We start from the raw sequence: 54,482 nt of genomic DNA on the forward strand, positions 1-54,482 counted from the left end.
GCGGGTTCGCATGGATAGCAAAGATTGCCTGTATCCATTTAAGGCAGTCGATGACGACTATGAAGTCCAAGTGCCGGTGAACTATGAGCGGGCAAGGAAAGTGGAGGCCGTCTACCAGCAGCTTTGCCACGCAGAGCGGCGTGTAGTCCAGGCTGAGTCTACTCGGATAAAGGAGTACGGAAACTCGACCGATCACACCAGGGCTGAGCGGGCGAGTAGCAAAATTGGCGTGTCGCCGCTGTATTACAGGCTGGCGTTGAGGGATTTCAAGATAAAGGTGTGGAGGGCTTTAGGATGAGTATTTATGCGGATGCCGGTGATTTGATGGAGTGCTACCCAGGTAGGCATTTCCGTATGTATGAGCTCGTACGACACGTAGCGAAGGGCAAAGACCTAAACACCAAAGATCGAAAGAAGTATGAGCGAGGCATTCAGCGGCACATGAAGGCGCTTGAGGAACACGGAGTGGTAGAAATCATTAAGCCAGATCCTGGGCGGTACGGGGATAAGTATGTCTGGCGTCGGGTCAGGCTGATGTTACCGAACGATAACATCAGGCCGCATATTCGGTAACGCAGACGGTAACATACGGGTAGAGAAGTTGCGCCCAATGAAAACGCAGCTTAAAACAGGCCCGCCCATCGTGAGATCGGCGGGTTTTTCGTTTGTAACTAGGATTGGTGGCTATCGAGTGCGCCTACTGTGGGGATGGGCAGAAAAATGGGGGCAGGATTAGCCACTACCTCGCAAACGGTCTACTGGATATCTTCAACTGCTGTCGAGACGATTTTTTTAGTGGCACTTCGCCAAGCTAGAGCCTTTTTTGCTTGAAGAACTGCAAGATATGGACCAAGGTCCATGAGAATTAACCCATGATCTTCCATTAAGGCTTTCGCGACTTTATCTACAACGACTTTTTCCAACTTGTCTCTATTGGCTAGGTCTTTAAACAACTCTCTATCAATTCGATAGCGCCCCATCGTCTTTCCACCGAACTCTTCGGAGTGTAGTTGGCTTAGACGGGCAGCAATGGTCTCGGGTGTCGGGTAACTCATAGGGCTTCCTGTTAAGTGATCTATGGGCAATCTATAGATAATCCATTGTTGCTGATTTGCGGCAAAAAAACAATGTGTTTTATGAAAAATAATCCACGCGCTTTGCTCGGAACCCGGCCCTATCCATCGAAAGAGCTTCTTGATTCGTTGTGGGGTGGGGTAGAGCCATCCCCTGAGTTAAAAGAATGGGTTAATGCGACGATCTTGGCTGACGACGGCCCCATCCATAACCCCGACCACTCCCATCTAATCGATGCCGATCTGTGCTTCTTGTGGGCATCGACGGCCTTCACTAAGCAAGGCCGTACAGTACTAGGCCAATGCGAGCAAGTAATGTTCCGCGCTGGAGGCTGGCAGAAAGCCCGCCAAGAGCAACAGATGCGCGAGTGGTTCGGCCATGTGCCGCAGTTCATCATCACCCTGGCAGCCGATTACTGCTCCCAGTGCAGCGACATCGAGTTCTGCGCACTGGTTGAGCATGAGTTGATGCACATTGGCCAGCAAATAGATGAGTTTGGCTCACCCAAGTTTGATAAAGAAGGATTCCCCAAGCTCTGTATGGTCGGTCACGACGTGGAAGAGTTCATTGGGGTGGTCCAGCGCTACGGCGCATCTCAAGATGTGCAGCGGCTGATTGACGCCGCCAAGGCAGGCCCATCGGTGGCAAGGGCCAACATTGCACATGCATGCGGCACCTGTCTGAGAGTAGCTGCATAGCGTGGAATTTATTTGCCTAAGCGTCCGCTGTATAAGCTTCTTCTGTATATGGACATTCTGGATGGTGTCTAATCGCATCGAGAGCTGGCGTATCGGGGTTTGGTAGGTTGCAAAACAAAGAATACTTGTTGATGTATTTCGCAAATTTCCGCCCTGACGTTGTCATACCATCGATAAATAACATTCTGAGCTCTGCATTCGAGAGCCTAGCGCGCACGATGCTTGCGTAATGTTGTTTCTCATTCTCCGACAATTGCTTGTGTTCATCTATCCAACTAAAAAGGCTGTATAGGGTCCTAAGCATGCTACCGAGCCAGTCCGCATGCAAATACATGTTGCTGACCCATTGTTCTAGCACTCTGTTTAGGGCAGTTTCTATGTCATTCGCAGATAGATCTGGGCTCCTTTGGAGTATTTTCTTCGCTGGTGAATCGTAGAGTCGATTGGCTGTATTGAATGGGTGGAAGCAAGAACTCATAATGCAGCCTAGCGCATGTCGTCCACGTAGTGTTGTGACTGGCTCGTTGCGTTGTGGGTCGGAGTCAGTTTCGACGTGCAATTCCTCGATCTGTTCTTTGTAGTCTTTGAGCCAAGAAAAGAAAGATTGTTCGAAGGATTGGAGCATTAGGATTCTGTTCTGTTCCTTTACCTCTTCTGCTGATTGTTGTAGTTGCTCGCGTTGTTCTTTTAGCCCTCGCTGCTGTAGCTTGAGGGTTTCTACAAGAAGGACGATTGAAGCAAATCCAATGAAGGGGCCAACTGTGCCGCCGAAGAAGTCACCAAAGCTCGCCCAATCACTGGGATCGATCGAGAGCGGTTGCTGATTAATCACATTAAACCAGAGCGGATAGGTGCCCATCGCAATCATAAGGGCGGCGTATACCAGCACACGCATGCTACGCATGATTTTGTCAGAGCTTCGGTCGGCTTTAGGCAGTGATGCTTTACGTTTCATCGATACAACTCCAGGGGGAGAAGCGCTAAGGCGCGCAGATTAACCAGGCATTAACGGAATTTATGATTATGGCCAAACTGACAGACGCGGTGAAACAGTTCATCGTGCAGGCGTTGGCCTGTTATGACACCCCCCAACAGGTATCAGATGCTGTTAAGGAAGAATATGGTATTGAAGTGCCGCGATCTCAGGTAGCACTTTACGACCCCACAAAGCACGCTGGCAGAAATCTGAGTGAGAAATATCGTGTGATGTTTCTCGAAACTCGAAATCAGTTTAGACGCGAAGTAGCCGAGATCCCGATTGCTGATCAGGCCTTCCGACTGCGCCAGCTTCACCGGATGGCGAACGAGGCGATGCGCCGTAAGAACATCGTCCTGGCTGCTTCGTTGATGGAACAGGCTGCTAAGGAGATGGGCGGCATGTTCACCAACAAGCGGGAGCTGAGCGGGCCAGGCGGAAAGCCCATGGAACATAGAACGGTGGTGGTCGATGAAAAATCAGTCGCTGCCGCCGTCTCAGCACTTGAAGATGAGTACTGATGTTGAGCCTGATGTTCTGCGCCAAGTAGCAAAGGTCCGTTGTCAGGACGAGGGGCTTTTCTTTGCCCGGTACTTCTTCAAGCAGCGCACCGGTGGAAAGATGATCGTGGCCCCGCACCATAAGGTGATCCAGCAAACGCTTGATCGTGTGGTGGCTGGTGAGATTACACGCCTGATCATCAATGTCCCCCCTGGGTACACCAAGACTGAGCTGGCCACGATCAATATGATCGGGCGCGGCCTGGCGCTGAACAATCGCGCCCGGTTCATGCACCTGTCTTACTCGCACAATCTGGCGTTGTTGAACTCCAGTACGGCGCGGGGAATTGTGAAGTCACAGGCTTATCAAGCCATGTGGCCCATGGTGCTGCGCGACGATGCTGACAGTAAGGCCATGTGGTGGACTGAGCACGGCGGTGGCGTGTATGCGTCGTCAGCCGCCGGCCAGGTGACGGGCTTTCGAGCCGGGCACATGGAGCCGGGTTGGCAGGGCGCGCTGATCATTGACGATCCGGTCAAGCCTGATGATGCATACAGCGATACGGTGCGCGGCGGCATTAACGACCGATTCAATGAAACGATCAAATCACGGCTGGCGATTGAAACCACGCCGATGATCGTGATCATGCAGCGGATTCATTACCAGGACCTGAGCGGCTATTTGCTGCGTGGCGGGTCTGGGGAGAAGTGGCACCACCTGAATCTGCCAGTGATCATCGACAACAGCTTGCCGTACCCGGAAGAGAATACACACGGCATACCGATTGATCATGGCCTGCCTGATGGGTGGCTTTGGCCTTTCAAGCACAACGAATCACACCGGACCGCGCTGTTTTCTCACCGACGGACGGCAGAGGCGCAGTACATGCAGCGTCCGCGCCGATTCAATGCCGAGGGGGCGCTGTGGACTGAGGCGCTGATTACAGCAGCCCATGCTCTGCAGATCCGGCATGAGCTGGTACGCACGGTGGTGGCGGTTGACCCGGCCACGACTGCGAGCGACGAAAGCGACGAGACCGGCATTGTGGCGGCCAGTTCCTACGGGTCTGGTGATAACCGCCAGTATTCGGTAGATGGTGACTACAGCGGTAAGTACAGCCCGAACGGCTGGGCTCAGAAGGCCATCGGCGCATACGAGAAGCACAATGCCGATGCCATCGTTATCGAGACGAACCAGGGCGGTGACATGGCCGAGTCCACGTTGCGTAATGCAGGGTTTAAGGGCCGCATCGTCCGCGTCCATGCCAGCAAAGGCAAGTTCGCCCGAGCTGAGCCTATCTCAGCACTCTACGAGCAGGGCCGGGTTGCACATAAAGGCGCTCTGTACCTACTTGAAAACCAACTTATGGAATATGTGCCAACAACGGCCAAGAAGTCGCCTGACCGGCTTGATGCCACAGTCTGGGCATTGACCGAGTTGGCACCAAACATCGGCTTGAAGTCGGCTGGTGTTGTCACAACCGCTTTTGGATAATCACATGCAAGACCCAAGTATCAAGCACCCGGAGTACATCAGCTTTGCTCCTTCATGGGAGTTGATGCGTGATGCGGTAGCAGGTGAGGACGATGTTAAGGAAAAAGGCGAGAAATACTTGCCGATGAAGACCGGCACAACAGCCATTGAGGATCTGGTCGCCAAGGCCCGCGTGTATGACTTATATAAGACGCGAGCTGAGTTCCCCGAGGTTACGGCGCCAACAATTCGGGGGGCGGTCGGCATTATGCTGGCCAAGCCTGCGAAGGTTGAGCTTCCGGAGTCTATGGAGCATCTGCGCGAGCGAGCCACGCTTGACGGCTTGACACTGGACGCCCTACACCGGCGCATGGGCATGGAAATCATGACCACCGGCCGGTATGGGCTGTTGCCCGGTCTTACCGAGGACGGGATTCCGTATCTGTCCGGCTACGTGGCTGAGTCCATCATCAACTGGGACTCTACTGATGGCGTACCGGACTACGTGGTTCTGGATGAGTCTGGGCCCGTCCGTGATCGTGAAACAGGTGAGTGGAAACAGGTGACACGACTGCGTGAGTGCATTGCTTTTGACGGCGTGTACCGAGCCCGAGTTTGGGAAAAGGCTAATGGCGGTTGGTCCGCCGGCGAGGAGGTTGCCGCCTCTACGCCGCGTGGGGCTGCTCTGGACTTTTTGCCGTTCGTGTTTGCCGGCTCGCTGGACTTAACGCCTGAGCCAGACGATGTGCCTCTTTATGGCTTGGCAAAGCTGGCCGTGCGTATCTACCGCCTGGATGCTGATTTCTCCTTCTCGCTGCATATGACCAGCGAGCCGACGCCAGTGGCCATAGGGTTTGACGATCCTGTAAGTGCAATTCAGCAAGGACTTGCGCCCAAAACGCTGGGTTCTTCAGTGCTGTGGATTTTGCCGCAAGGTGGCGACGCCAAGTATTTGGAATTTAGTGGTCCAGGCCTGGAGAAGCAGGCTAATGCCATTCAAGAAGCCCTTGCGCGAGCGGCTCAGTTTGGCGCCCAAGTACTCCAGTCAGGGCAGTCTGCGGAAAGCGGCGAGGCATTGAAGCTACGGGCCGCAAGCCAGACAGCCACGCTTACAAGCATTGCTCAGACCTCTGCCGCTGGCCTGGAGCGGGCACTGCGCAATATCGCCAAGTGGATTGGCGAAGACCCAGAAAAAGTAATCGTTACGCCGAACTTAGAGTTTTTTGATCGTTCGATCACAGCGCAGGACATTCAGGCGTTGGTTGCTGCCTGGCAGAGTGGGGCTATGTCACATCGGGCGCTTTTCGACAAGCTGCAGCAGGGCGGCGTGATCCACGAAGACAAAGCTTATGAAGAAGAGGAAAAGGACATTGGCGACGACGACGCTGATGGCGATCCTCTGGCGGGCGTAGGCTCGCTATTTCCCAGCGCCGAGGGCGCTACCAACTAAGGAGGCCATGACGTGGCTTTGAAATCTTTCTATACCGAAGCAAGCGAGGTTCCAGAAAACCTCAAAGACCTATACACAGAAGCGGCCGATGGCCGCTTTGTTTTGGACGTCGCGGATATCGACGCGCACCCGAAGGTTTCCGGCGTGATTCGCGCCAACAAGGAAAACGCTGCCAAGGCCAAAGAGCGCTTGACCAAGATCGAGGAGTTGGAAGGCCGCATTGGTGCGTTGCCCGAGGACTTCGACGCCGACGAATGGGAACGCCTTAAATCTGGTGCTAAGCCTGACGAGCAGATTACGGCTTTGAAAGAGCAGCATGCCCGGGCGGTTGAGGGTCTGAAAGCCAAGCACAAGACGGACCTGGACGCCATGACGGCGCAGGTGGCCGAGCGTGACGGCTATATCGACGGGCAGACTCGGCGTGATGCGCTGAATGCGGCCCTTGATGAAGCAGGTTTTGATCCTGTCCATAAGCCGATGTTGTCCAAGTTCCTTGCCGATCAGATCAAAGTACGTCGCGAAGACGATGGTCAGCGTGTCGCTTTTGCAGATACCGATCTGGGTGAAGTCTCCCCGGTGGAGTTCGTGAAAGATTTTGCTGCCAAGCAAGGCAAGGCGTATCTGGCCAAGGCGTCCGGTCCCGGCGCACCTGGAAGCCACGGCGCAGGGCAGCGCAGTCAGGCTGCCGGGAATTTTGGTGGTTCCAAAGAAGAGCGCCAGCAAGCAATCGCTGCCAAGTATCCAGAGCTTGGCCGATAGACAGCTGCCCCGATGGGTGCAGCAACGCGCGAGGCGCGACAACACAAACTTAGCCGCCTCGCGCGGCATCCATCTTTACAGCTATAGGAGCTACAGATGTCTCTCTCTCAAATGGAAGTATTCAATAAGTACTTCATGCCAGCGACGATTGAAACGCTGGCCCAAATGGTCGATAAATTCAATGCCGCCTCCAACGGTTCCATTGTCCTGACCACAGAAGGCTTTGAAGGCGATTTCGTGATGACTTCGTTCTTCAAAAACCTGTCCAATGCGCGTCGCCGCGTTGATCGCTATGGCACCAACAATGCCGTGACACCGATTGATCTGTCTCAGGATAAATTTGTCGCGGTAAAGATTGCTGGTGGCTTTGGCCCTGTACGCTATGAACCATCTCAGATGACGTGGCTTAACAAGCCTACGGCTGAGGGTGTCGAGGTTGCCTCCCGCGCCTTTGCTGAGTTGCTGCTGCAAGACCAGCTCAATACCGTCATTGCTGCGCTGGTGGCCGCCATTGGCAATCAGGGTGCGGCCGCTACCGTGGATGTGTCTGCATCCAAGAAAGTTGATTATTTGACGGTGAACGAGTCGCACGCTTTGTTTGGGGATCACTCCAGCCAGATCGTTGCTCAGGTGATGGATGGCATTCAGTACCACAACTTCATCGCCTTGAATCTGGCCAATGCTCAAACGTTGTTCCAGGCAGGTAACGTTCGTGTGGTCGATATCTTGGGGCGTCCTTCGATTGTGACTGATGCGCCAGCTCTGTTTACTGCAGCCGCAGCGGAAGACCCAGCGAAGCGTCGTGTTTTGTCCTTGACTACCGGCGCAGCCTTGGTGCGCGATCCTCGCAACCTGGTCTCCAACGTGGAAACGAGCAACGGCAAGGAACGAATTGAAACCACGCTGCAGATTGACTACGACTTCACCGTGGGCCTGAAAGGCTATGCCTGGGATATGGCCAATGGCGGCAAATCTCCTACTGATTCCGAGATCGCTACCGGGTCGAATTGGGATCTGGTTGTGTCCAGCATCAAGCACAGCGCAGGTGTGATGGCCGAAGGGCAGGGTTAATCGGTAGGAGCGGCTTCGGCCGCTCTACTTCATTGGAGATTTGGATGAAAGTCATCTATCAAAAACACCCGGTCACTCCAGAGCAGAAGGCGGATTTGCGGTCTCAAGGCTACAAGATCATTGATGCGGCTTTTGCTCCGGCTGGTTACGAGCACCCTTCTACACAGCGTGAGCAGACTGAGGAGCAAGCTAAAGCTGAGCTCGAAGCGAACTCAACAGAGCGCGTTGAGGCTGAAAAGCTGGCGTCTGATGCAGCTAATGCCAATACAACGCTTGGGGATGGGCTGGACGCGCTAAACGCAGAACAACTGCATGCTTTGGCTAAGGAACGCGGGGTTTCCGTCCATCACAAGGCAGGTGCTGACAAAGTACGCGAGGCGTTGCGTCAAACGGCGTAAGGAGCCGGCATGAAAAATTACGGCACTCTGGATGGGGCACTGGAGTATCACTCGATGTCGGCCGGTGGTGCCGCGTGGGATGCAGCTGAAGTGACGGATGAGCAGCGTACGGCGGCACTTGTGCGTGCCAGCCGCTCTCTGGATGGCCAGTATGGTGATCGCTATCCGGGCCGCCCAGCCTTGGGGCGCTCTCAGCCGCTGGCGTGGCCGCGCAGCGGGGCTGTTGACCATTGCGCAAATGAGCCGCTGCCGGATGATGCTGTGCCGATCGAGATTGAGCGCGCCGCCTATGCGCTGGCGCTGGTAGAACTGCTTACGCCGGGCGCGTCCAGCCCGAGTTTTACACCAGGTGCCGTGAACAAACGCGAGCGCGTAGATGTGATCGAACGGGAGCGGTTTGGGCCATCTGATGGCGTGGCGCTGACGCTGGACATGCAGCGGTCGCAACTTGCCGAGGTAGAGGATTTGCTGCGCTGCCTGCTGGTCAATCGTGGCGCGACGCAGTGCATTTTGAGGGTTTGATATGGCCGATTTCTATTCAGATATGGCAAAGATGGCCGCTCAGCTGCTGGCTCCAACCAGCCAAGGGGGGTTGGGTCAGGGCGAGATAAAGTTCATTCGAAAAACACCAGGTGCGCCAGGGCCCAATCCTTGGGACCCAGTTAAGCCGGTCACTCAAACGGAAACGCTACATGGCGCTGTGCGCGGTGTGAGCAAGCAGCTTATCGGCACTGAAATGGACGGGACGGTGATTCTTGCATCTGACCGGCAGGCTATATGCACAGTTCCGGTGATGCAGTACACGGCGGGCGACGTGCTGTCTGTGGACGGTGTACCGGTTCACATTATTGCGGTTGAAAAGATTCCGGCTGCTGGGGTTACGAGCGCGGTGAAGTTTATTATTCGGGGCTGATATGGCGACACGCAGACCCAACCGGTCGCAGGCCCGCTTATTTGCCCAGCTCATTGCAGAGCTTGAGCCGGAGATCCACCGGGCTTTCATGGCCAGCGTCACTGACCTACAAGCCAACGTCGATTGGCGGGCTTTGCTTGAAGCGCTGGCCAGAACGGACGTCGAGGGTGCGATTGCTGCGCTCAATATCAATGAAGCGGCCTGGGCTGAGTATTCGTCCAAGATGACGCAGGCCTATGCACTGGCTGGCGCTTCTACGGCAGCACAGATCCAGGCGCAAGGTTTGGGCAGCATCGGCACGAGGTTTCGCATGACGAATCCCGGCGCGCAAGAGTGGATTCGGCAGAACGTCGCCAATCGCGTTGTGGGCTTCGCCGAGGAACAGACTCAAGTGGCTCGTATGGTCATTGAGGCTGGGTTCGGCAGAGGCCAAGGGCCACGCAATATAGCAGTCGATCTGGCGGGTAGAGTGCAGGGCGGGCTACGCGCTGGCGGTGTGATGGGGCTGGACGCTCCCCGTGCAGCACGTTTGCAGGCAGTCACACAGGGTATGCGCACCGCAGATGGTGTGCGAGATCTGGTGATTGTCCGGCAGGATGGCAAGCTGGCGCTCCGGTACAAGGTGAACGCCGCGACCGAGCAGCGGATTATCCGGGCTTACAAAGCAGGAACGGCGGCGCCAGAGGCTGATCGTTTGATCAGTGAGCGGCAGTTCAGTAATGCGCTGCTGAAGGCAAGGGCGGATACGGTGGCAGCCACTGAGACAGCTAATGCCGTTATGTCGGCTCGGGACGAGCAATGGCAGCAGTTAGCGGAGTCAAAGGGATTGGACAAGAGCGCGATTATCAAGACTTGGCATCATCGGCGCGGCGCAACCAAAGAGAGTCGTCCAGATCACGTGGCTATGTCTGGTCAGTCGGTCCGAGGATTGGATACGCCATTTGTATTTCCTGATGGCACGAGTATGCAGCACGCACACGATCCGGCCGGCGGAGCAAAACACGTTATTTCATGCGGCTGTGACACCACATACCGCCTGGATCATTCTGTGGGGCTGGAATGAGCAATTCATTTGCTGCAACAGTGTCAGCCTGGGCTGCACAAAGCGAGAAGAGGCTTGCAGCAACTCACAGACGCTCGATTGAGCTGCTTGCTGATGAAATGCGGGAAACCAAACCAAATGGTGGTCGCCTACCTTTTCAGACAGGGAACTTGGTGCGGTCGCTTATGGCTTCTACGCAAGGTATGCCACAAGGGGCAGAGGGCGCTGCGGTATTTCTTAAAGATCAAGACGTGGGGGCGGTTACCGCCACTCTTGAGCTGGGTCAGCCTGTTTGGATTGGCTACCAAGCTATCTACGCTCGGCGGCAGAACTACGGGTTTGTCGGCGCAGATTCATTAGGTCGCGTTTACAACCAGGCTGGTTCATATTTCGTTGAAGGTGCCATCGCAAATTGGCAGCAGATCGTAGCCAAAGCGGTGGCGGAGCTGCAATCAGGAGTCGAGGCGAAGAGCAAATGAGCGCAAAAACCGAAACGGCAATTTGGCTGGCTATAAAGGGCCAGATAGAGTCGCTGCCCCTGTCTTATACCAAGGCTTGGCCGGGCCAGACCTTTGAGGTACCGCATGCGGCTGGACTGCCTCAGCCTTACTTGCGGGTAGGACGTGTCACTGTGGCGCCAGTCCGTCAAATGATCGCTCCAAGAAAGCCTCATCGGCGCACAGGGGCTCTGATCATCACTCTGGTTTATCCGCTTGGCCAGGACGTTTCAGCCTACGACCAGATCGCGGGAGCTGTAGCGGATCATTTTCGTGACGGCACGCAAATGACCTACGGCGGCGTGTGCGTGTCAGTGACTGACTATCCCCACGTTCAAGAAGGCTATGAAGATAACGGGTATTGGACTGTTCCGGTCCGCATCCCATGGCAGTGTTTTGCATAGGAGATAGCGATGTGCACAGATTGTGAGGCCCGGCGAAAGCTGGCGCGTGATGCTTGGGTGAACGGGAAAATCGGTGAGGCTGCCGGCCATATGGCTAAGGGCGCAGCCGAGATGGTGGGCCTGAAACCGAAGACTGGCCGCCAGGAGTTCACCGGAAAACCGGAGCGGACGAAAACATCCGTTAATAAAGAATAGCCGCCATCCAGGCGGTAAAGAGGCTTAAGGAGGTGGATCGTCAAGAGTACGGGAACTTTAGTCTTGATAAACTGTCTTTATATACAGCTGGGCATTGCTTTATCATTAGCGATCAGCTAAATTGCGCCAGCTTGGCGTTTAGTGTTGCAACATTATGGGGAGGCTGCGATGAGTGTTACTGCTATGCAAGCAGCGAAGCGTGCTTGTGAAGCTTCTGGATGGAGGCTTACAAATCTTCAGTTGCAGAAAATTTTGTACATTGCGTACATGGTTTACGCTGGCCGTGAGGGTCGCCCCAAGTTGATTGATGACGAGTCGTTTGAGGCGTGGGACTATGGCCCAGTGCTTCCAGATGTTTATCGCAACGTTAGGTCTTTTGGTGCTCGTCCCATCAAGAATGTTTTCCATGGCGTTGATGACATGCCGGAAGGTGAGGAGGCTAGCATCATTGATGAAGCGGTTTCTAAGCTTTCTGGTGTGGCGCCATTTAAACTGGTAGAAATTGTTCATGATCGTCACAGTGCTTGGGCAAGGCATTACGACTCACGCTTTGGCGGGGGAGCGATTCCTCACGAGCATATCGTAGAGGAATATATGTCTCGTCAAAAGGGTGTCAAAAAGTGAGTGGCGTTGAGGAACAGAGGTCAAGCATACCTAATGGGGTGCTTGATGACTTGGCAACATCCGCTCAGGATGTCTCTTGCTCACAGCAGGCGGGCGAGGCGTCGGCCATGTCGGCAGCCAATTTAGAAAAGCGTCTTCAAGATGAAATTGATAAGCGTCTTGAGGAACGGTTTATTTTTGCGCTTATTCTCGTCATATTGTTTGATGTGCATTATCTTTTGGAGTCTGACAACTTCACCGGCCCTCTTATAGTTGGCCTTTTGCAGCTGGTTGGGCTGATTTTGTATGCAAGGCGATGCGGCATAGAGGAAATTGACCGTCTAGTCGATAAAGCCGTTCATACATTTAAAAGATCAGGCGACTAGCTCCATATAGTTGCTTTCTGATTTTTTGAAACCGTCCAAGGGCGGTTTTTTTACGCCTGTACAGGGCGCAATACCCGACCCGGCCAAGCGCCGGGTTTTCTTTTTTTGGCCTCGCTAAATCAGCGGGGCTTTTTTATTGGAGAAACCCATGAGCGGTGGACTTTACCCGGTATCCGGGTCAAAGCTGTATATCGGCGGACGTGTAACCGCCAAGGGAACTGTTACTGCGGCTGACTTTGCAGACGCAACCTGGACGGAGGTCGGCGGCTGGGCCAATGCGGGCGCAATCGGCGATACGCAAGAGGTTGGTGAACAGGCGTTGATCAATGAGAAGCGTGTGCGCAAGTTCAAGACCACTTTGAATGGCGGCACGATGGAAAACTCTTTTGTGCCGATGGCCCTGGATCCCGGCCAGATCAAGTTCAAAGCGGCTATTGCAGACTGCGTTCCGTACCAATTCAAAATTGAATGGGGCGCGGATTGCATGCCTTCCTCTGATGTAACGATCAGCGTTGCAGCTCCGGCTGTGGTTACTTGGCCAAGCCATGGTTTAGAGACCGGTCAGCCTGTTGTGTTCAGCAATGAAGGCGGTGCGCTGCCCACTGGCTTGGAGGCAGGGAAGGTCTATTACGTCATTGCCGATGGCCTGACGGCTAACGCTTTTTCTGTTGCCGCTACTCCTGACGGCACAACTGGCATTGAAACGACGGCTGCTGGAACTGGCACGCACTCAGCATCGGCACCGCCTGCCGGCATGACCGATATGTTCTACGGTCTTGCCTTGCCAGGCGCTCGTCAAGGCGGCGATGCAACCGCTGCGCATTTGCGTGCGTGGTCAATTGCCGTCGATAGCAACATTGTTGAAATCTAAGAACCCGCCCTAGCGGTTAGGGGCGGGCGGAACTGGTCTCGCTGCCTGCCCCGTTTTGAGACCTGGGACTAAAAGGATTGGAAATGGATATTAAAGATTTGGTTTTGTCTGACGAAGCCTTGAACGTAATCGACAAAGGCACTTGGGTGGGTGATCTGGATGGTGCCCCCGGCGTTGAATTGCTGGTGTGCGGCATTGGTTCCAAAGATGCTCAGAAGGCCCTGATCCAAAAGCAAGCAGCGTTGCGCCTGAAGAACCGTGGTAAGCCCTTGAATGAAGAGCAACTGGCCAAGGCCATGCGCGAAACTTTGGCTGAGGTGGTGCTTAAGGGCTGGCGTGGCCTGAAGGATGGCGGCAAAGACCTGGCATATAGCCCAGAGTTGGCCGTGAGCTTCATCACTTCCCGTAACGGCGAACGATTCGCGGGCCTGGTTCTGCAGGCAGCTCAGCGCGTAGACGCAGACGCAAGCCTGTTTGTGGAGGAAGCCACAAAAAACTGATTGCCCGCCTGCGCTGGAGCCTTGATAACCCGAACGCGAAGAAAACCATTGAGGACTATGAGCGATTCGGACAAGGCATCCCGGAAAGCCTGATACCGCCTGATCTCCATGACGTCGAATGGGGTTACTGGCAGGCTTTCTGGGAGCTTTCTACAGATAGGCAGGTGGGTATGGCATCAGGCCCGATACCTTGGACCGCGATTCAGGCGTATACGCAAGCCGAGCGTATCACTGCTGTATCGGCATTCGCGGGAATCATCCGCGCTATGGATGACGCTTACCTTTCGCATCAGGGCGGGGAAAGCAAAACTTTCACGCGGGACATGCTGAAGCGGTAAATGGCCCAGCGTTTAAGTTTTTTTAGGATGAAAAATAATGGAAGTCGCCGCATTAGGTCTTCGTGTTGATGGCGCTGAAGGAGTTGAAAGCACCGCAAGCGCTTTGAATAAATTGGTTCGTGCGGCCGAGTCCATGGAGAAGGCGGCTGACGGCCTGGCAAATGGCAGCAAAAAAGCCGCCAAAGACATTAGCGACGTTGATAAGAACGCAGCCAAGGCCAGCAAAAGTTTGGCAGGAATGTACGCAGACGCCATGCGTACCGCAAAGGGTTTGGTTGGTTTGTTTGCGCTTCGCCAGCTTCAGCAATTCGCCGATGGCTGGTCTGATTTGCAGAGCCAGGTGGGTGCGGCAACAGGCGATATGGAGGGCGCTGCGTCCTCTATGCAGCGGCTGACGGATATGGCGAACGCGTCATATTCACCGCTTCAGCAGACCGTTGGCGTCTACGCGAGAAACGTATCGACATTCCGTGATCTGGGCCGTAGCGCGTCCGAAGCCGCCGATTTCACTGAGGCAGTGAACCACGCTCTGGTGACAACGGCCACGCGCGGGCAGGATGCAGACGTGGTGATTGGTTCGCTTTCGAGATCCCTGGCAACAGGCAAGCTCGATGCCCAGGCATTCGACACGATCGTCTCGCGCAGCCCACGAATCCTGAAGGCAATGGCCGATCAGATGGGAGTTACCACCAGCGAACTGCGTAAGCTTGCAGTGGAAGGGAAGGTTACGAGCGATGTCATTGCGACTGGCATGGTTTCATCGCTTAGCCGTCTGAGCGAAGAGGCCGCGTTGATGCCCGCCACTCTGACTGATGCGTTCGTGCGGGTACAGAACAACCTAACTGAGTTTGTTGGCAAAATCGATAAAGCGTCAGGCGCCTCAGGTGCGCTAGCAGAGGCTATGCTTGGCTTTGCTGATGGAATACGCAAAGCTGGTGATTACGTGTTGGCATTTGGGGCTTGGGCGGGTCCTGCTTTTGAGGTCTTGGGAACGGCCTTGGTAGCAGTGGGGAAGTATGCCGACGTTGCGGTTGTGGCTCTGTCTGGGTTCTATGCGCCTGCGCTTATCGGTGGAATCGTAGCCCTCGCTCAATCGTTGAAGGTGGGGTTAGTTAGTGGCATTAACGCGGTCACAGCGGCTATTGCAACCAACCCTATCGGCGCGGTTGTGGCCGTGCTGGCCGCCGCTGGGTACGCCATGTATTCAGCGTTCTCTGAGGCGAAGAGCGGGGCTGATGCTCTAGCTCGTACTGTAGAAGATCTGAAATCACCGCTCAGCTCGGTTGTAGAAAGCTTTAATAAACTCAGCAAGGATCAACAGGCAAGCAAACTCGTTCAGTATACAAAAGCGTTTGAAGAGGGCACAAGAAAGGCGGACTCAGCATTTTCTGACCTTGTTGCGAGCGTTGGCGGCATCAATCTTCTTCGATTTGGCGTCCCCGTTGCAGAGTTGGATTTGGTCATTGATCGCTTGCATGCAGCGCGTGCAAGCGGTGAGTCGCTATCTCCAATTTTGAGTGACTTTGCTACTCGGTTTGGCATCCCGCGTAGCGCCCTTGACGAGTGGGTAACTTTTGCCGGAAATTTTGATGAGCTAGAACAAAATGCGCAGGGTGCGAAGAATGTCCTAGACGCCACCAATCGGTCACTGAATATTCTTTCATCCACCTCGAACAGTTTTGCTGCTGGTATCGAAAAATGGGATGAATATCTCAAAAAGTTGACTGATGCCCGCGATGCGATCGGCATGAGTGCCAGACAGTTGGGCGTGTTCGAAGCTGCACAGGCTGGCGCTAATTCCGTTCAGCAAGAAATGGCCGGGATAGTTGCTGCTCAGACAGATGCTTTCAAGAAGCTGCAAGCCGCGATTGAGGGTAAGGATAAGAAAGCCGCCGAGGCTGCGAAAAACAATATCCGGGCGTTGGATGTTGAGCGACAGAAAGTGGAGTTGCTGGCGATCAAAACCCAGGCCCTTATTGCCGCGACCAATGCGTTCGCGCGCGGGGAGGTGTCGGGCGATGTGGCAAGCGGAATTTTGCAGAACATGCTTGCTGGGTTTGCCCAGGCTGAAGCCGCTATTCAGGTGAGCAAAGAGGCTGAGGCGCAGATTTCCAATATTTACGCCAATGCCGTACCGCGCACGACAGGAGGTGGCGGAGCATCCAAAGAGGATGAGCTCAAGAATGTAATCAAACAGCTCACGCTTCAAAAGGGCGCTTTAGGCATGACCGCTGAGCAAGCTGCCCGGTACGAAATTGAGATGGCCAAGGGCTCGGAGACAGACCGTAAACGAGCCTTGACGCTGTACGATCAGATCCAAGCCTGGAACGAAACAGAGAAGGCTATGCAAGCGGCGATTGATTCGAGCCGCCAGTACTTAGCCTTCCAGCAGGAAATGGATGTGTTCCAGCAAAAGCTGAATCTGGATTCGGCAGGCGTTGGGATGGGCGATCGTCAGCGTGAATTGGCCCAGGCTGACCTCGCGATCCGTCAGGAGTATGCGCAGAAGCGTCTTGATCTGGAGATGGCCCAGCAGGTAAAGGAAACGGCGCTCACTCAAGAGCAATACCAGTACCGTCTTGATTTATTCCAGCAGTTCGAGGAGCAGAAGCTCGCCGGCCTGCAGCAGTCAGCCGAAGCGCGAGCCATAGCCGAGGCTGACTGGACGAATGGCATGTCTCGGGCTTGGGACAACTTCGCCACCAAAGCTCAGGATATCGCTAGCCAGACAGACGCGTTGTTCACTGGCATGCTGGATTCGATGACCCGTGGTTTTGGCAATGCGTTTGAGTCCATGATCTTCGATTCGGAGAACCTGGGTGACGCGATGCAGAAGCTGGGGCAGAACATGTTGCGTTCAGTGGTTAACGCTCTAGGTCAGATGGCTGCTCAATGGCTGGCTTACCAAGCTGTCCAGCTGTTTGTAGGCAAGACCACTCAGGCGTCCAGCGCCATGGCTATATCAGCTAATGCGTATGCAACTGCATTGCAGGCCGGTCTTGCTGCCTTTGCTAGTACAGCTGCAATCCCGGTTGTTGGCCCTGCCGCAGCACCTGCTGCGATGGGGGCAGCCTTGGCGGTTGCTACGCCATTGGCAACGGCTATTAGCATGACCGCAATGGCAGGTATGGCCCACGACGGTATTGATTCCGTCCCGCAGACAGGGACATGGCTGCTGGAGAAAGGTGAGCGGGTCACTACAGCCAAAACGAGTGCCCGACTGGACTCGGTGCTGGAGCGGATTGATGCGCGTCAGCGTGCTGGCCGTGCGTTTGACGGGCAGCCTGGCTCGTCCTCCAGGTCAGAGCCGCGTGTAGTGGTTCAACTGATGGGCGGGGAGTTTCAGGGGGCGCAGGTGACAGAAGAGCGTGGTTCGACCGATGAAGAGATGATTGTTCGCGTGATGTCACGGGAGTTTCTGCAAGGCGGTCAGTCCTTTGACGCGCTGCAGTCTGTTAGCAATGTACGAAGGGTAGGGGCATGATTCACACAGATATTAACTACCCCGAGGGCCTGCCTTGGCCCATCCGTGATGGCTACGGGATAAAACACACTCAGCCCTTTCAGCGAACGCAGATGGAGGATGGCCGAGCCCGCCAACGAAGGCGATTCAGCTCGGTCCCTACAACCGTCAATGTGAACTGGATCTTCAATGGCGATAACGAGGCTGCGCTGTTTGAGGCTTGGTTTCGGGACGCTATTAAAGACGGGGCTGAGTGGTTTAACTCGCCGCTTAAAACCCCGGTTGGTGAACAGCATTACGTTTGTCGTTTCGTCTCTATGTATACAGGCCCTGATCCAGTGGGTATGTGTGCTTGGCGAGTCGGCGCGACTCTGGAAATTTGGGAGCGACCCCTCATGCCGCCAGGCTGGGGCGAGTTCCCCGAGTTTGTTCTGGGGGCGAGCATTATCGATATTGCACTTAACCGGGAGTGGCCAGAAGCATGAGTGTTCTAGAGATTGTGTATGCAAGCGCTCCGACCGATTCGATGCTGCTATATACGCTTGAGGTTTCCGCGCCTGGTGTGACCCCGGTGCGGATCGTTCAGGGGTATGAAGATCGGATGCTGGGGGTTGATGGCCAACTGGTGCTGTTCGAGGCAGCAGCCGTTGAGTTATCGCTGCCGTCGCGTAACGCCTCTGGTCAGCAGACGTTGCGGTTTGGTATTGCCGGGGCCAACGAAAGAATACGGCCTATTGTCGATACCATGCTCGAATCCGGGCAAATGGTGACACTGACTAGCCGTACGTACTTGGCTAGCGACATTACGGCACCGGCTGAGCGGCCGTATGTCATGACCGTGCTGAGCGGACAGTTTGAGAACGGCACATTTGTGGCGGAGGCCAGTTACTACGACTTGCTCAATACCGCCTGGCCGCGAGAGCGCTACACGGCAGAGTCAGCACCCGGGATTCAATGGCTATGACGATCGATGACTTTCTACGTACGCGGTACAAGCCGTTTGGCCGCACCGTTCCGGAGCTGGACTGCTGGGGGCTGGTCAGGTTGGCCAGAGCTTCGCTGTTCGGCAGGGCCATGCTGCCCAGTTATTCGGAGACGGACCCGGAGGATAAAGCAGGCCTGACCGTGGCAGCCAGTGAAGTTCGGGAGCAGGGCGGTTTTAAAGAAGTGCAGCCCAGGCCTGGTGCTATTGTTACCGGCTGGCGCGCACGGCTCTGTGTGCATGTCGGGCTTATCGTAGAGGCGGACGGCAGACTCTGGGTGCTGGAGACGGATGTCGGCACGGGCCCAACGCTCACCAAGATTAACGCTTTTGAGGCCCGCTACACGCGGGTTGTTTTTTATGACGATCAGAGTCTTTCTTAGCGGGGCCTGCGAACAACCTTGCGAGACGTATGAATGGACCGGCACTTTAGCCGGTTTTTTGTCGTCTAAAGGACGGATATATACGCTGGCAGAGCTTCCTAGATCGCACGTGACGGTTAATGGGAAACCATTACCGATACTTGAGTGGGCTGATTTTCATCTTGCCGCTGACGACGATGTGGTGATGACTGCGATTCAGTACGGTGGCGTTTTCTCAGGCTTAGGAAAGCTTCTAGGGAGCGTCTTTAACTTTGCTTTCGGCTGGTTGATGCCTAAAAGCGGTAGCCAGAACTATGGCTCCCCGGAGCAGGGCCAGCGTCTTGAAACGACTTCAGCTAAGGCCAACCAGGCAAAGCTGGGTGATGTGGTACCAGGGCTGGCTGGCCGGTTCCGTCGATTCCCTGATTACCTCACGCCACCGCGCCGACGTTTCGTGAACTGGCGCGAGCAGTGGCTGGAGTTCCATGCGTGTATTGGTCCTGGTCAGTACCAGATACACGATGCGGACGTGAAAGTAGGGGACACGCCGTTCTCTGCCTTGGGTGCCGACGGCTCCTATGCTATCTACGGCCCCGGGGCAGATCTGTCGGGAACGTCTACGCATGAGCACTGGCACACAGTGCCGGCGGTCGGCGGTACATCTTCGGGCACGGCAGGCCTGGAAATGTCCACTGAGCTTGCAAACCGGGAGAATACGCAGCCTGCAAGCTATTCGTTTGATGGCAGCTATATCTGGCGTTCTTCCGAGAGCGAATTTCCTCCCGGCTGGGGCGCAGGAACGATCGTTAACATCCATTTCCCGCAGCAATTTGAGGTGACGCGACCTGACACGACCTTTCCGAATCCTCAGCGCAATCGATTCACGGGAGCATTCAAGCACTTGTTGCCTTTGATCGGAACCAACGGCTTCTTGATGGACTTTAACAATCAACGCTACGACGTCTTAGTTGGCGCGTATGACTTGGACGAAAACGGCGACGGTTGGATGGAGTTTGTCTTTCCGCGAGAGAACCCGGAAGACCCCGTCAGTTGGGTCAATTTTGTTCCGTTAGGTCAGCAAACGCTTGTATTCCAGCGGTCTCCAGTTCCACGCTATTCAGTCCAACAATACTCTTCAGACAACATCGTTGTTTGGCGTTTATTGCCCAACGGAAACAACGATCCTGATTGGCGCGGCTTCCCGCAACTGACCAGCTCAGAAGCGACAGTGACGTTCAATGGCGGCACGGTCTATGGCGAGTGGAGTAGCGAGTTTGTGGCCACGCCTGGCAAAGAGACAACAACCGCTATAGAGATTGACTTCTTCTTTCCGAATGGGCTGGGATACATACGAGACAATGGTGATGTGACCACTCAAGGGCTGGGCATCGAAATTCAGTGCCGCAATGCAGATGGGGGTCCACGCACGACGATCAGCAAATGGTACGAAAACTGGACGCTGGATCAGATCGGTATTACCGAGTCGATCAGTGTCCCGCAAATGCGGCCGGCTGTGCGGGTTCGCCGTGTAGGGGCGAGCGCCACGTCAACGCAGGTCAAAGACACTATCCAATGGTATGGCCTAAAAAGCCGTCTGCGGACGCGAACAAGCTACCCGCGCTGGACCACCATGGCCGCCTGGCTGCGGGTCGGTGGGCGCCTGGGTGCGCAGTCGGAAAACCAGATCAATGTGGTGGCTACGCGGATGCTGCCAGTTCTGCAAAGCGATGGCACTTGGTCAGCGCCACAGCCGACGCGGGACATCTCTGCGTTTGCGCGCTATATCACCGGCTCGATCGGGTACTCAGACTTGAATCTGGATGCCGACGAGCTGCAGCGATTGGATGCAATTTGGAAGGCCCGAGGTGAAACGCTCGATCATGTGTATGACCTGACGACGGCTCAAGATGCCCTGAAACTTGCTTTTCGGGCCGGGTTCTCTGAGTTGACTGTATCGCATGGCTTAATCAGACCGGTCCGCGATGATGTGCGTACGCAGTTCGAGCAAAGCTACTCACCGCTGAGCATGACCAAGCCATTGCGTGAAAGCGTGAGTCCACGCAAACCCATGGATCCAGATGGTGTGGAAGTGGAGTACATCGATGCAGAGACCTGGACATCAATGACGGTGAGGTGCCTGCTACCAGGTGATCAGGGGTTCAAGTTGGAAAAGTTAAAGCTCGATGGCGTGACGGACAGGATCCGGGCATGGCGAATCGGTATGCGCCGGCGTCGAGAGCAGGCCTATCGAAACCGTGAGTACAGCTTCGGCACAGAAATGGACGCTTTTAACAGTGAGTACCTGTCTTATGTGCCGCTGTTTGACGATGAGCCAGGCAAGGCGCAGATGGGCTTGCTGGTCGATATTAGCCCTGCCTCTGGTGGTGCGCTGCTGCGCATCAGTGAGCCTTTGCGATGGGTTGCTGGTGCACCGCATTCCGTGGGGTATCGAACACCAGAGGGCAAGTTTGTTGGTCCGTTTGTTGCGTCTCCAGGGCCTGACGACTTTTCGATCATCGCGAATATTCCGCAGCCTTGGCCAGAGGTCAGTCTGAAGCAGGAGCTGCCGCACATTTACTTTGGTCTGACGGCGGACTGGATAAAGCCCGCTCTGATCACGAACATCCAGGCGCGTGGTACTGACGCTACTGATGTGACCGCAGCTAATTACGACGTGCGTGTATACGCCGATGACAACAACAATCCGCCGGATTAACTCCGGCACCAGCATCAATCAACCCGCTTCGGCGGGTTTTTTTATGGGCGTTTGAAATGACGACATACAAAACCGGCAACCCGATCGGGAGCGCAAACCCCAAGGATCTATACGACAACTCCCAGAATTTAGATGAAGCGGTAAATAGTCAGGAGAGCACGTGGGAAGACAGGTTCGGAGTTGTCAGACCAACATTAAAATCCGCCGTGGATCCCACGGGGCTGGTGCAGGAGGCTGTGGGGGCCGCAGAGCGGGCTGAAGAGGCGGCAGATATTGCCGAGCATATCGCTTCCATGGGGACCTACCTCACAAAAATGGAAGCAGATGCGGCCCTCCCTAATCCTAAAGGCACGGTAATCCGAGTAACTAACGACCCCAATCCAGCCAATAATGGTTACTGGGTATCCGATGGTTCGCAATGGATTTGGTCAGGATTCCAGCCTTCTGACTATAGATTTTGGACTGTGGCTAATAACGCAGCTCTTTCGACATTGTTGAAAATGGGGATTTATGGGAGTGCGGCGGAGAATGATCACCCAGACTTACCCAGTAGCTTCCCGGTCGGTGTGGGCAAAGTAATTCGGGTAGAACGACAATTGGATGCTGGGGTGAGCTCGTATGTCACTCAGTACCTGTACCAGACAGATCGGCCTCAGTTTCAGTGGACCAGGCGGGTATTGTCTAGTGGAGCGACCACTAGCTGGGTGATGCCTTTTGATCAATCCATTACGGGTGTCGTTAACGCAAATGCCAAACAGCTTCTGCGCCCAGGAACTTATGTTTTAACAGGGACGCCTTCTGAGCTTCCCAGCGACTGGCCCTCTGGTGCCACACCACTGGCTAAAGTTGAGCAGCATGGTGGCTTTCGGGTCACTACGCTGTTCACGACTTCGAATGAGGCGTTGCGCTGGCAGTCGATTGGCGGAGGCAACTGGTCCATCATCAAGGGGTTTGGTTTAACCGCCCCTTCTAATTTCACCCGTAACTACGCATATCGTGGATTGACCGCGCAGGGCAACGCTGACGACCTGCATGACGAAGGGCATTACATGCTCACGCAACCGGCAACGGGGCTGCCCGCAGACGCACCGAGTGAAACGGCGCTTGTTGACGTTGAGGTGTACGGCTCATTTGCTGTGCAGACCGTGCGTTATCGGAATCATATGAAAAGTGTGTGGCAGCGGTCGGGCACCATTACAAGTGCAGGCGTTGCTACTTGGCAGACTTATCAGAAGGTTGGCGGTGGTGACAACCCGCTAGCTGGATCCGTCATTGTAGTGATTGGCGACAGCATCGTTGAAAGCGGGAACTGGCCAGAGCAGTTGGCCTCAGCGACTGGCGCCATTGTGCACAAGTTTGGCTTTGGTGGCTGCCGAATGTCGGCCTATCCGACCAGTGTTGGTCGCTATGACGGCATGTGCGGGTACGCAATTGCTACCTGCATTGGCAGCGGCGACTATACGTATTTGCTGGATTGTGCTGAGGCAGTGGCACAACCACCAACCAACGATGACAACCGGCCTCAAGCGGCGGCGTTGGCTGCTTTGGACTGGTCCACTGTTGATGTTTTAGTGATCGCATTTGGCACGAATGACTGGACTCGCCCAGATCTGGACTTAGGGACCGGTTATGGGGCAGACCCTACTGGCATGACATTACGTGGCTCAGTGGCGCACATCATTCAATCGATCCAGGTGGCCTACCCGAATATTCGCATTGTGTTTCAACTTCCGTCCTATAGGACCTTTGGGGGAGGGCCGAATGCTGATGAAGATGCCTGGATTGCCCGTGCAAACAATATTGCTTTGACGGATGTAAACGACGCCATTGCAGATGTGGCTCAACGGGCCGGCTGCCCGAGTATGGATATGCTCAGAGACGGCACAGTCAATGCATACACAGCAGAACATTATCTTCGGGATGGGATTCACCCACGGCCTGGACTTGGATTTTCGCTATGGGCAAAGAGAATTGCCGGCTGGCTGCGCTCCATAGCATGACGCAGGGCGTGGCTTATCCCCGCTAGTGCGGGGATGTCCGGCTTATCAGGAGTCGGCTTTGGCCAGACGGCTCAAGACAGACTGATACAGCGCGACAGCGTAGCTGGCGTCATTCTGCGCACGGTTGAGGATACCGTTGGTGTCTTTCAGGCGCTGCAGTGCGCCGCTTTGCACAGCCGCTTTTGTGAGCTCAAGTGCAATTTCTTCATTCTTGCTGAGTTGTTGGGTTTGGTTGTTGTTACGACTTGCCATCTGGCCTCTCCAAGTATTGAAGCCGAGAGGATAAGCCAGCGTAGTAGGGTAAACCTGTAGTCAAATGAAATGGTTTGTAAGTGCTTCTCATTATGGGGAAGCGTCTATTCGACTTCCGGTGAATGAGCTCGCTAGGATTGATTGAGTGCCGCCTTCGAGCGGTTTTTTTTACGTCTGCTGCTTTTGCAGCGCATCACGGGAGACAGCCATGCCGACCGTAAACAAGGGGAAGAAACCAATGCTGCACAACGATGGAGCACATCTGCCGATTACGACCGGCTCAGCATTACTGATTTACAAATGGACGCTGCAAGAGTTCGTTTTACTGCTCTGGGCGGCCTATGTGCTGATTCTTATTGTGATCAAGCTACCAGACTTCTTGCGGTCGGCAGCCCGTTTGGTTGGTGGTCTGCAGCGTGCATGGGGGAATTTCAAGGAGTGGAAACGTGGATCTAAAAACTAAGATCGGCACAGGAGTAATTGCGGCGACCATTGGCCTGGTCGCAGCCTGGGAGGGGCGTTCGCTGGTTGCCTATGTGGACCCGGTGGGCATTCCGACTATTTGCGACGGCTATACCCTGGGGGTCAAGCTGGGTGATGTGGCCAGTCCGGAGCGTTGTGATGCTCTGACCGAGCAGGAAGTTCGCAAGGCTCTGGCAGTCGTGGATCGCTCTGCGCCACAGCCTTTGCCGGATGGCGTGCGCGTTGCGCTGGCCAGCTTCGTCTATAACGTGGGCCCAGGTGCATATGGGAGTTCTACACTGTTGCGCAAGCTACGGTCTGGCGATCTGGCCGGGGCCTGCAATCAGTTGCCGCTATGGGTGTATGCCGGGGGCAAGAAGCTGCGCGGTCTTGAACGGCGGCGCGAAGCAGAGAGGCAAATATGTCTATCAGATCTGCAGTAACGGGGGCTGCTACTCTGGCAGCCCTTTTTATTGGGCTTCAGATGTATGGCGCTTCCCAGCACAAGAAGGGTTACGACAAAGCCCAGGCCGAATACATGATCGCTGTCGCCCATGCGGAGGGCAGGGCGCGGCAGATCGAACATGAATTAACCGAAGAAATGGAGGCCCGAGATCGTGAAACGCTGGAACAGTTGGAGCAAGTCGCTATTGCTGAGCGCCGCGCTGCTGATGAGCGGGTGCGCAAGTCAGCCGAAGAATACGCAGCCCGCTATCGTCGGGATACCGCGCTTGCCAGCGCTGCCGCAGAGCGCCAAGCAGCCGACACCGCCATCCGACTGTTTGCCGAGCTGCTTGGAGGGCTTGATGAGGCTGCGAAAGTCTACGCAGCAGAGGCTGATCGACGCCGAATAGCGGGCTTGGCGTGTGAAGCTGCGTACACGGATGCTCGGGGGCGGTAGCTATTGCGCGGCTGCCCAGGGCCCGTTCCAGTGGCGCTCTGATGCAGAGATCGACGCTACGCCGATCCGCGTGCTGCGTTACGTGGAAACGGAAGCTGAAACTTGGATACGGCTGGCGTGTCGGAATTAGAAAAAAGAAAGCAGTCTGGTGGCAGTTGTCACGTTCGATGTATGTGTTGCCGACTTCTAAGAGAGCGCATTTGACTGGAGAGGTGAGGCATCAAACTATGGGCTCACGCAGCGTTTGTTAACCCTATTCTAATTGTTTTTTTAGCGGTCCTCGGACTGTTGCGGTTGGGGCAAGTTAGTGATTTTCATAGGGAGAGCAGACTTGCCCGTTAGAATATCGCGAAGCGCTTTACGGTTGGCTGTGTGATCATCCTCTATATCACCATACCCTTCAGGATAATACGCTTGATTTTTGATGTGGGTTTTATCGAAATCAAATCTGAGAAATGTAGCCATCGCATGGAGTAAGTCGACAAGTAATTCGACACGCCTTACCCCCCAAGAATCTCTCGGATAATGGCGATCATTGAGGTGGTCAAGATACTCCTTCCAATGATGTCTAATTTCTGTTTCCCTCCTTGATGAGCCATGGAACACCACATCAATGACGTTGAGTGACTCAACATGTCGGGGGTCGAGATTTGCAGCTCTAGTGGCCATTAGGGTTTTGAAAATACCCATCTGCTCGTCTCGGCGTAGGCGGCCTCGCTCAATTAATTTAGTTACTTGTACGGCTATTAGCGGAGATAACAGGGTGGAAATGATGATTAACCAATCTTTTATATCAACTGATGTGACCCAATCCATTTCAGACCTTCTAGATGTAATAGCTTCCTGTGCATTTTCCGCCGTGATTGAATTTAGTCTAAGCACCCTATGAGTGCTACGAGTTTGACTATGAAATCTACGGGCCTTGGTTTTTTCTAGCCGATTGTACCTATAAAGGTAGGTAGAGTAACTGTGTTGTTAAGTCTTTGGAGCTATGCGGCCGCAGAGCGCCAGGCAGCCGACACCGCCATCCGAATGTTTGCCGAGCTGCTTGGAGGGCTTGATGAGGCTGCGAAAGTCTACGCAGCAGAGGCTGATCGACGTCGAGTAACTGGCTTGGTGTGTGAAGCCTTCCGGGTGCGGTAGTTACTGTGCCGTTGCCCAGCGGCCGTTTCAGAGGCGCTGTACTGCTGAGGCCGACGCTATGCCGATTAGAGTACTTGCCCATGTGGAAAGAGAGTTGGGGAATAGTGGGGCGTGTGTAAAGAGTAGAAACTAGTATTTGAGTACGAATGTGCCACTTGCTGGGTACTTGGTATCTATAAGTTGAAACCAAGACCCAAAGTGCACTTCCTACTTGCAATTCCATAACAGCCATTTGGGTTGCTCCTCTCCCACTCAAATTTTAAAGGGTGCCTTAAGTTATGCCACGTTGTGTGCTTTTTTACCCTTTACAGATAAGTCTGTTTTAATGCAAGCTATACGCCTTGCAACAGAATTTATTGTAAATTTGCTTCATAAACTGTTTGGAGCTTCACACAAAATACATGCTTGAAAATTCAGGCTGCAAGTTTTATTGTTTTCTCCAGCCAACAATATGGATACGAACAACTGGTTAGTGGTTTCAGGTTGATACGATCTATAGCACGCTGGGCAGTTAAACCTTTGTCGCTAATTATCGCGCTGTCCATTTATGAAAATTGCTAATATGCTTATTCGTTATCCATTTCGTTTCGGAGTTTCCGCTATTGTGGTTCTGTTGGGGGCATTTGCTCTGAACTTTAGGAAGGCAGATATTTCTAACGCGGTCGCTGAGTGGGGGCAATTCGGTGACTACATGGGAGGATTGCTCAATCCTATATTTGGCTTAATTTCAGTCGTACTCGTCGCGGCGACCTTGCGTAGCCAAACCCAAGCAGCGAAGCTTCAGGCATTTGAGCATCAGTTTTTTACACTGCTTTCGCTTCATGATTCAGTTCTGCAGTCTATTGATCGTAAGATGAAAGACAAGACTGTTATTTACGGCCGTGATTGTTTTCGACTTTTTTACCGGAAAATAGTTTCAATTTCACAGAAAGATAGAGTGCCGCTGACAACTGCGTATCAGCGCTTTTTGGAAATGGATGGTTGGGAGATAGAGCACTATTTTAGGACAGTCTATCACTTATTCAAATATGTGAAGGATCAAGGGGCAGAAATAGGGGCTGCAGCGGTGCAGCGAAAACGCTATTATGATCTCATTAAATCGCAGCTATCTCAGTATGAGATTGTGCTGCTTTGGTTAAATGTGGAAGGAGTTAATCGGGGGAATTGGGATTCCGTCCTGGCTGATTCAGAGGCTAAGCCATTTGAGCATTTGAATAAAGGAAACTTAGTCGAAAATCCGCCTGCAGTTCCAGATGAAGAAGCCGATGAGCTTACTTCGCTATGAGGTTTTATAGTTTGGGGAAAGCCGTTTTAGGCAATAGCTTGGATGGGATAGAGGCTTGTCCGGTTTTCTATACCGTTTAGATAATGAGCCAGCAACTTATTCGCGTGACTCACACTTGATTCTGCCTGCGCTAAGCCTTGGGCACGATAGGAATCATATAAAGGTTTATACGCTTGACTACCTAGGCCGACATGGTTGTCAAGTGCAGTTGCTGGTGCATGATGCTGCTTAGCGGGTCTTAGAGCTTCATTCGGTTAATACAAACTTTAAATCTCAGGTGTGCGAGTGAAAAAAATATTTGGTTTTTTATCGATTTTTATAATGGGTTTCTCGGTTCAGTCTTACGCAGTTTCCGATGCTGATATTGATAGACTCACGACTTATGCGATTGTGCTGGGTAGGGCTGCAGCTTGCGGAGTGGAGGTGGAGGCTGAGTCCAAGCGGGTAGGAGGGTGGATGGATAGGCGCTTCTCTAAAAGTGACCAACAGGTATATCTTCCTATTTTTTTTGAAGGTGCTCGAATTGCGGCTTTAGACCAATCTAATGGGACAAGCCCCGAATCATGTAGTGATGCAATCAAGGTATTTAATCGCTTCACTTGGCCATGAGTTTGTTTAGAAGTATATTGATGCAAAAAAAGCCCGCTCTAAGGCGGGCTGTCGGTGACGTGTCGGGGCTTAATTCGTAGGGTAGTCATCCGCTCCTTGTAGACGCACTTTCACGTTTGGGGGCATGGATGGGGGTATGCGGCCTGCTCGTGAAAGAGGAAGCCCAAGCATATCAACACCCTAACAAAACACCCCCGTTCCAGTACTGCCTACCAGAATACATGCACACAGCTCCAAGCTGTGCCAAGAAAAGCCCCAAAGATCAATGCTTTGGGGCTTTTTTGTTTTCTACGGCCATAGCCTGCACTATCAATGCCTATATTGAATCCAGCGCGCGTCTAAGCTCTCTAGGTTCAGGACTGACCCCAACGGCTCGTAAATGGCGATTACAGATAAACCAGATTTCGTCCCTGTCGTTAGCCAAAATAAAGAAGGCGTCCGATGTCTCTGACGGGTTGAACATCCCCAGGGCACGGTAAGCGGTCTGCATATTGAATCCGCTTTGAAGCGGGGAGGGCTTGGGCCCATCCTTCAGCTCTTGAACACGAAGATATAGTCCCGTCTCTAGTGTGATCATGCAAGCCTCGCTTCTAGTTGCGTTGCTTTATTCTAGGAGCAGGAAAAGATCTTCGCCACAGATCCCTACCTTTAGATGTAATCAGATTTCATCAGACATAACAGAGCGTATGCCAGTCGAAAAAAAAGCCTCGGTAGAGGCTTTTTTGTGTGTTCGCGCCCGGGTGCTTTGTTTTACATGACAACATACTGGGAGATGGCCAGAAAATGCGCTGCGCTGCCAGCCAGCACAAACAAATGCCAGATACCGTGCCAATGTCGGAAGCGTTCATCAAACACAAAGAACACGATCCCGGCGGTATAAATTGCTCCCCCTGCCGCCAGCCAGGAAAAGCCTTCCGAGCCCAGATTGTCTGCCAGCGGACCCAGTGCCAGCAACACAATCCACCCCATAACGGCATAGATCACCAGCGATAGTATGCGTGCCGGCGAACGTGGGCGAATATCTTGAAGAATGCCAATCAGTGCCAAACCCCAGACCACGCCGAACAGACTCCATCCCCAAGGGCCTCGCAGCGTTACCAGGCAGAAGGGCGTGTAGCTGCCAGCAATCAACAGGTAGATGGAAAAGTGATCCAGCTTGCGGAAGACGTTTTTGGCCCGTCCCTTGAAGCAGTGGTACAAGGTGGAAATCAGGTACAGCAGGATAAGTGTGGCGCCGTAAATGGCCGTGCTGGTGATGCGCCAGGGGTCCCCGGTAAAGCTCGCCATGACAATTAGCCAAGATACGCCGCCTACAGCCAGAACTGCACCGATCAGATGTGACCAGGCATTGAAACGTTCACCGTAATACATGATGCTTTATTCTCTCCGAACATTCGGCACGCCGATTGCAAGACCGTCGACGTGGTCGGAAAAGCTTAGCGCATAAATCAAGCTCTCGTATTGATCTCTGTTAGGTCAATGCGGGACATTCGTTCGCCGCTTTGGATGAGGAATGCCGCTCGAAGTGTCCACTACCCAAAACCTGATGAGTTGCACTTTTTTCCTTGCTTGGGTTCTTGCCTGACTTGATGGCATATCTCTTGCGTTGTCAGTAAAAGAGGTGTGGTTTGATGGCAATTCAGTCACTTGTTGGCCTGCCACGTAAACCCCAATACCTGCTGATCAACTCCAGTTTTAGGATACGGTTTGCGCGACGTGCGCTCATACCTAAAGAGGGTCATCATGAAATTTGTGCTTTACAAGGACAAAAGTGGTGAATGGCGGTGGCGATTCAAGGCCGCGAATGGGAACATTATTTGCGTTAGCTCCGAAGGCTATAGCAGTAAGCAGAGCGCACAACACAGTATTGAGTCTGTGAAAAAAGGGATGGCTGATGCTCCGGTTGTCGAGGAGTAAGCAGAGACTTTCTTTAAGTTTTTACGCGCAGCTTGTAGGCTTATGAATAAAAAAAGCTCCCCAGCGAAAAGGGAGCCTAAAGACCTCGTCAAGATCCGAGGTCTTTTTTTATGTCGACTCCGTACGGGAGGCGACTTAACAGCAGCGATCAATCCAGCATCGCTTCAGCCTCAATCTCGATCAGCCACTCAGGCTTGGCCAAGCCACTGATCAAGATCCAGGAAGAGGGTGGTGGATTGACGGGAAATCGCTTCAGCAGCGCAGCAGCTATGTCGTCCTGCTCTTGTGGTGAGCTTGCATCTTCCCGGATAAAAATCCGCAGCATGATTACCTGATCCATCTTGCCGCCAACCTCGGCCAGGACTAGTTCAATATTGTCCAAGGCGGCTTCTGTTTGCTCGCGCATTCCACCAGCTACGGTTTGTTCCTGAGCATCTACACCTACTTGGCCAGAGAGCATGACACGGCGGTTGCCTGTGACCACCAGGCCCTGGCTGAAACCGTATTGCAAGGAATTGAATACGGTGGAGGGATTAATAGCGCTTTTTGTCATCTTGATAAATACATGAAAAGTTGAGTGGGTGTATTTACACACCATGCCCCTACCTTGGGGCGTTATGTCGGAAAGCAAGGGCTTGTCTTTAAGGAGGCTTTTTGAGGGGGAGCGGAGCCCAGTCTCCAACGGCAATAGGTAGGAAAAATTCCTAAAAATTAATTAAGTTTTATTTAAAGTGTCCATCGTCTGGCTTTATGCTTTTTTGTCCGGAATAGGCTGACCCTGCCTGCTGTACTCGCGGCTTATTTTTTTTTGGTAATAAAGGAAGCGGGAAGTGAAGAAGATCGTATTTATAGCTGCCCTGTCAGTGGGCTTGGCGGGATGTGAAACGATGAACTCCATGACTAAAGGCATTGATGATGCGTTTGCCAGTGTCAATGAAGCGATGGGGGCGGGCCCGATTGCTGACACTCCGGCACAGATTTGTTCAGAGATGCGTTCCAATCATGCGCGTGCTGTGAACAAATACAGTGGGAAAACGGTTGAGGTGACTGGCAAATTGGTGGCCATGGAGCAAAATACACTGGCCGAGGCCATGAGTGGCATGAACTCAAAAGTATGGGGCAGTGCCAAGCAGTTTGACGTTCGAGTCAGCAGCGGACCTATCGTCTTTTCTTCCTTGATCAACCGCCGCACTGAGCAACTGAATGTGTTCAATATGGGTGACACGGTGACAATTAAAGGCCGTATCAGGACGATTGGCAAAGGGAGGTCTTGCACCATTAGCCTTGAAGAAAACATGAGCATCAAGCAGCAGTAAATGGGTAAGGGTCCGTTATAGCGGACTGAACGAATAAGCCCGCTTTGTAGCGGGCAGTGCTGTTTCTGGGGCCCAGGTTTTGTTGCACCTGGCCTTGGGAAAGCCTCATATCGAATTTCCATTACGGGACGATTCAGCCGTTAGAATTGCTTATCCATCTACCTACAGAGGCTCGTATGGCAAACAATAAATCCACGATTCACGGCAACTGTCTGTGCGGTGCCGTCTCGATCAGTTTTCAGCAGCAAAAGCCTTCAATCAGCGCTTGCCACTGCGGCATCTGCCGCAGTTGGTCAGGTGGCCCCTTCTTGTCGCTGGAGTCCCATGAAGCCCCAGTAATTGAAGGCGCGGAGCATGTGCGCTCCTATGCCTCTTCGGAGTGGGCGGAGCGCAGTTTTTGTGATGTATGCGGTACGCACTTGTTTTACAAGCTCAAGGCCGGTGGTTTCCATGCTGTTTCTGCTGGCTTGTTCAAGGATAGCGGGAGCTGGCCGTTCGAGCTGCAGGTCTTTATTGATGACAAGCCTGATAACTACGCATTCGCTAACAAAACGCGAGAGATGACAGGCGAAGAGGTGGTTAAGCTGTTTTCCTGATGCTATGACTGGCCAGATGCATAAGCAGGGCCAGGGCTGCGCTTGCTGCAAACTGGACCGGTCGATCTATCAAAGGAAGATTCCAGAAACTCGATCTTGGGTCACCTACAAGGAGAACTCCGTGATGAAAAGAATTCTTTTCCTGTCGTTATCTGCGTTATTGGTCGCCTGCGCTTCTTCCAACGCCGATCTGGCGACCCAGGAAGATGTAGACCTGAGTAAGTACATGGGCACCTGGTACGAGCAGGCGCGTCTACCCAATAACTTTCAGCGTGAATGTGCTGGAGATGTGCAAGCTAATTACCTGATGGAAGCGGACAAGACGATTACTGTTACCAATCGTTGTCAGGGTACGGACGGTGAGGTGAAGCAAGCCATCGGGCAGGGGCGTTTGTCGACGAGTGTGGAGCCTGCTGATCCGGCGATACTGGAAGTGCGTTTTGCTCCGAAATGGCTGTCCTGGTTCCCAATGGTGTGGGGTGACTACTGGATCATGAAGCTGGAAGGGGATTACCAGTATTCTTTGGTCGGTACGCCGGATCGGAAATATCTCTGGGTCTTGTCCCGAGAAAAACAGGCTGATCCGCAGCTTGTCAGTGACTTGCTGGATTACGCGGCATCCCAAGGCTTTGCGGTCCAAAAGGTGATTTCCACCAAGCAGTAGCGTGCATTCGATGATCGATGCTTCTGCGCCTGCATAAAACAGCATAGCCTCTTAGCGTTTTTAGTTATAAGCATGGGGGAATTAGATCGTTTTGAAGAGCTTTTGGCTGTGGTCGAATGGCACGACGGTATGTATCGGACGTGCCATTTTTTTTATCGGAATGTTTTTACTATGAAGTCGTTTTTAAGCATTGCCGCGACCCTTACCCTGGCGTTGGTGGCTGGAGTGGCCCAGGCTGATCGTCTGGATGACATCAAGAAAACGGGTGTCTTGAAAGTAGCGTCTTTCGACAGCAATCCACCGTTTGGTTTTGTGGATCAGAAGTCCCGCCAGATCACCGGTCTGGATGTGGATTTTGCTCAGGCTCTGGCTGACAAGCTGGGCGTGAAGCTGGAAGTCTTGCCAACCAACCCGGCCAATCGTGTGCCGCTGTTGACGTCCAATAAAGTAGATCTGGTTTTGGCCAACTTCACCATCACGGAAGAGCGTGCCAAACAGGTAGATTTCAGCATTCCGTACTTTGCATCGGGCCAGCAGTTTCTGGCTAAAAAAGGCGTTTTGTCCTCGCCCGAGCAGTTGAACTCGCTGCGTATTGGTGTGGATAAAGGGACGGTCAATGAGATCGTTCTGCGTGAAAAATACCCCCAGGCCAAGCTGGTTGCCTATGACGATACCCCCTTTGCTTTTACCGCTTTGCGTAACGGCAATGTGCAGGCCATCACTCAGGATGGTCCCAAGCTGATTGGTTTGCTGGCCAATGTGCCGGACAAGGAAAACTATGAAATTCCGGCCTTCAGCATTTCCGAGGACTTGATCGGTATTGGTATCCCCAAAGGCGAGACAGCACTGAAATCCTTTGTGGATGAAACTTTGCTGGAGCTGGAAAGCCAGGGCAAGGCTCAAGCCATTTATGACGTCTGGTTTGGCCCTCAGTCCAAAACACCGCTGGAGCGCTTGTACCGCATCGGTCAGCAACATTAAGTCATCACTTGCTTGCAGGCCAGCCTTGAGTGTTCAGGCTGGCCTTTTCCTGTTTGTGTTTTTAACAGCGGGATCACTTGATCCTGCTTTTTGGTGTTTGCTATGCCGTCTTCTGATTTCTGGCTGGCACCCCACTATGTGGGTTGGTTGCTGCAAGGGTTCTGGGTCACGATCCAGCTCTCTTTAGTTGTCTCTTTCGCTGCAACTGTTTTGGGTTTTCTGGTGTGTATTGCCAGGCTCTCGCCGTTTGCCTGGCTGGCCTGGCCGGTACGTGCTTACCTGAGTCTGTTCCGTAATACGCCCTTGTTGGTGCAACTGTTTTTCTGGTATTTCGGCGCCTCGGCATTGATGCCGCCGGAGCTGGTTCAATGGTTGAACACCCAGCATGTCTTGCAACTGGTCTTGTTCGATGTGCATTGGCCCAGTTTCGAGATGTTGGCCGCCTTTGTAGGTTTGACGATCTACACCACGGCTTTTGTTGCAGAAGAATTTCGCTCTGGTGTGAGGGCAGTGCGCAAAGGGCAGTGGGCCGCAGCAGCCTCCTTGGGCATGTCTTCCATGCAGGTCTGGCGCTATGTGGTGATGCCGCAGGCCTTGCGCAATACCTTTCCCTCGCTGATCGGGCAGTACATGAATGTCATCAAGAACACCTCGTTGACCATGGCCATTGGCTTGGCAGAGCTGTCTTATGCGTCCCGTCAGGTGGAGACTGAAACTTTCAAGACCTTCCAGTCCTTTGGGATTGCAACGCTGTTGTATGTCTTGCTGGTCATGCTGGTTGAAGTGGTTGGGCAGTGGTTACAACGCCACCGTCTGCAAGTGCGAGGTGGGCTGTAATGAACTTCGATGTAATCCATGACAATCTGCTGTACTTCCTGGTGGGGGCGTATCCGCATGGCCCTTTAGGTGGGGCTGCGCTGACGCTCTTGCTAAGCGTGCTCTCGGCAAGCTTGTCGGCCGTTCTGGGGCTGGTTTTTGGTATAGCCCTGGTCTTGACGCGTGGCGTGGCGCATACCGCTTTGCTGCTGTTTCTGGGCTTTTTCCGCGCCATCCCTGTGATCATGCTGATTTTCTGGGTGTATTTTCTGCTGCCCATTCTGTTCAAGGTGGATGTGCCGGGTCTGTTTACCGTGGTCTGCGCCTTGTCCTTGATTGGTGGCGCCTATCTGGCGCACTCGGTATTTGCGGGCATCAGCAGCTTGCCCGCGGGGCAATGGCAAGCGGGCAAGGCCCTGGGCCTGAAAACTGCCCAAATCATGAAGTCCATCATCCTGCCGCAAGCTTTGCCGGTGATGCTGCCTTCTTTTATTAATCAGTGGGTTGCCTTGATCAAGGATACGTCGCTGGCCTACGTTATTGGCGTGGCGGAACTGTCTTTTGTGGCCACCCAGGTCAGCAACCGGGTTATGGTGCACCCCACTGAAATCTTCTTGTTTGTCGGGCTGATGTACTACGTGATCTGCGCAACGCTGGAGTTGATTGCGAATCGTGTGGCTCGACGTTATGACAAACATCTGCGACTGGATGGCAAATGATCCGTATCGATAGTGTTTCCAAGTGGTATGGCACGTTTCAGGTGCTCAAGAACTGCACGGCCCAGGTGGACCGTCAGGAAGTCGTGGTGGTGTGCGGGCCTTCGGGCTCGGGCAAGTCCACCTTGTTGAAAACCGTCAATGGTCTGGAACCGTTTCAGCAGGGCACGATTGTCGTGGATGGGATTTCTGTCGGTGATCCGGCAACGAATCTGCCCGACTTGCGCAGTCGGGTCGGGATGGTTTTTCAGAACTTCGAGCTGTTTCCGCATCTGAACGTCTTGGCCAATCTGACCTTGGCGCAGCGTAAAGTGCTGGGCAGGGAGCGGGACGAAGCGAATGATCGGGCCTTGCTGTACCTGGACAGGGTGGGCCTGAAAGCGCTGGCGGATCGTTATCCAGCCAGTTTGTCGGGCGGGCAGCAACAACGTGTCGCCATTGCGCGGGCCTTGTGCATGGATCCGGTCTGCATGTTGTTTGACGAGCCTACCTCGGCCCTGGATCCTGAAATGGTCAACGAGGTGCTGGACGTAATGGTTAGCTTGGCGGAAGAGGGGATGACCATGATGTGCGTGACCCATGAGATGGGCTTTGCCCGCAAGGTGGCGGATCGGATGGTTTTCATGGATCAGGGCCAGATTCTGGAAGACGTGCCCACGGATGTATTCTTTGGGGATCTGGACGGCAGGCCGCAGCGGGTGCAAACCTTTTTATCCAAAGAACTGCGTCTATAGCGTCTTTCCCGGTTGTCGCCGAGCTTGCTGGGGCGTGAGGGCAGCCTGAAAAATGCGTGAATCCGTATGTAATAAAAAGCCCGCCTGTTGAAACATGGGCGGGCTTTTTATGGGCGATGCGCCAGCTTGAGGCGTGTCGCTATACGGGGTCCTACTGTGCCGCTGTGTCAAACGACTGCAGTAGCGATTCAGCGGCAAGAACGGCACAACGTGCTTGCTCGTGCTGCTCATGCAGGCTCAGGTAACGAGCTTCGGCCTCATCGCCGCGTGCCACGTCCCCTTGGTAAGACTGCTTCACATAGTTTGCGTACCAGATGGACTCGGTCAGGCTCAGTCCTACAAACACTTCATTGCTGTCCTGATCTTGCGACAGGGCATGGATACTCTCTAAATACGCCCGTTCACGGGGCTGAAATTCCAACATACGACTCCTTAGATAAGCCCCCATTGTAATGGGTGGGGGAAATCAGGCCAGCGCAAGGGGCAGGAGCCTGCAGTCAAGTCAGCTAAAGGGGCTGACATGTCTGTCAGCGTATGTTTGCCATCCAGTCGTCCAAGTACCATCGACGATGCAAGGTAGCAAGGTCGTCCAGCTGGTTTTTCATGACCGCAAATATTCCCCCGGTCCAGGTGCCGAAAGCCGGCTTTCCTTGCAGATCCGTGACGTTCTCGGCAAAGGTACGGGTCAGGACGATGGGATTTTGCCAGGCGTATTCTTTGCCGATTTTCTTGAAGTATTTTCCCGATAGCGCAAATTTCTCTGTTCCTTGATAGGCCAGAATAACTTGTTCAAATGATTTTTCACGCAAGCTGTCTGCTGTCTGAAAAAGTACGCGCATGATATCGATTTGACTGGTCTCTGCCGAGAACGACCGTAGATCAAACACCAGGACATTTGGGTTGAGGGCGTACTGATAATGGGCTCTGACTTCAATTGTTTTGTTTCTATGGTCTTTATCAAGGCTCTGGGAAACGGGCTGCCAGATGGAAAAATAATTCCAGGCGAATAAAGCACTCAGTGTGCAGGTGATAAGGAAAAATGCGATGAGTAGTGTGCGTTTCATTTATGTATCACTGAGCCGTCCTTAAAAGAAACCTTTTCAGGACGGCTCGTATCATGTTTAGCCGGGCAAACCTGCATTGTTAGACAAGGAAGTGGCGAGCAAGGTGTTTTTGTTGCGTACCCAGCCCGGGATCAGGAAGGCGTCTACCAGAACCCATACCAGTGCAACCCCCAACATGATCAGCCCAACCCCCATCACGCTGAGCAGTGCGCCCAGAATGGTCAGCACCAAAATGGCAATGGCGCTACCCGTTTTACCCATGTAAAAGCGATGGCCACCTAGCGTGCCCAGGAAAAACCAGAGCAGGTAGGTCACGCCCAGGCTTTTTTTGTTGGCATCATAAAGCATGGCTTGAGCAGTTGAGTTATTTGTAGACATATCAGGCCTCACGGTAAAAGTAAAATTACTTGATTAATAAAAAATAAGGAGCCGTAAGGCTCCTTGATTTCTCTGCTTGCTATTCGCTTTGCCACGAATTTTTTGGATTTTTTATTTTTCCTGGAATCCGCATTATTTTTTAAAAAATCAGTTTTTCTGGTGTTGTTTTTAAAAATTGTCTTGGCGATTATAGCGAATTGGCCGTCTGTGTTGTCTTTGTGTGCTGGGTTGTGGTTTTTAAGCTTGTCGGTTTCTATAAGATTTTGATGATTTTGCCTTGCGAATAATTTTCTGCCCGGGTTTTCGGATTGATTAGGCGGACTCAATTAAAGGTTTCAACTGCTCGCCAAAGCGGGCTTATGGATGCCTTGTTCAGGCTGGCATCGTCACCTTTTTTAAGCGATACGCCAACGCCGGCCGTGTCAGCCCCAGTCGTCTTGCTGCTTCTGAAATATTCCCGTTCGTTTTCTTCAGCGTCAGCTGGATGATTTGTTCTTCCAGGTCGTCCAGGTTGAAGGGCGTTTCCAGCAGGTTCTCCAGATATTGCGTCTGGTTCGCGCTGAAACAGGACTCTTTCGCCATAAAGCCTTGCGTATTCAAACTGCTCAAATACTGCAAGGCACTTTTCTGCTGCGGGAACAGGTGGTGAGTTTCGATTTCGTGATTGTGCTCGGTCAGGATGACGCCACGTTCGATCATGTTTTCAAATTCGCGGATATTGCCTGGCCAGTCGTATTGCATCAGTAATTCACGGCTGCGGTCGCTCACTCCCAGCACGTGCTTTTTGTACATGCTGGAGTATTTGTTCAGAAAGTATTCGGTCAGCAGCGGAATGTCTTCTTTACGCTCGCGCAGCGGCGGAATGTGAATGGGAAAGACATTCAGGCGGTAGTACAGGTCGGCACGGAAGGTGCCTTTCTGTACGGCTTCGGCCAAATCCTCGTTAGTGGCCGCCACCACGCGCACGTCGATATGGCGAGTGTTCTCATCACCCACGCGTTCCAGTTCCTGTTCTTGCAATACACGCAGCAGGGCGGCTTGGGACCGTGGCGATAGCTCCACGATTTCATCCAGAAAGATGGTGCCGCTCTGGGCACGCTCAAAGCGTCCGGGGCGGGATTTATGTGCGCCGGTATAAGCGCCTTTCTCGACACCAAACAGCTCTGACTCAATCAGCTCCGGGGGAATGGATGCACAGTTCACTGCAACAAAGGGTTGATCAGCCCGGTCGCTGGCGGCGTGCAGGCCGCGTGCGAAAGCTTCTTTCCCTACGCCGGTTTCCCCCAGCAGCAGCACGGAGACTTTGCTTTGCGCCGCCTTTTCCAGCAGATGACAGGCGGCCTGGTAAGCGGCGGACTGACCAATGGAGTTGGGCAAGGTGAAGTTGGCGCTGGAGTGCTTGAACTCCTGTTCGCGCAACTTCACCAGCTCACATCGCAAGGCAAACAGTTCGTCCTGGACTGGATCGGGCAGCATGAAACGGTCAATCTCGGGGTCATCATCTTCCCATTCCTCGGCTGGCTTGCCCACGATCTTGCAGTGGCTATGGCCCATGGCGCCGCATTGGGTTTCTTTGTAAATGATGCTCTTGCCCATATAGAAGCTGGTGTAGCCGCTGGCATAGCCCAGCAAGCTCCAACAGACCGGCTCGCTGGACTGGCCATGTTCTTTCTGGTGATTGCTGACTTCATAGGAGTCAAACCAGTCAAATTCGCCGTAGTACTGGCCTGCGTCGCGGTCAAAGGTCAGGGCGGTGGGCACGACTTTGACCATGCCGCGGATGGTGTGCATTTGCGGGCCGGCCAAAAAGGTCTCTTTCAGTGACAGGTCCGGGCGCACTTTTTGTGAGACCTCGGCATCTTTCATGCCCGCGTGGTAGCCAAAGCGCATCAGAAAGTATTTGGCGCGCTCGCTGCCCAAAGAGGCAATCAGTTCCTTGCGTAGCTGGCCAAAACCGCTGGCGTGCAGCAAGAGCATGCGCTGCTCGCCAAACCATATTTTGCCTTCCCGCGCATCAAAACGAATGGCGTCGATCAGGTCCTGACTTAATGGCAGTGTGAGTTCAGTAGCCCCCATGGCTGTCTCCGTCCTGTGATTTCTTATTGTGGTTTTGAGTGTTCTAAAACCAGTATGCCGCCTGTCTTTCTAGTGGCTCAAGGAAAACATAATAGTGTCCAGCGGACGGATAAAACGGATTTTTCTAAGGTTTTACCCTAACTCAGCATTTGATGAAAACGGCGCTAAGCACTTGATCAAATGATCAATTTTCCTGCCGCCACCCCTTCGCAGGCCGCATTCCTTCTAGGCCGGGTTTCAGCTATCTCTTTAATCCTAAAGGGTTAAATCCTTCAGATTTAAAGTTGGCACGCGGTTTGCTATGAACAGGCTGTGGACACTCATGCAACAGCTTGATCAGGAGGAGAACAGATGTCAGACACGAGCTTGCCCACTTTGACAAAGTACGTACGCGTACGCAGTCCGGCCAACGCCCGTTTTGTGGAATTTGATTTTGCCATCGGCCAGCCGGACCTGTTTGTGGAACTGGTCATGCCCCCGGCGGCGTTTGAGCAGTTTTGTCTGCAAAACAATGTCCAGCCCATGAGCGATGAGCAAATGCGGGTCAATGACGAGAACGAAGAGAAATGGCGTTTTGGTTATGACACTTTGGTCGGCAACAGTCGTCAGGCTGAAGCCCAGTAGGTTTTATTCAGGAGAACAAGAGGATGACATTAGAAATTAAAACGGCCAGTTTGCAGCCCGTGCGGCAAACCTTTGCCAACGTGGCCCGCCGCTTTGGCGAAAAACCGGCCACGCGCTACCAGGAAGCCACATACGACGCCCAGGCGACGGCCAACTTCCATTACCGACCCCTGTGGATGCCGGACAAGACCCTGAACGACCCCACACACACCGCCATTCAAATGAAGGACTGGTATGTGTTCCGTGACCCTCGTCAGTTCTACTACGGTGCTTACGTGCAAAACCGTGCCCGCATGCAGGAATCGGCTGAAACCAATTACGGCTTTTTTGAAAAGCGGGAACTGGCTCAGTATCTGAGCGAGGACGTCAAAGCCAAGGTCACCCGCTTGCTGCTGCCTTTGCGTCACATCGAGCAAACCGCCAACCTGAATTTCATGTCCGGCTCGGCTTACGGGTATGGCACCACCATTACCCAAGCCTGTCTCTATGCCGGGATGGACTCGCTGGGTATGGCGCAATACGTCTCCCGTATTGGGCTGCTGATTGATGGCAATAGCGCCGATTCCCTGAGCCAAGCCAAAGAGGCCTGGATGCAGGATGCGGCCTGGCAAGGTCTGCGCGCCTTGTGCGAAAAAACGCTGGTCCAGAAAGACTGGTTTGAACTGCTGTTGGTGCAGTCCTTGTTGATCAATACCGTGGTGCATCAAGTGGTGTATCAGGGTCTGGTCGCGGATCTGGCCAAGGAAGGCGGCCGCGATCTGGATATGCTGCTGGAGTTCATGCTGGAGTGCCATAAAGACCTGTCCAACTGGAGCGATAGCGTCTTCAAAATCGCGGCGGCTGAAAGTGAGGAAAACAAGCAGCAACTGCAAAGCTGGCTGAATCAGTGGCTGCCACAAGTGCAAGCCGCCTTCATGCCGTACATCCAGGCTGCCTTTGCCGACCAGGCGGATCAGGTCTGGGAGCAAGCGCAGGAAACCATTGCCAAACGCGTCACGAAAGCAGGCTTGAGCCTGGGTGGAGAAGCCTGATGACATCCAAGGTTTATATCGGTCTGCAAGACAACGACATGTCGCGCTACATCGTCGAGGCCATCGAAGAAGACAACCCGGACGCCACGGTGATTTATCAGCCAGCCATGATTCGCATTGAGTGCGTGGGCCAGCTGACCGTCAAGCGCGAGACCGTGGAAGAAAAGTATGGGCAGCAGTGGGACATGCAGGAGCTGCATCTGAATCTGATCACCTTGGGTGGCAACGTGGATGAAGATGAAGACCGCTTGTTTTTGCACTGGAACAGCTAAATCAGAAAAGGGGGCAACATGGCCACGAAAAAACTAAATATCAAAGACAAATATCGCTATCTGACTCGTGATCTGGACTGGGAATTCAGCTACCAGGATCGTAAGGACGCCTTCCCCTACGAGGAGTTTGAGGGCATCAAGATTACCGATTGGTCCAAATGGGAAGATCCGTTCCGTCTGACAATGGACGCGTACTGGAAATACCAGGCCGAAAAAGAAAAGAAGCTGTACGCCATTTTTGATGCCTTCGCGCAGAACAATGGCCAGATGAATATTTCCGACCCGCGTTACTTGAACGCGATCAAGGTGTTTCTGACCGCGGTGACCCCGCTGGAATACCAGGCTTACCAGGGCTACTCCCATGTGGGACGTCAATTCAGCGGCATCGGCGCACGTATTGCGTGTCAGATGCAGTCGATTGACGAGCTGCGTCACGTCCAGACGCAGGTTCACGCCATGAGCCATTACAACAAGTTTTTCAATGGCTTCCAGGACTGGAGCCATATGCACGATCGCGTGTGGTACCTGTCGGTGCCCAAGTCTTTCTTTGAAGATGCCCGCGCTGCCGGCCCCTTCGAGTTCCTGCTGGCGATCAGCTTCTCCTTCGAGTACGTGCTGACCAACCTGCTGTTCGTGCCCTTTATGTCGGGTGCAGCCTACAACGGCGACATGGCCACGGTGACTTTCGGCTTCAGCTCGCAGTCTGACGAAGCACGCCACATGACGCTGGGCCTGGAAGTGATCAAGTTCCTGCTGGAGCAGCACGAAGACAACGTGCCTATCGTTCAGCAGTGGATCGACAAATGGTTCTGGCGCGGTACCCGCCTGCTGTCCGTGGTCGGCATGATGATGGACTACATGCTGCCCAACAAGGTTATGTCCTGGAAAGAAGCCTGGGAGGTCTATTTCGAACAGGCTGGTGGTGCACTGTTCAAGGATCTGGCCCGCTACGGCATCCGCATGCCCAAGTACAGCGAAGTGATCGAAAAAGAGAAAGAGCACATCTCGCACCAGGCCTGGTGGATCTTCTACAACTTCGGTCACGCTGCCGGTTTCCACACCTGGATCCCTAGCGACGAGGAATTGGATTGGTTGAGCGCCAAGTATCCCGATACTTTCGACAAGTACTACCGCCCACGCTGGGAAATGGCCAAGAAGATGGAAGCCGAAGGCAAGCGCTTTTACTCCAGCGGTCTGCCGCAGCTGTGTCAGGTATGTCAGGTACCCATGACCTTTACCGACATGGAAAAACCCGACGAAATTACCTACCGTCAAAGCCAGTACAAGGGCGAGCGCTATCACACCTGCTCGGACGGCTGCCGCGACATTTTCGAGCACGAGCCCGAAAAGTACATCCAGGCCTGGCTGCCAGTGAACCAGATCCTGCAAGGTGGCTGCGGTGGTCCCGAGCTGGAGAAAATCCTGAGCGACTACTACCAGTTGAACGTAGGTGTCGACAATATGGACTTCAAGGGTTCGGTGGACGAAGCGCGCTGGAACGAATGGAAAGGAGTGACGGCCTAGTCACGCTAGAAAAAGGGCAGTGCCTCGGTGGGCACTGCCACTACCTATAAAAATTGGAGATCAATATGGCAGTTACTGCAATTACCCCGGACTACCAAGGCTATGCGCGCGACCAGCAATCGCACTATGGCGACAGCATGTTGCTGTATATCGGCTGGGACGAGCACCTTTTGTTCTGCTCGGCCAAGGCCTTTCTGGTTCAGCCCGACATGACCGTGTCCCAGATGATCCAGCAACTGTTGCCTGCCGGCTTTGCCCAGCATCCTGACTTTGAGCAGATCGAATGGAGCAAGGTGCAATGGAATTTGAATGGCGAGGCGGTTGAACTGAATCCTGACGACACCCTGGGTTCCAAGGGCTTTGATCACAAATCCTTGTTGCGTTTCAAGACCCCGGGCCTGAATGGCTACAAGGGTACGGGCGTATAAGAGGCGGAGGCAGCAATGACGTATCAGGTAACCGTAGAACCCACAGGTGATGTGGTAGAGGTGGAAGATGGACAAACCTTGTTGGACGCTGCGTTGCGACAAGGGGTTTGGTTGCCTTTTGCCTGTGGACATGGCACGTGTGGCACCTGCAAGGTGCAGGTGCTGGAAGGCTATGCAGACGCAGGCGATGCGTCCAGCTTTGCCTTGATGGATTCGGAGCGGGACGAAGGCAAGCTGCTGGCTTGCTGCTGTCTGCCCGAATCCGATATGGTCATCGAGGCCGACGTGGATGTGGACCCGGATTTCCAGGGCCTGCCTGTCGAGGATTATCAGGGCAAGGTCGTCCTGATTGAAGACTTGTCGCCCACGATCAAGCACATCCGTCTGGAGCTGGATCGTCCGATGGCGTTTCAGGCCGGGCAGTACATCAACCTGCATGTGCCGTCCATCGACAGCACCCGTGCTTTCTCCATTGCGAATCCGCCGTCCATGAGCGGCATTATTGATTTGCATGTACGTAAGGTAGAAGGGGGCGCCGGCACGACCTGGCTTCATGATGAACTGCAAGTGGGGCAGTCTCTGGATGTGTCTGGCCCTTATGGTCAGTTCTTTGTGCGCAAGTCCGACCCGCAAGGCGCCATTTTCATCGCGGGTGGCTCGGGCCTGTCCAGCCCCGAATCCATGATTATGGACTTGCTGGAAGAGGGCGATACCCGTCCTATTTATCTGTTCCAGGGTGCGCGCAATAAAGCCGAGCTGTATCATGCGGATCATTTCTATCAACTGGCCGAAAAGCACGACAATTTCCACTACATTCCGGCCTTGAATGCGCCTTTGCCGGATGATGCCTGGGAAGGCTTTGTGGGCTTTGTGCATGAAGCCGTGGGGCAGTTCTTTGAGCAGCGTTGCTCGGGTAACAAGGCCTACTTGTGTGGCCCGCCCCCTATGATTGAAGCGGCCATTTCCACTTTGATGCAAAGTCGCCTCTTCGAGCGCGATATTCACATGGAACAGTTCCTGACAGCCGCAGATGGTGCTACTGGCAAGGTGCGTTCGGCGTTGTTCAAGCGCATCTAAGCGGTTTTAACTGACTGCCGAGCAGACCTTTTTTCAGTGAAAAGGTCTGCGGCTGGTGGTCGTGAACGCCGCATCTATCTGGCCTTGCAAGAAGCGTTAACGACGCTTTGCAGGGCCGTGTTGTATTAGACGGTGGCAGCTTTGCCGTCTGACCGTATCAGCGCAAGCAGGTGAGGCAGAAGGTTTCGCTGCAAGCCTGAGCAGGCCAGTTGCTCATAGGCTTGCAGCCATCAACAGGGTGGCGGCCCGTTACTCAAGGCGCTGTGTCCCGGAATCAGCCAGGGCGGTTTCTCCGCATACATTTCCTCAATAAAGGCATGCATCTGGGCGATGTACCAGGAGTTGTCGTTTTTCCTGTGGCTGAAAATAATGGGCGAAGTCACTTTCTCGTCGTCAATCAGCCGGTAGACCAGATCACTGCGTATTTGTGCGGCTGAAGGAATCAGGCACAAGCCCACGCCGCCCGCGACCAGTCCCATGGCCGTCTGCAACTCCAGTACTTCATGCACTTCGGTGGGGAAGATGGCGTTGTCATGCAGGATATTCAGCACATGATCGGCAAAGCTGGGGCGTGGGGACTTGGGATACACAATAAAGGCGTGATCGGCGATGACCTGCAAGGACACCGGCCCCCGATTCTTGGCCAAGTCAATTTTCGGCGGAATCGCCAGCACCAGGCGCTCTTCACGCAAGACAGTACGGCACACCGCGCTGTCATGAATACGCACACGTCCAAAGGCAATATCAATGCGTCCGGCGCGCAAGGCGGCGATCTGCTGGCTGCTGGTGAGTTCCAGAAAGTGAAAGCGGATATCCGGGTAGGCGTGGCGGAACTTCTGGATCAGGATGGGCAGGCCACCGTACAAGGTGGAAGCTACAAAGCCGATCGACAACTGCGGGCGCTGGTGCAGACCGACTTCGGTGGTCGCCGCTTTCATGACCTCCACACGATTGAGCAATTGCAGAGATTGCTCGTAAAAAATGCGGCCCGCTTCGGTTAGCTGCAGGGGGCGGCTCTCCCGTGACAGCAGCAAAACATTGAGCTCTTGTTCCAGCAACTGAATCTGTCTGCTGAGTGCAGGTTGGGCAATGTGCAACTGCTCGGCAGCGCGAGTGAAATTGCGCGCTTTGGCGACCGCAACAAAGTAGCGGATTTGTTTCAAGTCCATATGCTTTGCCCGTGGTCCAGGTCCAGAAAATCCGGACCAATATATCACCTATCTCGACCATCCAAGCTTCAAGCATATACCTGACAAGCTCTAGGGTTAACGATAGGTTTTGTTTTTCATACCCTGCAAGATTCTGATTTTATTGGAAAAAAAATAAACTATAGCATTTTGCTATGGAGCGGGACCGATATTGTATTGGAAGCCTGCTGGAGCAAAGACTGTAATGAACGTCATGCAGAACAGCCCCGAATTTCCTTGCGAAAGTGGGCTGGGCAATATCGGCCCGACGGTGTCCCTATCGGGTTTGATTCAGGCTCAAGGCTAAGCCAGCAATACGCTGCCACGAGTCAGTCCGGTCTCAATCCGGAGCGATTTTTCTTTTCTATCACGCGTACTTGCTATGCCTTCATGGGCATGGGCAGGGACGGCTGCAACTCTCATAAAGGCCACATTATGTCAGTCCTTATGGATAAGACCAACGATATCAGGCACTTGCTTGATACCGCCCTGGAAGAAAACCAAGAAACAGGCGTGTATCGCTGCCGTCGTGACATCTTCACGAATCCGGATCTGTTCGAGCTGGAGATGAAGCATATTTTTGAAGGCAATTGGGTCTACCTGGCGCATGAAAGCCAACTGCCCAATGTGAATGATTACTTCACTACCTATATTGGTCGTCAACCCGTGTTTTTGACGCGTGGTAAAGACGGTGGCTTGAATGCCTTTATCAATGCCTGTGCTCACCGCGGCGCCATGTTGTGCCGCCGCAAGCATGGCAATAAGGGCAGCTTTACCTGTCCTTTCCATGGCTGGACCTTCAATAACGCGGGCAAGTTGCTCAAGGTCAAGGACGAGAAAAACACCCAGTATCCCGAGCAGTTCAATACCGAAGGCTCGCACGACTTGAAGCGTGTCGCGCGCTTTGAGAATTATCGCGGCTTCCTGTTTGGCAGCCTGAATCCGGATGTGGTGTCCCTGGACGAGTATCTGGGTGAAACCAAAGTCATCATCGATCAGATCGTGGATCAAGCCCCTGAAGGCCTGGAAGTGCTGCGCGGCAATTCTTCCTATATCTACGATGGCAACTGGAAGCTGCAGATGGAGAACGGGGCGGACGGCTACCACGTTAGCAGCGTGCACTGGAATTACTCCGCCACCATGGGTCGCCGCAAAGAGGGCGGTACGCAAGCGGTGGATGCGAACGGCTGGAGCAAGAGCCTGGGCGGCGTGTATGGCTTTGATTACGGGCATATCCTGCTGTGGACCAAGACCATGAATCCAACTGTGCGTCCGGTCTACGAGCATCGCGAGGAGCTGAAGCGGCGTTTGGGCGAGGACCGTGCCGAGTTCATCGTGAATCAGACTCGCAATCTGTGCCTGTACCCGAATGTGTATCTGATGGATCAGTTCTCTACCCAGATTCGGGTAACGCGTCCTATCAGTGTGGACAAGACTGAAGTCACGATCTACTGCTTTGGTCCCAAAGGGGAAAGCGCTGAGCAGCGTGCCATCCGTATCCGTCAATACGAAGACTTTTTCAATGTGTCCGGCATGGGAACGGCAGACGATCTGGAGGAGTTCCGCGCCTGTCAGGAAGGCTATGCGGGTATTGCGGCGCCCTGGAATGATTTGAGCCGAGGTGCGCCTTTGTGGGTGCACGGGCCGGACGAGAATGCCAAAGCCATGGGCATGAAGCCCTTGATCAGTGGCGGGCGTAGTGAAGATGAAGGCTTGTTTGTCTGCCAGCACGAGTACTGGGCCAAGACCATGAGCCAGGCGTTAAAAGTAGAAAACGGGGAGGCCTAAGCCATGAACGCAACGTATCACTCTATTTGCGCTTTCCTGTATCGCGAAGCCCGCTTGCTGGATGACCGTCAGTGGGATGAATGGCTGGAATGCTATAGCCCCAACGCCCAGTACTGGATGCCTTGCTGGGATGATGATGATCAGTTGACCGAAGATCCGCATAGTGAGATTTCCTTGATCTTCTATCCCAACCGTAACGGTCTGGAGGATCGGGTGTTCCGCATCAAGACTGAGCGCTCCGGTGCCTCCACACCCGAGCCACGTACCGCTCACATGCTCAGCAATATCGAGATTCTGGCCGAGCGCGATGGGCAGGTGGACGTCCGCTACAACTTTTTGACGCTTAACCATCGCTACCGGGTGACGGATCAGTTCTTCGGCACGATTTACCTGACCTTGTCGCCTCAGGAGCAGGGCTGGTTGATCGAGCAAAAAAAGGTAGTGCTCAAGAACGACTACATCCGTCAAGTGATTGATGTGTATCACATTTAAAGTCGGGGGCTAGCCGTGAACAGCTATCGTATTGCGCTGAATTTTGAGGACGGTGTCACCCGTTTCGTGGATTGTGGTGAACACGAGAAAGTGCTAGATGCCGCGTATCGCCATCAGATCAATCTGCCCATGGATTGCTCGGACGGGGTGTGCGGCACCTGTAAATGTCAGGCCGAAAGTGGTCAGTATGAGCAGGGCGACGATTATATCGAGGACGCCCTGACGCAAGAGGAGGCGGACAAGGGTTTGGTTTTGACCTGCCAGATGATTCCCAAGTCGGACTGCGTGATTGCCGTGCCGATTTCATCGGGTGTGTGCAAGACGGCCGTGGCCAAGTGGCAGGGGCAAGTGTCGGAATGCCGTCAGTATGAGGATGCGGCGTACGAGCTGAAGATTGATGCGGCCGATGAAGCTTTGCCTTTTCTGCCTGGGCAGTACGTGAACATTACGGTGCCCGGCGGGCAGGCGCATCGTTCCTATTCCTTCAGCTCTGCACCGGGCGAGTCGCGCTTGAGCTTCTTGATCAAGCAGGTTCCGGGCGGTCTGATGAGCTCCTGGCTGGCGGCGCAGCCGCTCGGTCAGCAGGTGGAAATGACAGGGCCTTTGGGCAGTTTTTATCTGCGGCAGGTGAGGCGCCCCTTATTGTTCCTGGCCGGCGGCACGGGTCTGGCTCCGTTCTTGTCCATGCTGGAAGTCCTGGTCAAGCAAGGCTGTACGCAGCCTGTGCATCTGGTCTATGGCGTCACCCGTGATCAGGATCTGGTGATGCTGGCAGAGTTGGAGTCCTTTACCCAGCGTTTGCCCGGCTTTAGCTACACCACCTGCGTGGTGGACCCGCAATCCAGCCACGAGCGCAAAGGCTACGTGACCCAGCATCTGGATCCGGCGCACTGGCATGAAGGGCAGGTGGATGTGTACCTGTGCGGGCCGCCACCCATGGTGGATGCCGTCAGCCAGTTCATTGATGCGCAAGCCCATGCTCCCGCGAATTTCTATTACGAAAAATTCATCACCAGCCAATAAATGTATTCAGACAGCGCCCCTTTGCGGGGCGCCCTGTGTTGGATGACTCCTACAAGGAAAGATCATGATTGCGCCTGTGCGTTTTCATCAAAAAGTGGCCATTGTGACGGGCGCGGCCCAAGGCATTGGCCGTCGTGTTGCCGAGCGCTTGCAGGCTGAAGGAGCCTGGGTACTGGCCGTAGACCGATCCGAGCTGGTGCGGGAACTGGCCAGCGAGGCGGTCCTGACACTGGAAGTGGATCTGGAAACCGTTGAAGGTGCTCAGGCTGCGGCCCAGGCGGCGCTGGATAAATGGGGACGTATTGATATTTTGATCAATAACGTCGGGGGAACGATCTGGACGCGCCCTTACGAGCACTACACACCGGCACAGATCGAGGCCGAGATACGCCGTTCCCTGTTTCCAACCCTGTGGTCCTGTCATGCCGTTTTACCCAGCATGCAGGAGCAGGGTAGTGGTGCCATTGTGAACGTGTCCTCGATTGCCACTCGCAGCATTAACCGCGTGCCGTATGCAGCGGCTAAAGGGGGCGTCAATGCCTTGACCGCCTCATTGGCTTTTGAGAATGCCCAGCGCGGCATTCGGGTTAATGCTGTCTCGCCTGGCGGGACCGAGGCTCCGCCACGGCGTATTCCCCGCAATACCCAGAACCAGGACGATCCCCAAGAAGCGATCTGGTATCAGCAGATTGTGGATCAGACCGTGGCCAGCAGTTTGATGAAGCGTTACGGGAGCCTGGATGAACAGGCCGCCAGCATTTTGTTTTTGGCCTCGGATGAGGCGTCGTATATCACCGGCACTGTTTTGCCAGTAGGAGGCGGCGACCAGGGCTGATCAAACGATGCGCGCGGCTGGTAGAGCGAAGGGCATCAAGACAAAAAACTCCATTTGGGGGAGACAAATCATGAAAACACTAGACGTTAATGAAGTGATTGAGCAGGCGCGCTTCGGGCGCTTTCACTGGATGGTGATGAGCCTGTGCGCCTTGTTGTTGATATTCGATGGCTATGACTTGTTTATTTACGGTGTGGTTTTGCCGGTGCTGATGGACGAGTGGAATTTGACGCCGGTGCAAGCGGGGGCCTTGGGTAGCTACGCCTTGTTTGGCATGATGTTTGGCGCGTTTGTATTTGGGCCGCTGGCAGACAAGATTGGCCGTAAAAAGGGCGTGACGATCTGCTTTGCCTTGTTCAGTCTGGCGACCTTCCTGAATGGCTTTGCGAGCTCACCGACCGAGTTTGGTGTCTACCGCTTTCTGGCCGGCTTGGGCTGTGGCGGCTTGATGCCCAACGCTGTGGCTTTGATGAACGAGTATTCGCCCAAGCGCTCGCGTAGCACCTTGGTCGCCATCATGTTCAGCGGCTATTCATTGGGTGGCTTGTTGTCGGCAGCGATTGGCATCTACATGCTGCCTCGTTTTGGCTGGCAGTCCATGTTTTTCTGTGCAGCCATTCCGTTGTTGCTGCTGCCTTTTATTGTCTGGAAACTGCCGGAGTCACTGGCGTTTCTGATGCGCCAGGGGCAAGAGGAAAAAGCACGCCGCATTGTGCACACCTTGGCCCCTGAAATGGGTGTGTCCCAAGATACCGTCTTGACCTTGCATGAGCAGAAAAAGACGGGTGTGCCCATGCTGGATCTGGTCAAGGAAGGGCGCTTGCTTGGCACCTTGATGATTTGGGTGGCGTTTTTCTGCTGCCTCTTGATGGTCTATGCACTGGGTTCCTGGTTGCCAAAATTGATGGCCAACGCGGGCTATAGCCTGGGTTCCAGCTTGTCCTTCCTGGTGGCCTTGAACCTGGGTGGCATGTTTGGTGCGATTCTGGGTGGTTGGCTGGGGGATCGTTTCAGCTTGCCTAAAGTGGTGGCCTGGTTCTTTCTGGTGTCGGCGGTGTCCATTACCTTGCTAGGTTTCAAGAGCCCGACTCTGGTGCTGTATGTGTTGATCGTGATTGCCGGTGCCACCACCATTGGCACGCAGATCCTGCTGTACGCCAATACGGCGCAGTTCTATCCCTTGTCCATGCGTTCCTCGGGACTAGGTTGGGCTTCAGGCGTGGGGCGGATCGGTGCGATTGCCGGGCCTTTTCTGGGCGGCACGCTAATGGCGGCCAAGTTGCCCTTGCAGATGAACTTCATGGCCTTTGCCGTGCCGGGTGTCGTGGCAATGCTGGCTTTCCTGGTGTTTATGGTGTCCTTGCGTTCATCGCCCAAAGTGGCGCTGAATGCCGTGGCCAGTTGAGAGGGCTGAATTTTAAAGCTGACTGGAGTAAAGTTCATACACACTGTTTTCAATCGACGAATGCCAGCCTTTCAAATTGAATGGCTGGCATTATCTATGGAGCCTGCCGGAATCATGACCGCTAGTAGTCTTTTGCTGTTTCTGCCCGCCTGTTTTGCCCTGAATATGGCCTTCGGACCTAATAATCTGCTGTCCATGACGGTAGGGGCCAAGCAAGGGGTGTCGACTGCCATGGTAGCGGCCATGGGGCGTCTGGTCGCCTTTGCCATCATGATTGTGGTGGCGGCCTTGGGAATGGGAACCTTGTTGATGGTTTCGGAGACGGCCTTTACCGTGGTCAAGCTTGCGGGAGCGGCGTATCTGATCTGGCTGGGTATCAAGGTGCTGCGTGCCAGTAGCAAAACATCAGCAGAGCAAACCGAGGTGAGCAAAAAAGATATCTGGGGCCTGGTGCGCCAGGAGTTCTTTGTGGCTATCGGCAATCCTAAAGCCATTCTGATCTTCACCGCCTTCTTCCCGCAGTTTGTAGATATGAACAACTATTGGGTTAGCTTCATGACACAGGGTGTGATTTTCCTGCTGCTGGAAGTGATCGCGATTGCGGCGTATGCCTATGTAGGCACTCGTTTGTCCGGCGTGATGCAAAATGCGCGTGGTCTGCGTTGGGTGAACCGCATTAGCGGCAGCATGATGATAGGTTTTGGCGTGATCCTGGCCATGGCTCGACGCTCCTGATGTAAGCCCCGATCTGGGGCACAAGTCGGAAAATAAAAGGCTCTCCTTGCGAGAGCCTTTTTGATGTTTCTATTTGTACAGGGTAAACACTGAATATGCTATTTAGTGCTTGAAGTTTGTAAATTTTTTGTTAGGATAAAAATTCGTTCTAGGCTTTCTCGATTAAATAAACAGCAGGAGGTTTGGATATGAATGATACGCCCATGAACTGGCCCAGTGATTTTCCGAGCAAACACGATTCAATATAAAACCTCAAAAAAAACGGAGACCGTTAACTAGCCAGGCCGCCCTATGGGCGGCTTTTTCATTGGCGCCTTATTGTTCTGATTTTTAGATCGATATATCTTGAGATTGAGCTGGCCGTTTATTGATAAGATTCAAATTCTGAATTGCTCAGGATTGGAAAGTTTCACTGGGCTACCTTAAATTAGGTTTTATTGCATTTTAATGCATGGAGTGGTTTGGAAAAATACGGAGCAGGAAAAGAATGAATGACATCAAGGCCTTGTTTGCTTTGTGTTTTTCCCTGCTTCCTGCTGCTTGTTCCTGTATCGCCGTCACTTATCCTTGCGATCCCGAAGGAGCCACTGTCGTTTGCAATGGCAGTGCCTATGGCGAGACTCCACTGATAATTAACGGTCTGCTGGAGGGGGCGTCGAAATGTTAGTGTCCCCTTGAGTAGGTATTAACTTGTAATATGGCTCCTGAACGAGCTTGACCAAACACTCTAGCTAAGATTCTTTGTTTTTAAATTTGGCTGATCTTGGCTGATTCACTGTTTTACTCTACGTAAACAAGCTCCCAGCGCTATGCTATTTTCCTCTCTCTCTCCCTTTTCTGATTGATCCAGCCTTGCCACGTTCCTCTGCTACCCCCTCTCGTCGTATCACCATCCGCGATGTCGCCAAGGCGGCAGGGGTGTCTTTGACTACGGTTTCACATGCCTTGAATGATAGGGGGGTGGTGGACCCGTTAACGCGTGCCAAGGTCAAACAGATCGCGGCTGATATGGGCTATAGGCCCAATGTACGAGCGCAGCGCTTGCGCTCGGGGGCGGCCAACAGCATTGCCCTGGTATCGTCCATGCCTTTTGCCGTGTCGGGTGGCGTTTCGCGTCTGGGCTTCATGATGGAAGTGGCGGGCATTGCGGCCGAGGCAGCTATGCGGCGTGGCCTGGCTCTGGTGTTCGTGCCGCCTTTGGAAAATGCCCAGGCCTTTCTGGAAGGTCTGGATATTGATGGGGCGATTCTGTTGGAGCCCATGACGGATGATCCCAATGTGCGCCTGTTGCAAGAGCGTGGCGTGGCCTTGGTGTCGATTGGGCGTCAAGGCGGTAGCGTAGACAGCATTCCCTTTATTGATCTGCAATCGACCGCAACCGCGCATTTGTTATTGAATCACTTGTGGGAGCAAGGACGGCGACGTATCGCCCTGGTGCAAAGCAGTGCCGCACGTGACTCTTACGCCAGCCATAAAAAAGCCTACGAGAATTTCGCTGCAGCGCACGCCATGCCAGTGCGCTATATGCAGGTAGAGGAAAGCTTGGGTGAAGCCGGTGGATTTGATGCCTGCGCCCGGCTTTTAACACAGTATCCTGATACGGATGCCTTATGTGTGCCTGTGGATGCCTTTGCAGTGGGCGCCTTGGCGGCTGTGCAGCAGGCCGGTTTGCGTGTCCCGCAGGATGTAATGATCGCCACCCGTTACGATGGCTTACGTGCCCGTACCGCAGAACCGGCGTTGACAGCTGTGGATCTTCATCTGGAACAAGTGGCCACCCTGGCGGTAGAACTGCTGTTCGAGCATCTGTCGGGTGATAAGAGCCGCCTGTCGGCTTTGGGCCCAAAGCCGGAACTTCGGGCCCGTGCCTCTACACAGCTGGACGATTAAGTCAGCATGACGGCCAGACCGGAGACGGTCGCAAACACCAGAACGCCAATGCGCAAACGGCGTTGATCCAGCTTGTGATGTACCAGGCTGCTCAAGCCCATCCCCAGCAGCAATGCGGGCAGGCACAACACGGCGTAGCTCAGGTGGGACCACTGTAGCGCGCCGGAGATACCCAGCACGGCCAGCGAAATCACTTCCCCCACCAGAAAGCACAAGGCGACTGTCGAGCGCAAGGTGGCGACAGGGGCGTGCTGGTACACCAGAGCCAAAGGCGGGCCACCAATGCCGGTGGCGGTTTCAGTGATGCCGGTGACCAGACCTGTGGCAATAAAGGCCTTCTTGCCGGGCGTGAAGCTTGGAGCCAGTACCGATGCCAGCACGGCCAGCAAGGTACTGATACCGACAAACTGGTTTAACCAGTAAGTCGACAGCACCAGCAAAATCCCCAAACCGGCAAAAGTCCCCGCAAAACGTCCGACGGTGATCCAGCCCGCGCCGCTGCGGTCGATCGCTCCGCGTTCACGCCAGGCAACATAGGCGTTCAGCGGCAGCATCAGAAACAGGAGCGCTCCTGGTATGGCCTCGGGAT

The 54,482-nt window shown here is 53.8% G+C and carries 62 protein-coding genes (1 of these 62 cut by a window edge); 49 read left to right on the forward strand and 13 right to left on the reverse strand.

The window, feature by feature from the left end; all coding sequences use genetic code 11:
* The first annotated feature begins 10 nt into the window (after window positions 1-10).
* Entirely contained in the window at window positions 11-298 is a 288-nt protein-coding gene (locus M2Q46_RS02610; RefSeq protein ID WP_302356659.1) for a hypothetical protein, read from the forward strand.
* 457 nt (window positions 299-755) lie between these two features.
* Here the strand turns inward: M2Q46_RS02610 and M2Q46_RS02615 are convergent, their stop codons facing one another.
* The gene (locus tag M2Q46_RS02615; protein WP_302356661.1) at window positions 756-1,055 is read right to left on the reverse strand and encodes a hypothetical protein; all 300 of its coding nucleotides are present in this window, start codon (window positions 1,053-1,055) and stop codon (window positions 756-758) included.
* 81 nt (window positions 1,056-1,136) lie between these two features.
* Here M2Q46_RS02615 and M2Q46_RS02620 point away from each other — a divergent pair, with 81 nt between their 5' ends.
* Window positions 1,137-1,772, forward strand: a complete 636-nt coding sequence (locus tag M2Q46_RS02620) for a putative metallopeptidase (protein WP_302357044.1) — start codon at window positions 1,137-1,139, stop codon at window positions 1,770-1,772.
* Window positions 1,773-1,788: 16 nt separating this feature from the next.
* Here M2Q46_RS02620 and M2Q46_RS02625 read toward each other — a convergent pair whose 3' ends face one another.
* Complete coding sequence (locus M2Q46_RS02625) at window positions 1,789-2,727, reverse strand: putative phage abortive infection protein (protein WP_302356663.1); 939 nt, start codon at window positions 2,725-2,727, stop codon at window positions 1,789-1,791.
* Window positions 2,728-2,795: 68 nt separating this feature from the next.
* On the opposite strand from M2Q46_RS02625, the gene M2Q46_RS02630 reads away from it, so the two are divergent.
* The 21 genes from M2Q46_RS02630 to M2Q46_RS02730 all read left to right on the forward strand — a co-directional run bounded on the left by M2Q46_RS02630 (window position 2,796) and on the right by M2Q46_RS02730 (window position 23,672).
* The gene (locus M2Q46_RS02630; protein ID WP_302356665.1) at window positions 2,796-3,269 is read left to right on the forward strand and encodes a DUF2280 domain-containing protein; all 474 of its coding nucleotides are present in this window, start codon (window positions 2,796-2,798) and stop codon (window positions 3,267-3,269) included.
* A complete protein-coding gene (locus M2Q46_RS02635; RefSeq protein WP_302356667.1) occupies window positions 3,259-4,743 on the forward strand; it encodes a hypothetical protein in 1,485 nt (494 codons plus the stop codon). The genes M2Q46_RS02630 and M2Q46_RS02635 overlap by 11 nt, the downstream gene beginning before the upstream one ends.
* A 4-nt stretch (window positions 4,744-4,747) precedes the next feature.
* A complete protein-coding gene (locus M2Q46_RS02640; RefSeq protein ID WP_302356669.1) occupies window positions 4,748-6,172 on the forward strand; it encodes a DUF4055 domain-containing protein in 1,425 nt (474 codons plus the stop codon).
* Between the two features lie 12 nt (window positions 6,173-6,184).
* Entirely contained in the window at window positions 6,185-6,931 is a 747-nt protein-coding gene (locus tag M2Q46_RS02645; protein ID WP_302356671.1) for a hypothetical protein, read from the forward strand.
* A gap of 96 nt (window positions 6,932-7,027) precedes the next feature.
* Window positions 7,028-8,002 (forward strand): major capsid protein, encoded by a 975-nt coding sequence (locus M2Q46_RS02650; RefSeq protein WP_302356673.1) that lies wholly within the window; start codon window positions 7,028-7,030, stop codon window positions 8,000-8,002.
* A gap of 44 nt (window positions 8,003-8,046) precedes the next feature.
* Window positions 8,047-8,400, forward strand: coding sequence for a hypothetical protein (locus M2Q46_RS02655; protein ID WP_302356675.1), 354 nt, complete (start codon window positions 8,047-8,049; stop codon window positions 8,398-8,400).
* A gap of 9 nt (window positions 8,401-8,409) precedes the next feature.
* The gene (locus M2Q46_RS02660; RefSeq protein ID WP_302356677.1) at window positions 8,410-8,922 is read left to right on the forward strand and encodes a DnaT-like ssDNA-binding protein; all 513 of its coding nucleotides are present in this window, start codon (window positions 8,410-8,412) and stop codon (window positions 8,920-8,922) included.
* Window position 8,923: 1 nt separating this feature from the next.
* The gene (locus M2Q46_RS02665; protein ID WP_302356679.1) at window positions 8,924-9,313 is read left to right on the forward strand and encodes a hypothetical protein; all 390 of its coding nucleotides are present in this window, start codon (window positions 8,924-8,926) and stop codon (window positions 9,311-9,313) included.
* A gap of 1 nt (window position 9,314) precedes the next feature.
* Window positions 9,315-10,376: a hypothetical protein gene (locus M2Q46_RS02670; protein ID WP_302356681.1), complete on the forward strand. Its 1,062-nt coding sequence runs from the start codon at window positions 9,315-9,317 to the stop codon at window positions 10,374-10,376.
* Window positions 10,373-10,834: a hypothetical protein gene (locus M2Q46_RS02675; protein WP_302356683.1), complete on the forward strand. Its 462-nt coding sequence runs from the start codon at window positions 10,373-10,375 to the stop codon at window positions 10,832-10,834. The genes M2Q46_RS02670 and M2Q46_RS02675 overlap by 4 nt, the downstream gene beginning before the upstream one ends.
* The gene (locus M2Q46_RS02680) at window positions 10,831-11,256 is read left to right on the forward strand and encodes a DUF4128 domain-containing protein (protein WP_302356685.1); all 426 of its coding nucleotides are present in this window, start codon (window positions 10,831-10,833) and stop codon (window positions 11,254-11,256) included. Before M2Q46_RS02675 ends, M2Q46_RS02680 begins: the two co-directional genes overlap by 4 nt.
* 363 nt (window positions 11,257-11,619) lie before the next feature.
* Window positions 11,620-12,075, forward strand: coding sequence for a Panacea domain-containing protein (locus M2Q46_RS02685; protein WP_302356686.1), 456 nt, complete (start codon window positions 11,620-11,622; stop codon window positions 12,073-12,075).
* Between the two features lie 107 nt (window positions 12,076-12,182).
* Complete coding sequence (locus M2Q46_RS02690; protein ID WP_302356687.1) at window positions 12,183-12,440, forward strand: hypothetical protein; 258 nt, start codon at window positions 12,183-12,185, stop codon at window positions 12,438-12,440.
* Between the two features lie 148 nt (window positions 12,441-12,588).
* On the forward strand, window positions 12,589-13,311 hold the full coding sequence (locus M2Q46_RS02695; RefSeq protein ID WP_302356689.1) for a hypothetical protein: 723 nt from the start codon (window positions 12,589-12,591) through the stop codon (window positions 13,309-13,311).
* Window positions 13,312-13,394: 83 nt separating this feature from the next.
* Window positions 13,395-13,811, forward strand: coding sequence for a hypothetical protein (locus M2Q46_RS02700; protein WP_302356691.1), 417 nt, complete (start codon window positions 13,395-13,397; stop codon window positions 13,809-13,811).
* 375 nt (window positions 13,812-14,186) lie between these two features.
* Window positions 14,187-17,633 carry a tape measure protein gene (locus M2Q46_RS02705; RefSeq protein WP_302356693.1) on the forward strand — a complete coding sequence of 1,149 codons (3,447 nt, stop codon included), beginning with the start codon at window positions 14,187-14,189 and terminating at the stop codon, window positions 17,631-17,633.
* Window positions 17,630-18,097 (forward strand): hypothetical protein, encoded by a 468-nt coding sequence (locus tag M2Q46_RS02710; RefSeq protein WP_302356695.1) that lies wholly within the window; start codon window positions 17,630-17,632, stop codon window positions 18,095-18,097. Before M2Q46_RS02705 ends, M2Q46_RS02710 begins: the two co-directional genes overlap by 4 nt.
* Window positions 18,094-18,576, forward strand: a complete 483-nt coding sequence (locus M2Q46_RS02715) for a DUF1833 family protein (protein ID WP_302356697.1) — start codon at window positions 18,094-18,096, stop codon at window positions 18,574-18,576. The genes M2Q46_RS02710 and M2Q46_RS02715 overlap by 4 nt, the downstream gene beginning before the upstream one ends.
* Entirely contained in the window at window positions 18,573-18,977 is a 405-nt protein-coding gene (locus tag M2Q46_RS02720; RefSeq protein WP_302356699.1) for a hypothetical protein, read from the forward strand. The genes M2Q46_RS02715 and M2Q46_RS02720 overlap by 4 nt, the downstream gene beginning before the upstream one ends.
* A complete protein-coding gene (locus tag M2Q46_RS02725; RefSeq protein WP_302356701.1) occupies window positions 18,955-21,672 on the forward strand; it encodes a host specificity factor TipJ family phage tail protein in 2,718 nt (905 codons plus the stop codon). The genes M2Q46_RS02720 and M2Q46_RS02725 overlap by 23 nt, the downstream gene beginning before the upstream one ends.
* A gap of 56 nt (window positions 21,673-21,728) precedes the next feature.
* Entirely contained in the window at window positions 21,729-23,672 is a 1,944-nt protein-coding gene (locus M2Q46_RS02730) for an SGNH/GDSL hydrolase family protein (RefSeq protein WP_302356703.1), read from the forward strand.
* Between the two features lie 45 nt (window positions 23,673-23,717).
* Here M2Q46_RS02730 and M2Q46_RS02735 read toward each other — a convergent pair whose 3' ends face one another.
* Window positions 23,718-23,924: a hypothetical protein gene (locus M2Q46_RS02735; protein ID WP_302356705.1), complete on the reverse strand. Its 207-nt coding sequence runs from the start codon at window positions 23,922-23,924 to the stop codon at window positions 23,718-23,720.
* Between the two features lie 208 nt (window positions 23,925-24,132).
* Here M2Q46_RS02735 and M2Q46_RS02740 point away from each other — a divergent pair, with 208 nt between their 5' ends.
* From M2Q46_RS02740 to M2Q46_RS02750, 3 genes are read left to right on the forward strand one after another with little or no spacing between them, the layout of a single operon-like run.
* Window positions 24,133-24,387, forward strand: a complete 255-nt coding sequence (locus M2Q46_RS02740; protein ID WP_125304166.1) for a twin-arginine translocase TatA/TatE family subunit — start codon at window positions 24,133-24,135, stop codon at window positions 24,385-24,387.
* Window positions 24,371-24,829, forward strand: coding sequence for a lysozyme (locus tag M2Q46_RS02745; protein ID WP_302356710.1), 459 nt, complete (start codon window positions 24,371-24,373; stop codon window positions 24,827-24,829). The genes M2Q46_RS02740 and M2Q46_RS02745 overlap by 17 nt, the downstream gene beginning before the upstream one ends.
* Window positions 24,808-25,287, forward strand: a complete 480-nt coding sequence (locus M2Q46_RS02750) for a DUF2514 family protein (RefSeq protein ID WP_302356711.1) — start codon at window positions 24,808-24,810, stop codon at window positions 25,285-25,287. Before M2Q46_RS02745 ends, M2Q46_RS02750 begins: the two co-directional genes overlap by 22 nt.
* A gap of 270 nt (window positions 25,288-25,557) precedes the next feature.
* Here M2Q46_RS02750 and M2Q46_RS02755 read toward each other — a convergent pair whose 3' ends face one another.
* A complete protein-coding gene (locus M2Q46_RS02755) occupies window positions 25,558-26,103 on the reverse strand; it encodes a DUF6680 family protein (RefSeq protein WP_302356712.1) in 546 nt (181 codons plus the stop codon).
* Window positions 26,104-26,977: 874 nt separating this feature from the next.
* Here M2Q46_RS02755 and M2Q46_RS02760 point away from each other — a divergent pair.
* Window positions 26,978-27,715, forward strand: coding sequence for a putative phage abortive infection protein (locus M2Q46_RS02760; RefSeq protein ID WP_302356714.1), 738 nt, complete (start codon window positions 26,978-26,980; stop codon window positions 27,713-27,715).
* 285 nt (window positions 27,716-28,000) lie between these two features.
* Window positions 28,001-28,324: a hypothetical protein gene (locus M2Q46_RS02765; RefSeq protein ID WP_302356715.1), complete on the forward strand. Its 324-nt coding sequence runs from the start codon at window positions 28,001-28,003 to the stop codon at window positions 28,322-28,324.
* Window positions 28,325-29,074: 750 nt separating this feature from the next.
* Here M2Q46_RS02765 and M2Q46_RS02770 read toward each other — a convergent pair.
* Window positions 29,075-29,695, reverse strand: coding sequence for a hemolysin III family protein (locus M2Q46_RS02770; RefSeq protein WP_009454498.1), 621 nt, complete (start codon window positions 29,693-29,695; stop codon window positions 29,075-29,077).
* Between the two features lie 372 nt (window positions 29,696-30,067).
* Between M2Q46_RS02770 and M2Q46_RS02775 the strand changes: the two genes are divergently transcribed.
* Window positions 30,068-30,241, forward strand: a complete 174-nt coding sequence (locus M2Q46_RS02775; RefSeq protein WP_021446666.1) for a DUF1508 domain-containing protein — start codon at window positions 30,068-30,070, stop codon at window positions 30,239-30,241.
* 148 nt (window positions 30,242-30,389) lie between these two features.
* Here M2Q46_RS02775 and M2Q46_RS02780 read toward each other — a convergent pair whose 3' ends face one another.
* Window positions 30,390-30,794, reverse strand: coding sequence for a RidA family protein (locus M2Q46_RS02780; protein ID WP_035268694.1), 405 nt, complete (start codon window positions 30,792-30,794; stop codon window positions 30,390-30,392).
* Between the two features lie 334 nt (window positions 30,795-31,128).
* Here M2Q46_RS02780 and M2Q46_RS02785 point away from each other — a divergent pair, with 334 nt between their 5' ends.
* The 7 genes from M2Q46_RS02785 (at window position 31,129) to M2Q46_RS02815 (ending at window position 36,064) form a co-directional block, all read left to right on the forward strand.
* Window positions 31,129-31,557: a hypothetical protein gene (locus tag M2Q46_RS02785; protein ID WP_302356718.1), complete on the forward strand. Its 429-nt coding sequence runs from the start codon at window positions 31,129-31,131 to the stop codon at window positions 31,555-31,557.
* 176 nt (window positions 31,558-31,733) lie between these two features.
* Window positions 31,734-32,153, forward strand: a complete 420-nt coding sequence (locus M2Q46_RS02790; protein WP_203144731.1) for a GFA family protein — start codon at window positions 31,734-31,736, stop codon at window positions 32,151-32,153.
* Window positions 32,154-32,277: 124 nt separating this feature from the next.
* Complete coding sequence (locus M2Q46_RS02795; RefSeq protein WP_302356720.1) at window positions 32,278-32,817, forward strand: lipocalin family protein; 540 nt, start codon at window positions 32,278-32,280, stop codon at window positions 32,815-32,817.
* Window positions 32,818-32,988: 171 nt separating this feature from the next.
* The gene (locus M2Q46_RS02800; RefSeq protein WP_268378218.1) at window positions 32,989-33,798 is read left to right on the forward strand and encodes an ABC transporter substrate-binding protein; all 810 of its coding nucleotides are present in this window, start codon (window positions 32,989-32,991) and stop codon (window positions 33,796-33,798) included.
* A gap of 102 nt (window positions 33,799-33,900) precedes the next feature.
* Window positions 33,901-34,635: an amino acid ABC transporter permease gene (locus M2Q46_RS02805; protein WP_302356723.1), complete on the forward strand. Its 735-nt coding sequence runs from the start codon at window positions 33,901-33,903 to the stop codon at window positions 34,633-34,635.
* Window positions 34,635-35,333 (forward strand): amino acid ABC transporter permease, encoded by a 699-nt coding sequence (locus tag M2Q46_RS02810; RefSeq protein WP_035267749.1) that lies wholly within the window; start codon window positions 34,635-34,637, stop codon window positions 35,331-35,333. Before M2Q46_RS02805 ends, M2Q46_RS02810 begins: the two co-directional genes overlap by 1 nt.
* Window positions 35,330-36,064 carry an amino acid ABC transporter ATP-binding protein gene (locus tag M2Q46_RS02815; protein WP_035267747.1) on the forward strand — a complete coding sequence of 245 codons (735 nt, stop codon included), beginning with the start codon at window positions 35,330-35,332 and terminating at the stop codon, window positions 36,062-36,064. Before M2Q46_RS02810 ends, M2Q46_RS02815 begins: the two co-directional genes overlap by 4 nt.
* A gap of 151 nt (window positions 36,065-36,215) precedes the next feature.
* Here the strand turns inward: M2Q46_RS02815 and M2Q46_RS02820 are convergent, their stop codons facing one another.
* The 5 genes from M2Q46_RS02820 to M2Q46_RS02840 all read right to left on the reverse strand — a co-directional run bounded on the left by M2Q46_RS02820 (window position 36,216) and on the right by M2Q46_RS02840 (window position 39,582).
* Window positions 36,216-36,488, reverse strand: coding sequence for a hypothetical protein (locus M2Q46_RS02820; protein WP_035267745.1), 273 nt, complete (start codon window positions 36,486-36,488; stop codon window positions 36,216-36,218).
* Between the two features lie 103 nt (window positions 36,489-36,591).
* On the reverse strand, window positions 36,592-37,128 hold the full coding sequence (locus tag M2Q46_RS02825; RefSeq protein ID WP_302356727.1) for a hypothetical protein: 537 nt from the start codon (window positions 37,126-37,128) through the stop codon (window positions 36,592-36,594).
* Window positions 37,129-37,185: 57 nt separating this feature from the next.
* Window positions 37,186-37,506, reverse strand: coding sequence for a TM2 domain-containing protein (locus M2Q46_RS02830; protein ID WP_026482708.1), 321 nt, complete (start codon window positions 37,504-37,506; stop codon window positions 37,186-37,188).
* Between the two features lie 8 nt (window positions 37,507-37,514).
* Complete coding sequence (locus tag M2Q46_RS02835) at window positions 37,515-37,832, reverse strand: hypothetical protein (protein ID WP_302356729.1); 318 nt, start codon at window positions 37,830-37,832, stop codon at window positions 37,515-37,517.
* A 46-nt stretch (window positions 37,833-37,878) separates the two neighbouring features.
* Complete coding sequence (locus M2Q46_RS02840; RefSeq protein ID WP_035267740.1) at window positions 37,879-39,582, reverse strand: sigma-54-dependent Fis family transcriptional regulator; 1,704 nt, start codon at window positions 39,580-39,582, stop codon at window positions 37,879-37,881.
* Window positions 39,583-39,933: 351 nt separating this feature from the next.
* Here M2Q46_RS02840 and M2Q46_RS02845 point away from each other — a divergent pair, with 351 nt between their 5' ends.
* The 6 genes from M2Q46_RS02845 (at window position 39,934) to M2Q46_RS02870 (ending at window position 44,538) form a co-directional block, all read left to right on the forward strand.
* Window positions 39,934-40,206, forward strand: a complete 273-nt coding sequence (locus M2Q46_RS02845) for a phenol hydroxylase subunit (protein WP_009454452.1) — start codon at window positions 39,934-39,936, stop codon at window positions 40,204-40,206.
* A 23-nt stretch (window positions 40,207-40,229) separates the two neighbouring features.
* On the forward strand, window positions 40,230-41,237 hold the full coding sequence (locus M2Q46_RS02850; protein WP_009454450.1) for an aromatic/alkene monooxygenase hydroxylase subunit beta: 1,008 nt from the start codon (window positions 40,230-40,232) through the stop codon (window positions 41,235-41,237).
* Window positions 41,237-41,509, forward strand: coding sequence for an MmoB/DmpM family protein (locus M2Q46_RS02855; protein WP_003800437.1), 273 nt, complete (start codon window positions 41,237-41,239; stop codon window positions 41,507-41,509). The genes M2Q46_RS02850 and M2Q46_RS02855 overlap by 1 nt, the downstream gene beginning before the upstream one ends.
* Window positions 41,510-41,527: 18 nt before the next feature.
* Window positions 41,528-43,033: an aromatic/alkene/methane monooxygenase hydroxylase/oxygenase subunit alpha gene (locus M2Q46_RS02860; RefSeq protein WP_021446663.1), complete on the forward strand. Its 1,506-nt coding sequence runs from the start codon at window positions 41,528-41,530 to the stop codon at window positions 43,031-43,033.
* 65 nt (window positions 43,034-43,098) lie between these two features.
* Window positions 43,099-43,461 carry a phenol hydroxylase subunit P4 gene (locus M2Q46_RS02865; protein WP_035267737.1) on the forward strand — a complete coding sequence of 121 codons (363 nt, stop codon included), beginning with the start codon at window positions 43,099-43,101 and terminating at the stop codon, window positions 43,459-43,461.
* 15 nt (window positions 43,462-43,476) lie between these two features.
* Window positions 43,477-44,538, forward strand: coding sequence for an NADH:ubiquinone reductase (Na(+)-transporting) subunit F (locus M2Q46_RS02870; RefSeq protein ID WP_035267734.1), 1,062 nt, complete (start codon window positions 43,477-43,479; stop codon window positions 44,536-44,538).
* Between the two features lie 230 nt (window positions 44,539-44,768).
* Here M2Q46_RS02870 and M2Q46_RS02875 read toward each other — a convergent pair whose 3' ends face one another.
* Complete coding sequence (locus tag M2Q46_RS02875) at window positions 44,769-45,707, reverse strand: LysR family transcriptional regulator (protein ID WP_060185805.1); 939 nt, start codon at window positions 45,705-45,707, stop codon at window positions 44,769-44,771.
* A 453-nt stretch (window positions 45,708-46,160) separates the two neighbouring features.
* On the opposite strand from M2Q46_RS02875, the gene M2Q46_RS02880 reads away from it, so the two are divergent.
* The 7 genes from M2Q46_RS02880 (at window position 46,161) to M2Q46_RS02910 (ending at window position 53,893) form a co-directional block, all read left to right on the forward strand.
* Entirely contained in the window at window positions 46,161-47,513 is a 1,353-nt protein-coding gene (locus M2Q46_RS02880; protein WP_302356735.1) for a Rieske 2Fe-2S domain-containing protein, read from the forward strand.
* 3 nt (window positions 47,514-47,516) lie between these two features.
* Window positions 47,517-48,005 carry a benzoate 1,2-dioxygenase small subunit gene (gene benB, locus M2Q46_RS02885; RefSeq protein ID WP_009454444.1) on the forward strand — a complete coding sequence of 163 codons (489 nt, stop codon included), beginning with the start codon at window positions 47,517-47,519 and terminating at the stop codon, window positions 48,003-48,005.
* Window positions 48,006-48,020: 15 nt separating this feature from the next.
* A complete protein-coding gene (gene benC / locus M2Q46_RS02890) occupies window positions 48,021-49,028 on the forward strand; it encodes a benzoate 1,2-dioxygenase electron transfer component BenC (RefSeq protein ID WP_060185803.1) in 1,008 nt (335 codons plus the stop codon).
* Between the two features lie 64 nt (window positions 49,029-49,092).
* Window positions 49,093-49,863, forward strand: coding sequence for a 1,6-dihydroxycyclohexa-2,4-diene-1-carboxylate dehydrogenase (locus M2Q46_RS02895; protein ID WP_239055615.1), 771 nt, complete (start codon window positions 49,093-49,095; stop codon window positions 49,861-49,863).
* 70 nt (window positions 49,864-49,933) lie between these two features.
* Complete coding sequence (locus tag M2Q46_RS02900) at window positions 49,934-51,268, forward strand: MFS transporter (RefSeq protein WP_239055616.1); 1,335 nt, start codon at window positions 49,934-49,936, stop codon at window positions 51,266-51,268.
* 114 nt (window positions 51,269-51,382) lie between these two features.
* Complete coding sequence (locus M2Q46_RS02905) at window positions 51,383-52,003, forward strand: LysE family translocator (RefSeq protein WP_031232112.1); 621 nt, start codon at window positions 51,383-51,385, stop codon at window positions 52,001-52,003.
* A gap of 852 nt (window positions 52,004-52,855) precedes the next feature.
* Window positions 52,856-53,893, forward strand: a complete 1,038-nt coding sequence (locus M2Q46_RS02910; RefSeq protein ID WP_203144723.1) for a LacI family DNA-binding transcriptional regulator — start codon at window positions 52,856-52,858, stop codon at window positions 53,891-53,893.
* Here M2Q46_RS02910 and M2Q46_RS02915 read toward each other — a convergent pair.
* Window positions 53,890-54,482: the 3' portion of a sulfite exporter TauE/SafE family protein gene (locus tag M2Q46_RS02915; protein WP_035267713.1), read on the reverse strand. 112 nt of this gene lie beyond the right edge of the window; only the last 593 of its 705 coding nucleotides appear in the window; the start codon falls outside the window, past its right edge; it ends in the stop codon at window positions 53,890-53,892. The genes M2Q46_RS02910 and M2Q46_RS02915 overlap by 4 nt on opposite strands.

Source organism: Alcaligenes sp. YSL9 (assembly GCF_030515105.1).
GTDB lineage: Bacteria > Pseudomonadota > Gammaproteobacteria > Burkholderiales > Burkholderiaceae_B > Alcaligenes > Alcaligenes phenolicus.

What these genes read in the sequence shown, in the direction of transcription:
- M2Q46_RS02635 (WP_302356667.1), top strand. Translation starts at nt 3,259, where the DNA reads ATGAGTACTGATGTTGAGCCTGATGTTCTGCGCCAAGTAGCAAAGGTC.
- M2Q46_RS02810 (WP_035267749.1), top strand. Translation starts at nt 34,635, where the DNA reads ATGAACTTCGATGTAATCCATGACAATCTGCTGTACTTCCTGGTGGGG.
- M2Q46_RS02695 (WP_302356689.1), top strand. Translation starts at nt 12,589, where the DNA reads ATGAGCGGTGGACTTTACCCGGTATCCGGGTCAAAGCTGTATATCGGC.
- M2Q46_RS02700 (WP_302356691.1), top strand. Translation starts at nt 13,395, where the DNA reads ATGGATATTAAAGATTTGGTTTTGTCTGACGAAGCCTTGAACGTAATC.
- M2Q46_RS02870 (WP_035267734.1), top strand. Translation starts at nt 43,477, where the DNA reads ATGACGTATCAGGTAACCGTAGAACCCACAGGTGATGTGGTAGAGGTG.
- M2Q46_RS02655 (WP_302356675.1), top strand. Translation starts at nt 8,047, where the DNA reads ATGAAAGTCATCTATCAAAAACACCCGGTCACTCCAGAGCAGAAGGCG.
- M2Q46_RS02770 (WP_009454498.1), bottom strand. Translation starts at nt 29,695, where the DNA reads ATGTATTACGGTGAACGTTTCAATGCCTGGTCACATCTGATCGGTGCA.
- M2Q46_RS02850 (WP_009454450.1), top strand. Translation starts at nt 40,230, where the DNA reads ATGACATTAGAAATTAAAACGGCCAGTTTGCAGCCCGTGCGGCAAACC.
- M2Q46_RS02760 (WP_302356714.1), top strand. Translation starts at nt 26,978, where the DNA reads ATGAAAATTGCTAATATGCTTATTCGTTATCCATTTCGTTTCGGAGTT.
- M2Q46_RS02795 (WP_302356720.1), top strand. Translation starts at nt 32,278, where the DNA reads ATGAAAAGAATTCTTTTCCTGTCGTTATCTGCGTTATTGGTCGCCTGC.
- M2Q46_RS02805 (WP_302356723.1), top strand. Translation starts at nt 33,901, where the DNA reads ATGCCGTCTTCTGATTTCTGGCTGGCACCCCACTATGTGGGTTGGTTG.
- M2Q46_RS02790 (WP_203144731.1), top strand. Translation starts at nt 31,734, where the DNA reads ATGGCAAACAATAAATCCACGATTCACGGCAACTGTCTGTGCGGTGCC.
- M2Q46_RS02815 (WP_035267747.1), top strand. Translation starts at nt 35,330, where the DNA reads ATGATCCGTATCGATAGTGTTTCCAAGTGGTATGGCACGTTTCAGGTG.
- M2Q46_RS02785 (WP_302356718.1), top strand. Translation starts at nt 31,129, where the DNA reads ATGAACTCCATGACTAAAGGCATTGATGATGCGTTTGCCAGTGTCAAT.
- M2Q46_RS02800 (WP_268378218.1), top strand. Translation starts at nt 32,989, where the DNA reads ATGAAGTCGTTTTTAAGCATTGCCGCGACCCTTACCCTGGCGTTGGTG.
- M2Q46_RS02675 (WP_302356683.1), top strand. Translation starts at nt 10,373, where the DNA reads ATGAGCAATTCATTTGCTGCAACAGTGTCAGCCTGGGCTGCACAAAGC.
- M2Q46_RS02905 (WP_031232112.1), top strand. Translation starts at nt 51,383, where the DNA reads ATGACCGCTAGTAGTCTTTTGCTGTTTCTGCCCGCCTGTTTTGCCCTG.
- M2Q46_RS02755 (WP_302356712.1), bottom strand. Translation starts at nt 26,103, where the DNA reads ATGGATTGGGTCACATCAGTTGATATAAAAGATTGGTTAATCATCATT.
- M2Q46_RS02845 (WP_009454452.1), top strand. Translation starts at nt 39,934, where the DNA reads ATGTCAGACACGAGCTTGCCCACTTTGACAAAGTACGTACGCGTACGC.
- M2Q46_RS02670 (WP_302356681.1), top strand. Translation starts at nt 9,315, where the DNA reads ATGGCGACACGCAGACCCAACCGGTCGCAGGCCCGCTTATTTGCCCAG.
- M2Q46_RS02875 (WP_060185805.1), bottom strand. Translation starts at nt 45,707, where the DNA reads ATGGACTTGAAACAAATCCGCTACTTTGTTGCGGTCGCCAAAGCGCGC.
- M2Q46_RS02900 (WP_239055616.1), top strand. Translation starts at nt 49,934, where the DNA reads ATGAAAACACTAGACGTTAATGAAGTGATTGAGCAGGCGCGCTTCGGG.
- M2Q46_RS02630 (WP_302356665.1), top strand. Translation starts at nt 2,796, where the DNA reads ATGGCCAAACTGACAGACGCGGTGAAACAGTTCATCGTGCAGGCGTTG.
- M2Q46_RS02720 (WP_302356699.1), top strand. Translation starts at nt 18,573, where the DNA reads ATGACGATCGATGACTTTCTACGTACGCGGTACAAGCCGTTTGGCCGC.
- M2Q46_RS02665 (WP_302356679.1), top strand. Translation starts at nt 8,924, where the DNA reads ATGGCCGATTTCTATTCAGATATGGCAAAGATGGCCGCTCAGCTGCTG.
- M2Q46_RS02710 (WP_302356695.1), top strand. Translation starts at nt 17,630, where the DNA reads ATGATTCACACAGATATTAACTACCCCGAGGGCCTGCCTTGGCCCATC.
- M2Q46_RS02715 (WP_302356697.1), top strand. Translation starts at nt 18,094, where the DNA reads ATGAGTGTTCTAGAGATTGTGTATGCAAGCGCTCCGACCGATTCGATG.
- M2Q46_RS02690 (WP_302356687.1), top strand. Translation starts at nt 12,183, where the DNA reads ATGTCGGCAGCCAATTTAGAAAAGCGTCTTCAAGATGAAATTGATAAG.
- M2Q46_RS02820 (WP_035267745.1), bottom strand. Translation starts at nt 36,488, where the DNA reads ATGTTGGAATTTCAGCCCCGTGAACGGGCGTATTTAGAGAGTATCCAT.
- M2Q46_RS02895 (WP_239055615.1), top strand. Translation starts at nt 49,093, where the DNA reads ATGATTGCGCCTGTGCGTTTTCATCAAAAAGTGGCCATTGTGACGGGC.
- M2Q46_RS02855 (WP_003800437.1), top strand. Translation starts at nt 41,237, where the DNA reads ATGACATCCAAGGTTTATATCGGTCTGCAAGACAACGACATGTCGCGC.
- M2Q46_RS02780 (WP_035268694.1), bottom strand. Translation starts at nt 30,794, where the DNA reads ATGACAAAAAGCGCTATTAATCCCTCCACCGTATTCAATTCCTTGCAA.
- M2Q46_RS02735 (WP_302356705.1), bottom strand. Translation starts at nt 23,924, where the DNA reads ATGGCAAGTCGTAACAACAACCAAACCCAACAACTCAGCAAGAATGAA.
- M2Q46_RS02775 (WP_021446666.1), top strand. Translation starts at nt 30,068, where the DNA reads ATGAAATTTGTGCTTTACAAGGACAAAAGTGGTGAATGGCGGTGGCGA.
- benB (WP_009454444.1), top strand. Translation starts at nt 47,517, where the DNA reads ATGAACGCAACGTATCACTCTATTTGCGCTTTCCTGTATCGCGAAGCC.
- M2Q46_RS02880 (WP_302356735.1), top strand. Translation starts at nt 46,161, where the DNA reads ATGTCAGTCCTTATGGATAAGACCAACGATATCAGGCACTTGCTTGAT.
- M2Q46_RS02625 (WP_302356663.1), bottom strand. Translation starts at nt 2,727, where the DNA reads ATGAAACGTAAAGCATCACTGCCTAAAGCCGACCGAAGCTCTGACAAA.
- M2Q46_RS02650 (WP_302356673.1), top strand. Translation starts at nt 7,028, where the DNA reads ATGTCTCTCTCTCAAATGGAAGTATTCAATAAGTACTTCATGCCAGCG.
- M2Q46_RS02680 (WP_302356685.1), top strand. Translation starts at nt 10,831, where the DNA reads ATGAGCGCAAAAACCGAAACGGCAATTTGGCTGGCTATAAAGGGCCAG.
- M2Q46_RS02825 (WP_302356727.1), bottom strand. Translation starts at nt 37,128, where the DNA reads ATGAAACGCACACTACTCATCGCATTTTTCCTTATCACCTGCACACTG.
- M2Q46_RS02620 (WP_302357044.1), top strand. Translation starts at nt 1,137, where the DNA reads ATGAAAAATAATCCACGCGCTTTGCTCGGAACCCGGCCCTATCCATCG.
- M2Q46_RS02705 (WP_302356693.1), top strand. Translation starts at nt 14,187, where the DNA reads ATGGAAGTCGCCGCATTAGGTCTTCGTGTTGATGGCGCTGAAGGAGTT.
- M2Q46_RS02640 (WP_302356669.1), top strand. Translation starts at nt 4,748, where the DNA reads ATGCAAGACCCAAGTATCAAGCACCCGGAGTACATCAGCTTTGCTCCT.
- M2Q46_RS02750 (WP_302356711.1), top strand. Translation starts at nt 24,808, where the DNA reads ATGTCTATCAGATCTGCAGTAACGGGGGCTGCTACTCTGGCAGCCCTT.
- M2Q46_RS02610 (WP_302356659.1), top strand. Translation starts at nt 11, where the DNA reads ATGGATAGCAAAGATTGCCTGTATCCATTTAAGGCAGTCGATGACGAC.
- M2Q46_RS02740 (WP_125304166.1), top strand. Translation starts at nt 24,133, where the DNA reads ATGCCGACCGTAAACAAGGGGAAGAAACCAATGCTGCACAACGATGGA.
- M2Q46_RS02830 (WP_026482708.1), bottom strand. Translation starts at nt 37,506, where the DNA reads ATGTCTACAAATAACTCAACTGCTCAAGCCATGCTTTATGATGCCAAC.
- M2Q46_RS02730 (WP_302356703.1), top strand. Translation starts at nt 21,729, where the DNA reads ATGACGACATACAAAACCGGCAACCCGATCGGGAGCGCAAACCCCAAG.
- M2Q46_RS02660 (WP_302356677.1), top strand. Translation starts at nt 8,410, where the DNA reads ATGAAAAATTACGGCACTCTGGATGGGGCACTGGAGTATCACTCGATG.
- M2Q46_RS02865 (WP_035267737.1), top strand. Translation starts at nt 43,099, where the DNA reads ATGGCAGTTACTGCAATTACCCCGGACTACCAAGGCTATGCGCGCGAC.
- M2Q46_RS02615 (WP_302356661.1), bottom strand. Translation starts at nt 1,055, where the DNA reads ATGAGTTACCCGACACCCGAGACCATTGCTGCCCGTCTAAGCCAACTA.
- M2Q46_RS02725 (WP_302356701.1), top strand. Translation starts at nt 18,955, where the DNA reads ATGACGATCAGAGTCTTTCTTAGCGGGGCCTGCGAACAACCTTGCGAG.
- M2Q46_RS02840 (WP_035267740.1), bottom strand. Translation starts at nt 39,582, where the DNA reads ATGGGGGCTACTGAACTCACACTGCCATTAAGTCAGGACCTGATCGAC.
- M2Q46_RS02685 (WP_302356686.1), top strand. Translation starts at nt 11,620, where the DNA reads ATGAGTGTTACTGCTATGCAAGCAGCGAAGCGTGCTTGTGAAGCTTCT.
- M2Q46_RS02860 (WP_021446663.1), top strand. Translation starts at nt 41,528, where the DNA reads ATGGCCACGAAAAAACTAAATATCAAAGACAAATATCGCTATCTGACT.